Annotated in this window: 50 protein-coding genes (2 of these 50 running past the window's edge); 24 read left to right on the top strand and 26 right to left on the bottom strand. The window is 60.7% G+C overall.

Annotated features, from left to right (window positions below; translation table 11 throughout):
- On the bottom strand, window positions 1-3,228 hold the 5' portion of the coding sequence (gene hrpA / locus AAIE04_RS13545) for an ATP-dependent RNA helicase HrpA (RefSeq protein ID WP_498577118.1). Its footprint begins 660 nt before the window's first position; only the first 3,228 of its 3,888 coding nucleotides appear in the window; its start codon is at window positions 3,226-3,228; the stop codon falls past the left edge of the window.
- A gap of 269 nt (window positions 3,229-3,497) precedes the next feature.
- Here hrpA and azoR point away from each other — a divergent pair, with 269 nt between their 5' ends.
- Window positions 3,498-4,103, top strand: coding sequence for an FMN-dependent NADH-azoreductase (gene azoR / locus AAIE04_RS13540; protein WP_019452650.1), 606 nt, complete (start codon window positions 3,498-3,500; stop codon window positions 4,101-4,103).
- A gap of 118 nt (window positions 4,104-4,221) precedes the next feature.
- Here the strand turns inward: azoR and AAIE04_RS13535 are convergent, their stop codons facing one another.
- From AAIE04_RS13535 to AAIE04_RS13525, 3 genes are read right to left on the bottom strand one after another with little or no spacing between them, the layout of a single operon-like run.
- Window positions 4,222-4,545: a YdbL family probable chaperone protein gene (locus AAIE04_RS13535; protein ID WP_074054119.1), complete on the bottom strand. Its 324-nt coding sequence runs from the start codon at window positions 4,543-4,545 to the stop codon at window positions 4,222-4,224.
- 8 nt (window positions 4,546-4,553) lie between these two features.
- The gene (locus AAIE04_RS13530) at window positions 4,554-4,751 is read right to left on the bottom strand and encodes a YnbE family lipoprotein (RefSeq protein ID WP_038880327.1); all 198 of its coding nucleotides are present in this window, start codon (window positions 4,749-4,751) and stop codon (window positions 4,554-4,556) included.
- A complete protein-coding gene (locus tag AAIE04_RS13525) occupies window positions 4,748-7,360 on the bottom strand; it encodes a YdbH family protein (protein WP_498577117.1) in 2,613 nt (870 codons plus the stop codon). Before AAIE04_RS13525 ends, AAIE04_RS13530 begins: the two co-directional genes overlap by 4 nt.
- Window positions 7,361-7,828: 468 nt before the next feature.
- Here AAIE04_RS13525 and AAIE04_RS13520 point away from each other — a divergent pair, with 468 nt between their 5' ends.
- Both AAIE04_RS13520 and hslJ read left to right on the top strand, forming a co-directional pair.
- Complete coding sequence (locus AAIE04_RS13520) at window positions 7,829-8,821, top strand: 2-hydroxyacid dehydrogenase (protein ID WP_015377997.1); 993 nt, start codon at window positions 7,829-7,831, stop codon at window positions 8,819-8,821.
- A gap of 51 nt (window positions 8,822-8,872) precedes the next feature.
- The gene (hslJ, locus tag AAIE04_RS13515) at window positions 8,873-9,301 is read left to right on the top strand and encodes a heat shock protein HslJ (protein ID WP_498577116.1); all 429 of its coding nucleotides are present in this window, start codon (window positions 8,873-8,875) and stop codon (window positions 9,299-9,301) included.
- A 28-nt stretch (window positions 9,302-9,329) separates the two neighbouring features.
- Here hslJ and AAIE04_RS13510 read toward each other — a convergent pair whose 3' ends face one another.
- Window positions 9,330-9,584 carry a DUF333 domain-containing protein gene (locus tag AAIE04_RS13510; protein WP_015377999.1) on the bottom strand — a complete coding sequence of 85 codons (255 nt, stop codon included), beginning with the start codon at window positions 9,582-9,584 and terminating at the stop codon, window positions 9,330-9,332.
- A 500-nt stretch (window positions 9,585-10,084) separates the two neighbouring features.
- Window positions 10,085-10,417 (bottom strand): multidrug efflux SMR transporter SsmE, encoded by a 333-nt coding sequence (gene ssmE, locus AAIE04_RS13505; RefSeq protein WP_025159776.1) that lies wholly within the window; start codon window positions 10,415-10,417, stop codon window positions 10,085-10,087.
- A gap of 248 nt (window positions 10,418-10,665) precedes the next feature.
- Here ssmE and nifJ point away from each other — a divergent pair, with 248 nt between their 5' ends.
- From nifJ to AAIE04_RS13485, 4 genes are all read left to right on the top strand, one after another.
- Complete coding sequence (nifJ, locus tag AAIE04_RS13500) at window positions 10,666-14,199, top strand: pyruvate:ferredoxin (flavodoxin) oxidoreductase (RefSeq protein WP_498577115.1); 3,534 nt, start codon at window positions 10,666-10,668, stop codon at window positions 14,197-14,199.
- Window positions 14,200-14,290: 91 nt separating this feature from the next.
- The gene (locus AAIE04_RS13495; RefSeq protein WP_498577114.1) at window positions 14,291-14,779 is read left to right on the top strand and encodes a GNAT family N-acetyltransferase; all 489 of its coding nucleotides are present in this window, start codon (window positions 14,291-14,293) and stop codon (window positions 14,777-14,779) included.
- Between the two features lie 214 nt (window positions 14,780-14,993).
- Complete coding sequence (gene ttcA / locus AAIE04_RS13490) at window positions 14,994-15,932, top strand: tRNA 2-thiocytidine(32) synthetase TtcA (RefSeq protein WP_019452656.1); 939 nt, start codon at window positions 14,994-14,996, stop codon at window positions 15,930-15,932.
- A gap of 145 nt (window positions 15,933-16,077) precedes the next feature.
- Window positions 16,078-16,476, top strand: coding sequence for a VOC family protein (locus AAIE04_RS13485; protein ID WP_019452657.1), 399 nt, complete (start codon window positions 16,078-16,080; stop codon window positions 16,474-16,476).
- Window positions 16,477-16,694: 218 nt separating this feature from the next.
- On the opposite strand, the gene zntB is transcribed toward AAIE04_RS13485, so the two are convergent.
- Window positions 16,695-17,678 (bottom strand): zinc transporter ZntB, encoded by a 984-nt coding sequence (gene zntB / locus AAIE04_RS13480; RefSeq protein WP_019452658.1) that lies wholly within the window; start codon window positions 17,676-17,678, stop codon window positions 16,695-16,697.
- Window positions 17,679-17,831: 153 nt separating this feature from the next.
- Here zntB and AAIE04_RS13475 point away from each other — a divergent pair, with 153 nt between their 5' ends.
- Window positions 17,832-18,929 (top strand): hypothetical protein, encoded by a 1,098-nt coding sequence (locus AAIE04_RS13475; RefSeq protein WP_498577113.1) that lies wholly within the window; start codon window positions 17,832-17,834, stop codon window positions 18,927-18,929.
- A gap of 194 nt (window positions 18,930-19,123) precedes the next feature.
- The gene (locus tag AAIE04_RS13470) at window positions 19,124-19,372 is read left to right on the top strand and encodes a hypothetical protein (RefSeq protein WP_004930507.1); all 249 of its coding nucleotides are present in this window, start codon (window positions 19,124-19,126) and stop codon (window positions 19,370-19,372) included.
- Between the two features lie 159 nt (window positions 19,373-19,531).
- Here AAIE04_RS13470 and AAIE04_RS13465 read toward each other — a convergent pair whose 3' ends face one another.
- Both AAIE04_RS13465 and AAIE04_RS13460 read right to left on the bottom strand, forming a co-directional pair.
- Complete coding sequence (locus AAIE04_RS13465; RefSeq protein ID WP_026036095.1) at window positions 19,532-21,166, bottom strand: peptide ABC transporter substrate-binding protein; 1,635 nt, start codon at window positions 21,164-21,166, stop codon at window positions 19,532-19,534.
- A gap of 159 nt (window positions 21,167-21,325) precedes the next feature.
- Window positions 21,326-21,676 carry a hypothetical protein gene (locus AAIE04_RS13460; protein ID WP_015378006.1) on the bottom strand — a complete coding sequence of 117 codons (351 nt, stop codon included), beginning with the start codon at window positions 21,674-21,676 and terminating at the stop codon, window positions 21,326-21,328.
- 206 nt (window positions 21,677-21,882) lie between these two features.
- On the opposite strand from AAIE04_RS13460, the gene mpaA reads away from it, so the two are divergent.
- Window positions 21,883-22,590, top strand: coding sequence for a murein tripeptide amidase MpaA (gene mpaA, locus AAIE04_RS13455; protein ID WP_063919560.1), 708 nt, complete (start codon window positions 21,883-21,885; stop codon window positions 22,588-22,590).
- A 3-nt stretch (window positions 22,591-22,593) separates the two neighbouring features.
- Here the strand turns inward: mpaA and ycjG are convergent, their stop codons facing one another.
- Window positions 22,594-23,568, bottom strand: a complete 975-nt coding sequence (ycjG, locus tag AAIE04_RS13450; protein WP_498577112.1) for an L-Ala-D/L-Glu epimerase — start codon at window positions 23,566-23,568, stop codon at window positions 22,594-22,596.
- A gap of 225 nt (window positions 23,569-23,793) precedes the next feature.
- On the opposite strand from ycjG, the gene tpx reads away from it, so the two are divergent.
- Window positions 23,794-24,297 carry a thiol peroxidase gene (gene tpx / locus AAIE04_RS13445; RefSeq protein WP_019452663.1) on the top strand — a complete coding sequence of 168 codons (504 nt, stop codon included), beginning with the start codon at window positions 23,794-23,796 and terminating at the stop codon, window positions 24,295-24,297.
- 57 nt (window positions 24,298-24,354) lie between these two features.
- Here tpx and tyrR read toward each other — a convergent pair whose 3' ends face one another.
- The 7 genes from tyrR to pspA all read right to left on the bottom strand — a co-directional run bounded on the left by tyrR (window position 24,355) and on the right by pspA (window position 30,352).
- Entirely contained in the window at window positions 24,355-25,926 is a 1,572-nt protein-coding gene (gene tyrR, locus AAIE04_RS13440) for a transcriptional regulator TyrR (protein WP_025159779.1), read from the bottom strand.
- Between the two features lie 313 nt (window positions 25,927-26,239).
- Window positions 26,240-27,301: a YcjF family protein gene (locus tag AAIE04_RS13435; protein ID WP_019452665.1), complete on the bottom strand. Its 1,062-nt coding sequence runs from the start codon at window positions 27,299-27,301 to the stop codon at window positions 26,240-26,242.
- Entirely contained in the window at window positions 27,298-28,695 is a 1,398-nt protein-coding gene (locus AAIE04_RS13430; protein ID WP_019452666.1) for a YcjX family GTP-binding protein, read from the bottom strand. Before AAIE04_RS13430 ends, AAIE04_RS13435 begins: the two co-directional genes overlap by 4 nt.
- Window positions 28,676-28,942 carry a phage shock protein PspD gene (gene pspD / locus AAIE04_RS13425; RefSeq protein WP_031299672.1) on the bottom strand — a complete coding sequence of 89 codons (267 nt, stop codon included), beginning with the start codon at window positions 28,940-28,942 and terminating at the stop codon, window positions 28,676-28,678. The genes AAIE04_RS13430 and pspD overlap by 20 nt, the downstream gene beginning before the upstream one ends.
- Window positions 28,943-29,037: 95 nt before the next feature.
- Window positions 29,038-29,397 (bottom strand): envelope stress response membrane protein PspC, encoded by a 360-nt coding sequence (gene pspC, locus AAIE04_RS13420; RefSeq protein WP_004930552.1) that lies wholly within the window; start codon window positions 29,395-29,397, stop codon window positions 29,038-29,040.
- On the bottom strand, window positions 29,397-29,624 hold the full coding sequence (gene pspB, locus AAIE04_RS13415) for an envelope stress response membrane protein PspB (protein ID WP_004930553.1): 228 nt from the start codon (window positions 29,622-29,624) through the stop codon (window positions 29,397-29,399). The genes pspC and pspB overlap by 1 nt, the downstream gene beginning before the upstream one ends.
- A 62-nt stretch (window positions 29,625-29,686) precedes the next feature.
- Window positions 29,687-30,352, bottom strand: a complete 666-nt coding sequence (pspA, locus tag AAIE04_RS13410; RefSeq protein ID WP_019452667.1) for a phage shock protein PspA — start codon at window positions 30,350-30,352, stop codon at window positions 29,687-29,689.
- A gap of 184 nt (window positions 30,353-30,536) precedes the next feature.
- On the opposite strand from pspA, the gene pspF reads away from it, so the two are divergent.
- Window positions 30,537-31,544 (top strand): phage shock protein operon transcriptional activator, encoded by a 1,008-nt coding sequence (gene pspF, locus AAIE04_RS13405; RefSeq protein WP_498577111.1) that lies wholly within the window; start codon window positions 30,537-30,539, stop codon window positions 31,542-31,544.
- Between the two features lie 194 nt (window positions 31,545-31,738).
- Here pspF and zigA read toward each other — a convergent pair whose 3' ends face one another.
- The 3 genes from zigA to folE2 are packed head-to-tail and all read right to left on the bottom strand — an operon-like array spanning window position 31,739 to window position 34,413.
- Window positions 31,739-32,926, bottom strand: a complete 1,188-nt coding sequence (zigA, locus tag AAIE04_RS13400; protein WP_074054106.1) for a zinc metallochaperone GTPase ZigA — start codon at window positions 32,924-32,926, stop codon at window positions 31,739-31,741.
- Window positions 32,927-32,936: 10 nt separating this feature from the next.
- Entirely contained in the window at window positions 32,937-33,497 is a 561-nt protein-coding gene (locus AAIE04_RS13395) for an LbetaH domain-containing protein (RefSeq protein ID WP_498577110.1), read from the bottom strand.
- A complete protein-coding gene (gene folE2 / locus AAIE04_RS13390; RefSeq protein ID WP_498577109.1) occupies window positions 33,487-34,413 on the bottom strand; it encodes a GTP cyclohydrolase FolE2 in 927 nt (308 codons plus the stop codon). Before folE2 ends, AAIE04_RS13395 begins: the two co-directional genes overlap by 11 nt.
- Window positions 34,414-34,618: 205 nt before the next feature.
- Here folE2 and sapA point away from each other — a divergent pair, with 205 nt between their 5' ends.
- From sapA to AAIE04_RS13360, 6 genes are all read left to right on the top strand, one after another.
- On the top strand, window positions 34,619-36,268 hold the full coding sequence (gene sapA / locus AAIE04_RS13385) for an ABC transporter substrate-binding protein SapA (RefSeq protein WP_498577108.1): 1,650 nt from the start codon (window positions 34,619-34,621) through the stop codon (window positions 36,266-36,268).
- Window positions 36,265-37,230, top strand: coding sequence for a putrescine export ABC transporter permease SapB (gene sapB / locus AAIE04_RS13380; protein ID WP_019452673.1), 966 nt, complete (start codon window positions 36,265-36,267; stop codon window positions 37,228-37,230). Before sapA ends, sapB begins: the two co-directional genes overlap by 4 nt.
- Window positions 37,217-38,107, top strand: coding sequence for a putrescine export ABC transporter permease SapC (gene sapC / locus AAIE04_RS13375; RefSeq protein ID WP_004930580.1), 891 nt, complete (start codon window positions 37,217-37,219; stop codon window positions 38,105-38,107). The genes sapB and sapC overlap by 14 nt, the downstream gene beginning before the upstream one ends.
- Window positions 38,107-39,099 (top strand): putrescine export ABC transporter ATP-binding protein SapD, encoded by a 993-nt coding sequence (sapD, locus tag AAIE04_RS13370; RefSeq protein WP_019452674.1) that lies wholly within the window; start codon window positions 38,107-38,109, stop codon window positions 39,097-39,099. The genes sapC and sapD overlap by 1 nt, the downstream gene beginning before the upstream one ends.
- A 1-nt stretch (window position 39,100) precedes the next feature.
- Window positions 39,101-39,913, top strand: a complete 813-nt coding sequence (gene sapF, locus AAIE04_RS13365) for a putrescine export ABC transporter ATP-binding protein SapF (RefSeq protein WP_004930589.1) — start codon at window positions 39,101-39,103, stop codon at window positions 39,911-39,913.
- Between the two features lie 418 nt (window positions 39,914-40,331).
- Window positions 40,332-41,516 carry a CMD domain-containing protein gene (locus AAIE04_RS13360; protein WP_498577107.1) on the top strand — a complete coding sequence of 395 codons (1,185 nt, stop codon included), beginning with the start codon at window positions 40,332-40,334 and terminating at the stop codon, window positions 41,514-41,516.
- Between the two features lie 43 nt (window positions 41,517-41,559).
- Here AAIE04_RS13360 and AAIE04_RS13355 read toward each other — a convergent pair whose 3' ends face one another.
- On the bottom strand, window positions 41,560-42,465 hold the full coding sequence (locus AAIE04_RS13355; protein WP_025159783.1) for a LysR family transcriptional regulator: 906 nt from the start codon (window positions 42,463-42,465) through the stop codon (window positions 41,560-41,562).
- A 64-nt stretch (window positions 42,466-42,529) separates the two neighbouring features.
- A complete protein-coding gene (dacD, locus tag AAIE04_RS13350; RefSeq protein WP_498577106.1) occupies window positions 42,530-43,699 on the bottom strand; it encodes a serine-type D-Ala-D-Ala carboxypeptidase DacD in 1,170 nt (389 codons plus the stop codon).
- Window positions 43,700-43,981: 282 nt separating this feature from the next.
- Between dacD and AAIE04_RS13345 the strand changes: the two genes are divergently transcribed.
- A complete protein-coding gene (locus tag AAIE04_RS13345) occupies window positions 43,982-46,288 on the top strand; it encodes an FdhF/YdeP family oxidoreductase (protein WP_498577105.1) in 2,307 nt (768 codons plus the stop codon).
- 15 nt (window positions 46,289-46,303) lie between these two features.
- Here the strand turns inward: AAIE04_RS13345 and AAIE04_RS13340 are convergent, their stop codons facing one another.
- Window positions 46,304-47,158: a LysR family transcriptional regulator gene (locus AAIE04_RS13340; protein WP_019452680.1), complete on the bottom strand. Its 855-nt coding sequence runs from the start codon at window positions 47,156-47,158 to the stop codon at window positions 46,304-46,306.
- Between the two features lie 99 nt (window positions 47,159-47,257).
- Between AAIE04_RS13340 and gloA the strand changes: the two genes are divergently transcribed.
- The gene (gloA, locus tag AAIE04_RS13335; RefSeq protein WP_498577104.1) at window positions 47,258-47,785 is read left to right on the top strand and encodes a lactoylglutathione lyase; all 528 of its coding nucleotides are present in this window, start codon (window positions 47,258-47,260) and stop codon (window positions 47,783-47,785) included.
- Between the two features lie 187 nt (window positions 47,786-47,972).
- A complete protein-coding gene (locus AAIE04_RS13330) occupies window positions 47,973-49,907 on the top strand; it encodes an exoribonuclease II (protein ID WP_498577103.1) in 1,935 nt (644 codons plus the stop codon).
- A gap of 76 nt (window positions 49,908-49,983) precedes the next feature.
- Here AAIE04_RS13330 and AAIE04_RS13325 read toward each other — a convergent pair whose 3' ends face one another.
- Window positions 49,984-51,294: an MFS transporter gene (locus tag AAIE04_RS13325; RefSeq protein WP_498577102.1), complete on the bottom strand. Its 1,311-nt coding sequence runs from the start codon at window positions 51,292-51,294 to the stop codon at window positions 49,984-49,986.
- 30 nt (window positions 51,295-51,324) lie between these two features.
- A complete protein-coding gene (locus AAIE04_RS13320) occupies window positions 51,325-52,488 on the bottom strand; it encodes a M20 aminoacylase family protein (RefSeq protein WP_182264359.1) in 1,164 nt (387 codons plus the stop codon).
- 385 nt (window positions 52,489-52,873) lie between these two features.
- Between AAIE04_RS13320 and AAIE04_RS13315 the strand changes: the two genes are divergently transcribed.
- Window positions 52,874-54,940, top strand: a complete 2,067-nt coding sequence (locus AAIE04_RS13315) for a carbon starvation CstA family protein (protein WP_154746295.1) — start codon at window positions 52,874-52,876, stop codon at window positions 54,938-54,940.
- A 53-nt stretch (window positions 54,941-54,993) separates the two neighbouring features.
- Here AAIE04_RS13315 and fsa read toward each other — a convergent pair whose 3' ends face one another.
- On the bottom strand, window positions 54,994-55,659 hold the full coding sequence (gene fsa / locus AAIE04_RS13310; protein ID WP_498577101.1) for a fructose-6-phosphate aldolase: 666 nt from the start codon (window positions 55,657-55,659) through the stop codon (window positions 54,994-54,996).
- Between the two features lie 149 nt (window positions 55,660-55,808).
- On the opposite strand from fsa, the gene AAIE04_RS13305 reads away from it, so the two are divergent.
- Together AAIE04_RS13305 and AAIE04_RS13300 are read left to right on the top strand one after the other, a co-directional pair.
- A complete protein-coding gene (locus AAIE04_RS13305) occupies window positions 55,809-56,711 on the top strand; it encodes a glycyl-radical enzyme activating protein (RefSeq protein ID WP_498577100.1) in 903 nt (300 codons plus the stop codon).
- A gap of 4 nt (window positions 56,712-56,715) precedes the next feature.
- Window positions 56,716-57,381 carry the 5' end (the start) of a formate C-acetyltransferase/glycerol dehydratase family glycyl radical enzyme gene (locus AAIE04_RS13300; protein WP_498577099.1) on the top strand. Its footprint extends 1,767 nt past the window's final position, so 666 of the gene's 2,433 nt are visible here — the first part of the coding sequence; its start codon is at window positions 56,716-56,718; its stop codon lies beyond the right edge, outside the window.

Genomic DNA, 57,381 nt, shown 5'->3' with positions numbered 1-57,381 from the left:
CGGCGAAGGAATATTCAGCAGCAGCAGACGGCGCGTACCTTGCCACATCGCCTGTTGCTGCTCGCTTTCGCTGTCGAACAGGCGGATCGCCACGCTGTCCTTCTCATCCACCAGCGCCGGGTAGGCCTTCATCGAATAGCCGCCGCGCTTCTGCTCGTAGAACGCCGGCAGTTGGCCAAAGCTCCAGACATGCAGATTGCTCTGCTCCAGCCCGTCATCGGCCACCGCCGACAGCGTCTCCTGCACCTTCTCTTTCAGCTGCAGGCGCAGGGCGGACAAATCTTTGCCTTCACGCAGCGTCTGATTCTTCTCGCCCACCACGCGGAAAGTCATTTTCAGGTGATCGGGCACCTGATCCCACTGCCAGTCATCACGTGACACGGTCACGCCAGTCATACGCCGCAGCTCGCGCTCCAGCGCGTCCAGCAGCGGCAATTCCAGCGCCGTAACCCGGCCGAGGAACGCTTCAGCGTAGTTCGGTGCCGGCACGAAGTTGCGGCGCACCGGTTTCGGCAGCGACTTGATCAGCGCGATCACCAGCTCACGGCGGATGCCGGGGATCTGCCACTCGAAGCCCTGCTCCTCAACCTGATTGAGGATCGGCAACGGAATGTGCACCGTCACGCCGTCGGCGTCGGTGCCCGGTTCGAACTGGTAGCTCAGCCGCAGCTTGAGATTGCCCTGATGCCAGAAGTTCGGGTAGTCCAGCGCGCTGATCTTGTTGGCGCCATCCTTGATCAGCATCTCTTTTTCAAAGTTCAGCAGATCCGGCTGCTGTTTGGCCGCGCTCTTCCACCAGCTGTCGAAATGACGGCCGGAGACCACATCGTTGGGGATGCGGCGATCGTAGAAGCCGAACAGCGTTTCGTCGTCCACCAGAATGTCGCGGCGGCGCGATTTATGCTCCAGCTCTTCCACTTCGGCGCGCAGCTTTTGGTTTTCACGGAAGAAGGCGTGGCGCGTCTGCCAGTCGCCCTCCACCAGCGCATGGCGGATAAACAGCTCACGGCACAGCAATGGATCGATGGAGCCATAGTTGACCTGGCGCGCCGCGACGATCGGCAGACCGAACAGCGTGACCTTTTCGCTGGCCATCACCGCCCCTTGCGATTTCGACCAATGCGGCTCGCTGTAGCTGTGCTTCACCAGATGCTGAGCCAGCGGCTCGATCCATTCCGGTTCGATGCGCGCGGCGATGCGCCCCCACAGGCGGCTGGTTTCCACCAATTCGGCCACCATGGTCCACTTCGGCGGCTTCTTGAACAGGCCGGAGCCGGGGAAGATCGAGAAGCGGGCGTTGCGCGCGCCGGTGTATTCCTGCTTGTCCGCATCCTTCTGACCGATGTGCGACAGCAGGCCGGTCAGCAACGCGGTATGCACGCTGCGGTAGTCGGAAGGCGTGCTGTTGATCGGCAGCCCCAGCTCTTTCACCACCTGACGCAGCTGGGTATAGATATCCTGCCACTCGCGCACCCGCAGGTAGTTGAGGAAATCGTTGCGGCACAGCCGGCGGAACTGGCTGGAAGAGTTCGCTTTTTGCTGCTCCTGCAGATAATCCCACAGATTGACGAACGCCAGGAAATCCGAGTCTTTGTCGGCAAAGCGACGGTGTTTTTCATCCGAAGCCTGCTGCTTGTCCATCGGACGCTCACGCGGATCCTGAATCGACAGCGCGGCGGTGATGATCATCACCTCGCGCACGCTGCCGCTCTTCTGCGCTTCCAGCACCATGCGCGCCAGACGCGGATCGATAGGCAACTGCGCCAGCTGCCGGCCCTGCGGCGTCAGCTGGTAATGGCCGTTGTCGGCGGTGGTGATAGCCCCCAGCTCTTCCAGCAGGCGCACGCCATCCTGAATGTTGCGCTTGTCCGGCGCTTCGACGAACGGAAACGCGGCGATGTCGCCCAGCCCCAGCGAGGTCATCTGCAGAATGACCGACGCCAGGTTGGTGCGCAGGATCTCCGGATCGGTAAACGCCGGCCGCGACAGGAAGTCCTGTTCGGAATACAAGCGGATGCACACCCCTTCCGACACGCGGCCGCAACGCCCTTTACGCTGGTTGGCGGAAGCCTGCGACACCGGCTCGATCGGCAGGCGCTGCACCTTGGTACGGAAACTGTAGCGGCTGATGCGCGCGGTGCCCGGATCGATGACGTACTTGATGCCCGGCACCGTCAGCGAAGTTTCCGCCACGTTGGTGGCCAGCACGATGCGGCGGCCGTGGTGCGACTGGAACACCCGGTTCTGCTCGCTGTTCGACAGGCGCGCATACAGCGGCAGCACCTCGGTGTGCGGCAGGTTGAGGCGGTTCAAGGCATCGGCAGTGTCGCGAATTTCACGCTCACCGCTCATGAAGATCAGAATGTCGCCCGGCCCTTCGCGTCCAAGCTCATCCACCGCATCGAAAATCGCCTGCAGCTGGTCGCGATCGGTATCGTCGCCGTCGTCGACCACCGGGCGGTAACGCACCTCCACCGGGTAAGTGCGGCCGGAAACCTCGATGATCGGCGCATTGTTGAAGTGGCGCGAGAAGCGCTGCGGATCGATGGTCGCCGAAGTGATGATCACCTTGAGATCCGGACGCTTCGGCAGCAGTTCACGCAGGTAGCCGAGAATAAAGTCGATGTTAAGACTGCGCTCGTGCGCTTCATCGATGATCAGCGTGTCGTACTGCATCAGCAGGCGATCCTGCTGAATCTCTGCCAGCAAGATGCCGTCGGTCATCAGCTTGACCAGGGTGTTTTCCCCCACCTGATCGTTGAAGCGCACCTTGTAACCGACGCTGCCGCCGAGCGGGGTTTCCAGCTCGTCGGCGATGCGGTTGGCGACGGTGCGCGCCGCCAGGCGGCGCGGCTGGGTGTGGCCGATCAGCCCTTTCACCCCACGCCCCAGCTCCAGACAAATCTTCGGCAACTGAGTGGTTTTCCCCGAGCCGGTCTCCCCGGCGACGATCACCACCTGGTGATCGCGGATAGCGTTTAAAATGTCCTGCTTTTTCTGACTGACCGGCAGGCTTTCCGGGTAGGAAATGCGCGGGCAAGACGCGGCGCGCGCCTGCACTTTCTGCCGCGCCGCCGCGATGTCGCTTTCGACTTCGGCGGCGACCGCCAGCTGGGCATCGGGATTTTTGATTTTTCGTGCGCCCTGCAGGCGACGATGCAGGCGTTGTTGATCGCGGAGCATCAGCTCGCCCAGTTGGGCCGGCAGTGCCTCGAGCGGAGATTTCACGTTCGGTGTTCCTTGTTTCATCGCGGCCAAGACCAGGCTTAGCAACGGTTTAATGTTTTTTTAGCGATTTTTTTGCTTTAGCCGCACAGCGTATCACAAACGGCTTTTTCGCCCTACTTCCGCGAGCAAAGCCTCGGCATGTCATTCAATAAAATCGAACGAAGATCTCGAAATATTGCGCTATCACTGTCGGAGGAATGTGAATAGCATGTACTTCATGCAAGGGACGCTGAGTCCTGATGTCACTGTCACAACGTAAGGAATTATCGATGAGCAAAGTATTGGTTCTGAAATCAAGCATCCTGGCGACCTACTCTCAGTCTAACCAACTGGCCGATTTCTTCGTAGAGCAATGGAGCAACGCCCACAGCGGCGACACCATCACCGTACGCGATCTGGCCGCACAGCCAATCCCGGTGCTGGACGGCGAACTGGTTGGCGCGCTGCGTCCTTCCGATGCTCCGTTGACCCCGCGTCAACAAGAAGCGCTGGCGCTGTCGGACGAACTGATCGCCGAGCTGCAGGCCAATGACGTCATCGTGATTGCCGCCCCGATGTACAACTTCAACATCCCGACCCAGCTGAAAAACTATTTCGATCTGGTTGCCCGCGCCGGCGTAACCTTCCGCTACACCGAAAACGGTCCGGAAGGCCTGGTGAAAAACAAACGCGCCGTGATCCTGACCAGCCGCGGCGGTATCCATAAAGGCACGCCAACCGACCTGGTAGAACCTTACCTGCGTCTGTTCCTGGGCTTCATCGGCATCACCGACGTGGAGTTCGTCTTCGCGGAAGGCATCGCCTACGGCCCGGAAGTGGCCACCAAAGCCCAGGAAGACGCCAAAGCGGCCCTGTCTCAGGTGGTTGCCGCCTAAGATCCCGCGCAGGGGCGCCATGCCCCTGCCGGACAAGACGCCAGTCCTGTCAAACCTGCACTACCCTCATAATAATCATCTATCCGTATCTCTTGGCGCGCCAGACGGCGCGCTTTTTTTATTTCTGCAGCCACTGGCCGTTGATGCCGCGCACATACTCGCCGCTCTGCGCACGCGTCACCAGCTTCTGCCCGGCCATGCGCGCCACTTCGTCGACGGCGATATGGTTGCCGTCCGCCACTTCCTGATACTTCTCGGCGCGGCCGGCGTTGATGCGCTTCACCAGCGCCAGCGTTTCCGCATCCTGTTTCACCGGCGCAATATAGCCGCTCAGGGTTTCGCCCACCCGCCCTTGCTGCTTCGCCTCATCCAGCGTCAGCGCCATCGCCACGCTGCTGAACAGCCAGGCGGCGCCGGCCAGCCACACATAACGTTTTTTCATGTCGGCTCCTAGAACAGACCGCTTTGGGTTTTCAGCAGGTTTTCGACGTCCTTATCCACCTTGATATGAATCTCATGCTCGATCTTGACGTTCATATTGATGGTGATCGGATCCTTCGGCGTCGCCACCTCGATGCGCGGCACGCAGCCGCTCAGCAGCGAAACGCACAGCACCGCTGCCAGCGCCGGCACACTCATGATTTTCATTGTTGTTCCCCAGGTTGTGAGAGGGCCTGCTCCAGCCACTCCTGTAAATTGTCGCCGAAGCGCAAACTGCGCCACAGCTGAAACACGTTTTCCTGATGGCGATAGTTCAGGATCACCTCGCGCTTGGCGCTCTTCTGCGGGTTGATGCCGTCGATGCGCGCGCTCAGCGTCAGCTCGCCCAGGTTATCGAGATCGACCCGGGCGTGCGAACGGTTGATTTCCATGTAGCGCAGCCAGTCGATCGCGGCGCCGGTCGCCAGGTTATTGCTGCCGATGGCGTCGGCCATGTCTTTGTCCAGCCGCAGCGTCAGGGTGCCGGCGTTGGCGATCCAGCCGTTTTGCACCAGCCATTTCGGGTGGTTCAGGAACAGCGGCAGCTCGCCGTCGACCCGGCCGGACATCGCGAACTGCTTGGGTTTCAGGGCGGTGAACAACGCGCTGAGATCGACCTTGTCCAGCTTCAGCACCGCGGCGTCATGCTGCGGCAACCGCAGCGCCGACAGGCTGATATGGCCGTTGAGCATGTCCACGCCGACGTTGCTTAACGTCAGCGGCCGCCCTTCGCTGTAAGGATAGGTGCCCTGCAGATCGGCGGAAATGTTCTGCATCTCGAACAGGTTGGTGAAAGACTTGATGCGCAGCGACACCGGCTGTTTAGCCCCCAATTGCCACTGATGCTGCTTGAACCGGTACGACAGGATGAAATCCAGGCCGCTCATTTCCCCGTCTTTCAGCCACATGCCGCCGTTTTTCACCACCCAGTGGCCACCGGCCTCGAACCCTTGCTCACGGGCGGCGGAGAACGCCGACTGGGCGTAAAATTCGCCGTCGCGCAGCGTGAGATTAAGATCCGGCGCCAGCAGCGGCTGGAAGACCTTCAGCGACTGTTTCGGCCACCAGCCCTCACCGCGCAGGCGTTCGCCGTCCCAACGGCCGCGCAGCGCGATCGGCCCGATCTGCTGCGCCTGCAGTTTGCCCTGCAGCTGGAAACTGTCCGGCGAACGGCCATTCAGCTGCAGCGCCAGCACCGGTGCCGGCAGATGGCCGCCGTCGCTGAAGCTGACCTTATTCGCCGCCAGTTGTAATTCGCCGTTGAACTGCGGGTTTTGTTCATCACGCTGCCAGCGCAGCGGCTGATTGAGGCTCAAGCGCGGCGCGGCGACCGTCACCAGGCCGTACTTCAATTTATCGAAGCCGGTGGAAAGCTTGTCGAGCACCAGCTCGCTGTCCTGCCAGCGGCCGCTGCCGGCGACGTCCCAGGCGGCCTGCAGCGGCGGCAAACGGCCATTCCCCCAGTAACGCCATTGCCAGTCGCCCTTGTCTGGCCAGAAATCCTGCGCCTGGCCATCCAGGTGCAGCTTGAAACGCCCCCAGTAACTGTCGCTGGCGCTCAAAATCGCCTGCAGACGGCCGGTGATACCGGCGGCGGTCACTTTCACCCCCGCCAGCGGCAAGCGCGCCTCGTCCAGCTTCATTTCCGGGGACACTTTGCCCCACAGGCGCAGCAGCGAGCCCGGCTGCAGCACCAGCGTCGGGTTGAGAATGCTGCCGCCGATCACACCCGGGATCGACGCCGTGGTGGAGAAGTCGGCCAGATTGGCCTGGCCGGTCAGTTGGAAACGCAGATCGCTGTCGGTCAAGCCTACCTTACCCGGCCCGAGGGTCAGCACCGCATTGCCCTTTCCATTATGGCCGGCGGTGATCACGTTCAGCCGCGCGCTGATCTCTGTTTCATCCAGCCCTTTGCTCCAATCGTGCAGCGCGACGCTCAGGCCGCCGTTCAACGGTTGCCCGCTGTACGGCCAACGCCACTCGCCCTGCTTGATGCTGACGCGCTGCGGCGTCACTTCCCACGGCAACACCGCCAGCGGCCGATCGTCGCCTTTTTCGCTCACCGTCAACACACCCTGCTGCTGTTGCCAGCGCATGTCCAGCAACACCGGTTTTTCCAGATAGGCGGTCTGCATTTCCCCCTGCAGCGCGCCCTGCGCCGGCAGGCTGGCCAGATCCAGCGGAATGGTTATCTTGCCGGCGAGGTGCAGCGGTTGCGCGCTGTTGGGCGGGAGGACGGTCAGGCTCTGCAACGTCAACTGCTGTTTTTCATCCAGCTGCGCCTCGGCGCTGAGATTCGGCCCCTGATAATGCAGGCGTTGCCCGTCAGTGCCGGAGGTAAGCTGCAGCTTGCCGGCATAGCGCTGCCAGGGAATGAGCGTCAGCTCGTTAATCGTGAGATCCAGCGGCGGCAGCTGCCGCTGCAGCTGGTCGAGCGCCAGCGGCGCGCTGTTTTCGTCGCCGCCCGGCAGTTTTGACAAACAGGCGCTATCGACGCTGACCTTATCGCTCGACAGCTGCCAGCGGCCTTGCCGGTAAGCCAGTCGCGTCGGTCCGACGTTGGCCAGCAGGCAATCTTGCGCGCTGAAACGCGCCCCCGCCAACGCCAGACCGCCCTGGCGCCAATGCAATCCGCCCTGCAATTCCAGTCGGCTTCCCGCCGGCAACCAATGCGATAACACCCCCGGCAGCCAGCGCGGCAAGGTTTGCCACAACGCCAGCACCAGGATTGCGCCACCCGCCACCGTCCCTATGAATACTTTCAATCGCCTGGTCATTAAATGATTGCTTCGTTCCTGAGTTAGGCATTCGTTAAGTCTATGCCTGAATTGACAATAATGATGGCACGAATTTGACATAGGGTGAAGCTGAGCGCGGTCGCAGAGGCGATTTGCACCCTTTTGGCGCAAACGTATGCGGGATTGTAGATTTTCGTTACATATACATCACATGAATGAGACGGTTTTCAGACTTTTGTTATTGTCGTTACCGTTGATGATTAATAGTCTTGCAAGCATTCTAATAAAAGTTTAGCTGCTAGCTAACTGTGTACTAGAGAAGCCATTCCCCACACCCCCGTGGGGATTTTTTTGTCACTCGCCACCACCGTCGCCTTCCCTTCACCGTACCAAGCCCCCAGCGCAGCCCGACAGCGGCGATTTCGGCCATGTCGGAAATGGCTAACCAATTGTCGAATTTACTAAAATCTGTTAAATTGATCACAAAATCACGGTGGAGAAACCACGATGAAATTGGCGATATACAGTACCAAACAGTATGACCGTAAATATCTCGAACTGGTGAATCAGCAGTTTGGCTATGAGCTGGAATTCTTCGACTTTTTACTCAGCAAAAAAACCGCCAAAACGGCCGCCGGGTGCAAGGCGGTGTGTATCTTCGTCAACGACGACGGCAGCCGTGAAGTGCTCGAAGAACTGGCGGCGCTGGGGGTCGAGATCCTCGCCCTGCGCTGCGCCGGTTTTAATAACGTCGATCTGGACGCCGCCAAAGAGCTGGGCATCAAAGTGGTGCGCGTGCCGGCCTACTCGCCGGAGGCCGTGGCGGAACACGCGGTTGGCATGATGATGTGCCTGAACCGCCGTATTCACCGCGCCTATCAACGCACCCGCGACGCCAACTTCTCGCTGGAAGGGCTGATCGGTTTTAACATGCACAACCGCACCGCCGGCGTGATCGGCACCGGTAAAATCGGCGTGGCGACGATGCGCATTCTGAAAGGCTTCGGCATGAAGCTGCTGGCCTACGATCCATTCCCGAGCGAACAGGCGCTGGAGCTGGGGGCGGAATATGTCGATCTGAAAACGCTGTACGCACAGTCCGACGTGATCACCCTGCATTGCCCGCTGACGCCGGAAAACCACCATCTGCTGAATGCCGACGCTTTCGCGATGATGAAAAACGGCGTCATGGTGATCAACACCAGCCGCGGCGCGCTGATTGACTCGACCGCCGCCATCGACGCGCTGAAGCAACAGAAAATCGGCGCGCTGGGGATGGATGTCTACGAGAACGAGCGCGACCTGTTCTTTGAAGACAAGTCTAACGATGTGATTCAGGATGACGTGTTCCGCCGCCTGTCGGCCTGCCATAACGTGCTGTTCACCGGCCATCAGGCCTTCCTGACCGAAGAGGCGCTGACCAGCATTTCGCAAACCACGCTGCAGAACATCAGCCAGTTGGATCGCGGCGAAACCTGCCCGAACCAGTTGAACGCCTGAACCTGATCTCAGGGCGCCGCCAAGGCGCCCTGTTTATTTGAGAGAGCGACGATGAGAAAAGTCACGATGGCCGCCCTGGCGGCGTTGGCCTTAGCGGGGTGCAATATGAAACCGCACGCGACCGTCACGCCCGGCGACCTGCTGCATCATAATTTCGTGTTGCAGAGCGTGGATGGTGAAGCGGCAAAAGCCCCAACGGGCAGCGGCCTGCTCAATCTGGAGTTCGGCGAGCACCTGCACGTGTCCGGCACGATGTGCAACCGCTTCTTCGGGCAGGGGCAATTACGCGACGGTGTGCTGACAGTGAAACCGCTGGCCACGACGCGCAAGCTGTGCCCTGATGCGCAGCGCAACCGCTGGGATCACGTCATCGGCGCCGTGCTGGAAAACGGCGCCGACGTGACGCTAAACGCCCAACGGCTGACGCTGAGCGGCAGCGGCCACACGCTGGTTTATACCCTGCGCGACTGGGTGTATTGACCTGCGCGCCGGGTCTGGCGCCGCGGGCTTATCCGGCGCAGCTGCCCAGGCCCAGCGTGCGTTCCTCACACTGTTTGCCGTTCGGCATCTGGCACATGCGCAGCGCTTCGCCGTTCAAGTTGTGCGCGATGGTGGTGACGCCGCCGACCGCCGCGCAACCGGCGCTGGTCTGCAACGTATTGATTCTGGCACTGTTACCCTGCTGTACTGGCTCTTCGTTATTGCTGCTGCAGGCGGCTAAAAGCAGCACGGCGCTGGCAAGCAGCCATTTTGATGTCGTCATTATCCCACTCCTGAACCCGGAACTGCGCTGTGTAAAATCGCCATTGCTGATAACGCGCGTCACTTGGCGGACACGTTTCGCTATCTTTGATGCAAACTTGTTTAATCTAGCTCGATATATAAATAATGAAAATATATTCCGGCCATTATTTATCGTTTTTTTGCGCCGGCCGGACATTTATTTTGTTTGCAGAATATTTCCGTCGTGGCGCGAAGCGCCAAACGTGACGGCGCCACCCGCCGTCTGGGCCCGGAGGCAGGCAGAAAGTGATAACGTCACCGCTGCCGGCGGCGCCGCTTTTAGCGGCGATATGGGTATTAATTAGCCCCGCGTGCTTTCGCCATGACGGCGCATTTTTTGCTACCGGAGAGAACGATATTTACGTCTATGCTGACGGCGCTAACTAATTAGCATTCCACTATTTTCAGTGAATGATGGCTGAATTCTTCAACCGGCGCGGCTCGCTGTCACGCCGGCTTTTTTTTACATCAAAATAACACTCAGTGCACCGAGGCTTTCGACAGTAAATTAATCACCAGCACGCCGGCAATAATTAATCCCATGCCGACGATCGCCGGCCAATCCAATTTTTGCTGATAAACGAATACCGCAGCAACCGACACCAGCACGATCCCCATGCCCGACCAGATCGCGTACACGATGCCCAACGGCATGCTTTTCACCACCATCGACAGCCCCCAAAATGCCACGCCGTAGCCCAGCACTACCAGCAACGACGGCCACAGGCGGGTAAAACCCTCGGAGGCTTTCAACATGGTGGTGGCGATCACTTCTGCGACGATCGCCATCGCTAAATACATAAATGCGCTCATGGTTTTCTTCTGTCAGTTTACCGATAGGCAATTATGACCCGCCGGAAATAAATTGTCTTTAAACGGCGAAAACAATTTATTGGCGTGACGTTTCTCCACAGAGGAAATAGCCGCCCCCGGCCGCATTGCCGATTTATCGCTCGCCACACAAATGCGATAAAGCCACGTTCAAACCCTCTGTTAGACTTTTTTCCATTACTGCGAAAGCGTGCTTTCGCGGCTTTGTGAGCAATGAAAAGGTAACGTCGATGATAACTACAGATGGTAATAATGCAGTCGCTTCCGTGGCCTATCGCACCAACGAAGTGATTGCCATCTACCCTATCACGCCAAGTTCTACCATGGCTGAGCAGGCGGACGCCTGGTCCGGCGATGGCCGGCAAAATATCTGGGGCGATATCCCCCGGGTGGTGGAAATGCAGTCGGAAGGCGGCGCGATCGCCACCGTGCACGGGGCTTTGCAAACCGGTGCGCTGTCGACCTCGTTCACCTCATCGCAGGGTCTGCTGCTGATGATCCCCACACTGTACAAACTGGCCGGCGAGCTGACGCCATTCGTACTGCACGTCGCCGCGCGCACCGTGGCTACGCACGCGCTGTCGATCTTCGGCGACCATTCGGACGTGATGGCGGTACGCCAGACCGGCTGCGCCATGCTGTGCGCCGGCAGCGTGCAGGAAGCGCAGGACTTCGCGTTGATCTCGCAGACCGCCACCCTCAACGCGCGCGTGCCGTTTATTCATTTCTTCGATGGGTTCCGCACCTCGCACGAAATCAACAAGATCGTGCCGCTGAGCGACGATACGCTGCGACAAATGCTGCCGCAGGGAGCGATCGACGCTCACCGCAGCCGGGCGCTGTCGCCGGATCATCCGGTGGTGCGCGGCACTTCCGCCAACCCGGATACCTATTTCCAGTCGCGCGAAGCCACCAACCCGTGGTATGACGCCACCGGCCAGCACGTGATCGAGGCCATGGAAGCCTTCGCCGCCCTCACCGGCCGCCACTATCGGCCGTTCGACTATTACGGCCATCCGCAGGCCGAGCGCGTGGTGGTGATGATGGGGTCCGCCGCCGGCACCTGCGAAGAAGTGATCGACACCCTGCTGACCCGCGGCGAGAAAGTCGGCGTGCTGAAAGTTCGGCTGTTCCGGCCGTTTTCCGCCAAACACCTGCTCGGCGCACTGCCCGACAGCGTGCACAGCGTCGCGGTGCTCGACCGTACCAAAGAACCGGGCGCGCTGGCCGAACCGCTGTATCTGGACGTGATGACCGCGCTGGCGGAAGCCTACAGCCGGGGGGAGCGCGCCACGCTGCCGCGGGTGATCGGCGGCCGTTACGGGCTGTCTTCGAAAGAGTTCGGCCCGGACTGTGCGCTGGCGGTGTTCCGCGAGTTGGCGCAGCCGCAGCCGCGCCCGCGTTTCACCGTCGGCATCTTCGATGATGTCACCGGCCTTTCGCTGCCGCTGAGCGACGAAATCCTGCCGCAGCGCGCCTCGCTGGAAGCACTGTTCTACGGTTTAGGCAGCGACGGCTCGGTCTCGGCCACCAAGAACAACATAAAAATCATCGGCAACGCCACGCCGCTGTATGCCCAGGGCTATTTCGTCTACGACTCCAAAAAGGCCGGCGGCCTGACGGTATCGCACCTGCGCGTCAGCGAGCAGCCGATCAACTCGGCCTATCTGGTCAGCCGCGCGGACTTCGTCGGCTGCCACCAGCTGCAGTTTATCGATAAGTACCAGATGGTCGAACGCCTGAAGCCCGGCGGTACCTTCCTGCTCAATACCCCTTACGGCGCCGACGAGGTCTGGTCGCGCCTGCCGCAGGAAGTTCAGGCGCTGCTGCACCAACGCCAGGCGCGTTTCTATATCATCAACGCCGCCAAGCTGGCGCGTGAATGCCGGCTCGGCGCACGCATCAACACCGTGATGCAGATGGCGTTCTTCCATCTGACGCAGATCTTGCCGAGCGACGTGGCGCTGCAACAGCTGCAGGACGCCATCGCCCGCAGCTACAGCAGCAAGGGCCAGGAGATCGTCGAGCGCAACTGGCAGGCGCTGGGCGCCACCCGCAGCGCGCTGATTGAAATTCCGCTGCAGCCGGTCGACGGCAGCAGCCCGATGCGCCCGCCGGTGGTCTCGGACGCCGCCCCGGACTTCGTCAAAACCGTTACCGCGGCGATGCTGGCCGGGCTGGGCGATGCGCTGCCGGTTTCCGCCTTCCCGCCGGATGGCACCTGGCCGGTGGGCACTACCCAATGGGAAAAGCGCAACATCGCCGAAGAGATCCCGGTCTGGCAGCCCGATCTCTGTACTCAGTGCAACCACTGCGTCGCCGCCTGCCCGCACTCCGCCATTCGCGCCAAGGTGGTTCAACCGGCCGAGATGGAACACGCGCCCGCTTCCCTGCAGTCTCTGGATGTGAAAGCGCGCGATATGCGCGGGCAAAAATACGTGCTGCAAGTGGCGCCGGAGGATTGTACCGGCTGCAACCTGTGCGTCGAGGTCTGCCCGGCGAAAGATCGCCAGAACCCGGAGATCAAGGCGATTAACATGGCTTCGCGCCTCGATAATCTGACGGCGGAAAAAGACAACTACGACTTCTTCCTGCAGCTGCCGGAAATCGATCCGGCGCAGCTGGAGCGCATCGACATTCGCACCTCGCAACTGATCACGCCGCTGTTCGAGTACTCCGGCGCCTGTTCCGGCTGCGGCGAAACGCCGTACATCAAACTGTTGACCCAGCTCTACGGCGATCGTTTGCTGATCGCCAACGCCACCGGCTGCTCGTCAATTTACGGCGGCAACCTGCCGACCACGCCGTATACCACCAACGCCGAAGGGCGCGGGCCGGCGTGGGCCAACTCGCTGTTCGAGGACAACGCCGAATTCGGCCTGGGCTTCCGCCTGACGGTCGATCAACATCGCGCGCGGGTGCTGCGCCTGCTGAACGCGCTGGCGCCGCAGCTGCCGGAGCAGTTGGTCAACGCTCTGCAGATGGCCGACGTGGCGCCGGAGCCGCGCCGTAAGCAAATCGCCGAACTGCGCACGCAACTTGCGAGTATTGAAGGCGCAGACGCGCGTCAGCTGGCGGCCGATGCCGACTATCTGGTGGATAAATCCATCTGGCTGATCGGCGGTGACGGCTGGGCCTACGACATCGGCTTCGGCGGTTTGGATCACGTTCTCAGCCTGACCGAGAACGTCAACGTGCTGGTGCTCGACACCCAGTGCTACTCCAATACCGGCGGCCAGCAGTCGAAGGCCACGCCGCTCGGCGCGGTGACCAAATTCGGCGAACACGGCAAGCGCAAAGCGCGCAAGGATCTGGGCGTCAGCATGATGATGTATGGTCATGTCTACGTCGCGCAAATCTCGCTGGGGGCGCAGCTCAATCAAACGGTGAAAGCGATTCAGGAAGCCGAGGCCTATCCGGGGCCGTCGCTGATCATCGCCTACAGCCCGTGCGAAGAGCACGGCTACGATCTGGCGCTCAGCCACGATCAGATGAAACAGCTGACCGCCACCGGCTTCTGGCCGCTGTACCGCTTCGATCCGCGCCGCAGCGCCGAGGGCAAGGCCGCATTGGCGCTGGACTCCCGGCCGCCGAACAGCAGCCTGGCTGAAACGCTGCTGAACGAGCAGCGCTTCCGTCGCCTGAACTCGCAGCAGCCGGAAGTGGCCAGCGCACTGTACCAGGCCGCGGAAAAAGAGCTGAAGGAGAAATACGACTTCCTCAGCCTGCTGGCCGGCAAGGCGGAAAAATCCGCCGCCGAGTAACCCCATCAGGGCGCGAGCGATTCGCGCCCTGATGCTTTTCCTTCTATCCTCATTGCAATTGCACAAGAAGCTACAGTGAGCCAAGGAACGCATGGAAATCATTATCTCAGATCGCCGCCATTCGGAGGCATTGGTCGATATCATCATCGAAATGGAAGAATATTATTTCGGCTCCGACGCGCTAAAACGCCGAGAGGTGCTTCCTTACCTCAATAACGCCCTATTTGGCCCCTATTCAGGCATCACCGTTGCCACGGCCTGGTCGCAAGACAAGGTTTGCGGATTTTGTACCTTTTGCATCATGCACCCCGCCCCGAAGCTCAGCGGCCAAATGTTTATGAAAGAGCTGTTCGTCAGCCGCACGGCCAGAGGATTGGGCGTAGGCAAGGCAATGATGCGTTTTATCGCAACCATTGCGCTCGAACATGGCTGTAGCCGCCTGGACTGGACAGCTGAAAAGACCAACCCCAACGCCGGGCTTTTTTATCGCCGGCTTGGCGCCGAGGAAATCACCGCCAAACAGTACTTCCGTCTCGAAAGCGACGCGTTGCGCGCTTTCGCGCGACCCGGTGACGAGTAATTCACCAATCCCCCTCTGCTGCGAAGGCGATCGTTGGGATGACTCAATAAAACCTGCTGGCATTCCTGCGCGCAATCCGTACCATACAGGCCTCGCGTCGGGTGTATGGATGCATGATGATGAATAATGATCAAAATCGACCGGTTGAATGGTAAACTTGCGGTCTAAAACGCCATGCCCCTAGTGCCCCCCATTGAGAATGAGCACGATTTAAATGTCAGAAAAGCAATCCGTTAGCCAAAAAGAGCAATACAACCTGAACAAATTGCAAAAGCGCCTGCGCCGCAACGTGGGCGAAGCGATCGCCGATTTCAATATGATTGAAGAAGGCGACCGCATCATGGTCTGCCTGTCCGGCGGCAAAGACAGCTACACCATGCTGGAAATCCTGCGCAATCTGCAGCAGAGCGCGCCGGTCAACTTCTCGCTGATCGCGGTAAACCTCGATCAGAAGCAACCCGGCTTCCCGGAGCATATTCTGCCCGCCTACCTGGAAAGCCTGGGGGTGGAGTACAAGATCGTCGAAGAGAACACCTACAGCATCGTCAAAGACAAGATCCCGGAAGGCAAAACCACCTGCTCACTGTGCTCGCGCCTGCGCCGCGGTATTCTGTACCGCACCGCCACCGAGCTGGGTGCCACCAAGATCGCGCTGGGTCACCACCGCGACGACATTCTGCAGACGCTGTTCCTCAATATGTTCTACGGCGGCAAGATGAAAGGCATGCCGCCCAAGCTGATGAGCGACGACGGCAAGCACGTGGTCATTCGCCCGCTGGCCTATTGCCGCGAGAAAGACATCGAGCGTTTCTCGATCGCCAAAGAATTCCCGATCATCCCATGCAACCTGTGCGGCTCACAGCCTAACCTGCAGCGCCAGGTCATCGGCGATATGCTGCGCGACTGGGACAAACGTTACCCGGGCCGGTTGGAAACCATGTTCAGCGCCATGCAAAACGTGGTGCCTTCGCATCTGAGCGATATCAACCTGTTCGATTTCAAAGGCATCCAACACGGTAGCGCCGTGGTGGACGGCGGCGATTTGGCCTTCGATCGTGAAGACATTCCGATGCAGCCGGTCGGTTGGCAGCCGGAAGACGCGGATGACGCAGCGCCTGCGCCGGAGCGTTTGAACGTGCTGGAAATCAAATAACGCCCTTCGCCGCTTGCCCCCTACAAGCGGCGACATTTCTCTCTCTCGACGATCTCGATCCTGTTCACAGTTTGCGCAAAATTTACTGGGCTGTGCCGTTTTTACCCTATACTGTGTATTTATACAGTTACATGGAGATCGCGCAATGAATATCACCCCCTGCCTGTCCCACGTCTCGCTTGGCACCAACGATTTTGCTGCCGCCGCCGCCTTTTACGATCGCACGCTGGCCGCCCTGGGTTGCCGCCGCGTACTGGAGCATCCCGGCGCTATCGGTTATGGCCGCGACTACCCGGAGTTCTGGCTGCAGGTGCCGATCGACGGCCACCCCGCCTCGCTCGGCAACGGCACGCACGTCGGCTTTTTCGCCACCAGCAAGCAACAGGTAGATGAGTTCCACCGCCAGGCGCTGCTGGCCGGCGCCGTCGATGAAGGCGCGCCCGGTTCGCGGCCGCACTACGGCGAGGCCTACTACGGCTGCTTTGTCCGTGATTTGGATGGGCACAAGATTGAAGCCAGCTTCTGGGATGAAAGCGCGGCCTGAGGAAGCGAGAAAGCGGAATAAAAAAATGCCGGTGATTAAACCGGCATTGTACGAATCAAATGTGCTATGCAGTAATTCAAAAATAAGAAAGTAAGACAATTATGGAGCGCAACGCCCATCGCTTGACGTTGCATTCACCTGCGAGAGAGATCATGCCCCATTTGCCCCGGCTAAATGTTGATATTGCTCAATGTTAACCGGGTTTTCATCATTTTTGCCTATAGCCAGCGGCTGCGCTTCAGCCACCAGGCTACGCCTCCTACCAGCGCCAACAGCATCAGGCAGAAAGTACCGAAACCAAATGACGCCGTGTTGCCCGGGATGCCGCCCAGGTTGACGCCGAACAGCCCGGTCAGGAAGGTGGTGGGCAAAAATACCATCGCCAACAATGACATGGTGTAAGTGCGGCGGTTCATCGCGTCGGCCATCACCGTGGTGATTTCGTCGGACAATATGGCGGTGCGCGCGATGCTGCCGTCCAGATCGTCCAATCCCCGACCCAGCCGATCGGCGATGTCCTGCATGCGGCGGCGATCGTCATCGCTCATCCACGGCAGGCGGTCGCTGGCCAGCCGCGCGAAGACGTCGCGCTGCGGCGCCATGTAACGACGCAACACGATCAGCTGTTTACGGATCAATGCCAGCTGGCCGCGCTCCGGCACCTGCTGCTCCAGCAATGCGTCCTCCAGGTCGATAATCCGGTCGTGCAGATCTTCGATGAATTCACTGGTGTGATCGGTCAACGCATCGGAAATTTCCACCAGCCAGTTGCCGCTGTTGGTTGGCCCAGCGCCGCTTTGCAGATCGTTCACCACCTGATCGATGGAATAGACCTTGCGATGCCGGGTGGAGAGAATCAGTTTGTCGGTGATGTACACGCGGATGGTGACCAGCTGATCCGGCCGCGAGTTGGCGTTGAAGTTGATGCTGCGCAGAGTGATCATGGTGCCTTCGCCCTGGCGACTGACGCGCGGCCGTGAGCTTTCGCCGGAGAGCGCTTCACGCACCGAGTCCGGCAATAACGGTGTGGTGCTCAGCCATTCGGCGCTGGCCGGGTGCGCGTAATCAAGATGCAGCCAGCACGGTGCGTCGCAGGTAATCTTGTCATCCTGCTCGATCGACGTTACGCCCCCCTTACCGTCCAACTGGTAGGCGTAAACCGCATCGGCGACCTGCAGCTCGCTCCCCTCAATCACATCCATTCATTTATCCCCTCAAGTCTTGCTTATGTTGCTGAGTCTAGCGTTAACGCCTTGGAGATCAAAGGCCAAGCTGTAACGCCAGTTTGCACAACGAACGAAAAGCGTGCTCTATACTTCAGGCGAGGAAACATCAGCGCAAACAGAGGAGCAAAAATGGCGGGAAGTGCTGAATCAGGCGCAATACATTCTGCATCGATCCTGACGGCTCTGCGCCGCCTGCTCGGTACCGTGGTAGCGGCCACGCTGTTCACCAGCCAACCGCTGCATGCAGAACCGACGCTGGGGCGCATCTCCACGCCTTTTCACGTAACGACGGCGGCCGGCGATGTCACTTACTATGTCGCCCATGAGCACAGCGCACAGCCGCGAAGCGCACTGGTGGTGATACACGGTCACCCGCGCGATGTCGCTAAGACGTTGCAAGCGGCGATCGATGCCGCACAGGCAGCGGGAAGCACCGGCAATACGCTGCTGGTCGCCCCGCTGTTTCAAGTGCCGGAGAAACTCGCCACACACTGCCATTCCACCGGCCTGCCCCGGCCACAAGACGGCGATGCCCTGTGGCGCTGTGGCTCTTGGATCGAAGGCGGTTTGGATAATCGCGGGAAAGCCGGCTCGTTCAACGCCATGGATAAGCTGTTGGCCGATCTGCATCGGCGCTGGCCGTCGCTGCAGACGATAACCCTGGCCGGTTTTTCCGCCGGCGCCCAGTTCGTGCAGCATTATGTCGGCTTCGCCAACCCGCCGGACGGAGTGCGTGTGCGTTATGTGGTGGCCGATCCCGGCAGCTGGCTCTATTTTGACAGCCTGCGGCCCCAGCCGACAAACTGGGAGAACTGCACCAGTGAAAAAACGTGCCGTTTTCACTGGCAAACGGCGGACGCCGGACAGTGTCCACAGGCCAACCGCTGGAAATACGGCCTGGAAACGTTTCCCGCTCACCTGCAGCGCACCGCCGACGCGGCCCGCCGGCGCTACGCCGCCGCCGATATCACCTATCTGGCCGCCGCCGATGATACCGGCGCCGTACCGGGTGCCTACTATCGGATACTCGACAAGTCCTGCGCCGCCGAGCTACAGGGTCCCTATCGGCTGCAGCGCGCCCTGGCCTATGCTGACTATGATCGACGTTATCTGGCGCCGGATAAACCGCATCGGTTAACGATCGTACCCGGCTGTGGGCACAACGTCGCCTGTGTCTTTCCGGCTCCGGCGGCCAGGCCGGCGCTCTTTCCCATTAATGCAGACTAATAATAACGGCAATGAAATAAACCACCGCCGATAAATCAGACAATATCGCCGATAAAGCGCTGGCAATGCCGTTATTATTATGACTTAACATATTGCTATCAATTTTAATTCAAAATGATAATAATAAATCAACACAAAGCTGTTTCAGCGCAAATTTTAGGGGCATATACTTTTCTCACTACGAGGAGGTAGTTATGTTACGCGACCATTTAAAAATAAACGCCAGCGATACGTTGGAAAAAATCAGCAATATTCATTTGCAAAACCAGGGCCAGGAAGAGATCAGTGAGTTTGTCGTGAAAAACGCCGCCGGCCTGCAAATTGGCAAGGTTTCCGTTCACGATCGTTTCAGCACCCGCCGCTCTTACCCCACCAGCTACCGCATCACTCAAACCGATATGAGCGGCCGCGTGGTGGTGGATGCCATGCGGGACTGCCTATAAGCGTAGCCGCACTCTGAAATAGCGAAACAATAATGTGATGATAGCCGCCCTGTTTATTATTAAACGGGGTTTATCGCGTGGAAAAATTAATTATCTTCGCCGTTGCAGCGCCGAAAAAATAAAGCCCCCGCATTAGCCGGGGGCGATAAATAAACCGATTCAGTGTTTGATGATATACATCGTCTGGCTGTAGGCCACGTCTTCCGGATTGGTGATCGGGTAGCCTTTTACCCACGGTTTGATCAGGCGGCCGTTAGTGTATTGATATATCGGCGCGATCGGCGCCTGGTCGGCAATGATCTGTTCCATCTTGTTGTAGTCGGCGGTCACCGCCGCCGGGTTGGTTTCCCGCCCCGCCTGCGCCAGCAGCTTGTCATAGTCCGCGCTCTTGAATTTGGCGATGTTGCCGCTGTGGGTTGAGGTCAGCAGCGACAGGAAGGTCGACGCCTCGTTATAATCCCCCACCCAGGAGGCGCGGATCACATCGAAATTGCCGGTATTGCGGCTGTCGATATAGGTCTTCCACTCCTGGTTTTGCAGCTTGACGTCAATCCCCAGCTTTTTCTTCCACATCGAGGCCACGGCGATGGCGATCTTCTGGTGGCTTTCCGAAGTGTTATACAGCAGCGTCAGCTTCAGCGGGTTGTTCGGGCCGTAACCGGCCGCCTGCAGCAACGCCTTGGCCTGTGCGTCCAGTTCCGCCTGCGATTGCTGTTGCAGCAAGCTCGCTTCCGGTTTGAACCCGGCGGTCACGTCCGGCGTAAAGTGGTAGGCCGGTTTTTCGCCGGTGCCCAACACTTTTTCCGCGATAATCTTGCGATCGATGGCGTAGGACAAGGCCTGACGCACCCGCACGTCGTTGGTTGGCGCGCGCTGGGTGTTGAACGCGTAGTAATAGGTGCCGAGCTGATCCGGGGTGTACACCTGCCCCGGAATGTCTTTCAGCAGCTTCTGATACATATTTTTCGGGAAGGATTCGGTGATGTCGATGTCGCCCGCCAGGTAGCGCTTGGTGGCGTTGGATTCCTGATTGATCGGCACGAAGGTCACTTTCGTCAGCACGGTGCGCGCATGATCCCAGTAATGGTCGTTAGGCGTCAGCACCAACTTCTCGTTCACCACCCGCTCCTGCAGTTTGAACGCGCCGTTGCCCACCAGATTGCCGACCTTGGTCCAGTCGTTGCCGTATTTTTCCACCACCGCCTTATTCACCGGGAACAGGCTGAAATTGGCCGTCAGGCTGACGAAGTACGGCACCGGCTTATCCAGCTGCACCTTCAACGTGTAGTCATCGGGCGCCGACACGCCCAAGCGATCGGCCGGCAGCTTGCCGCTGATGATCTGCTCGGCGTTCTGGATCCCCGCCAGCTGGGCGAACCAGGCGAACGGCGACAGGTTTTTCGGCTCGACCAGCCGTTGCCAGCTGTAGACGAAATCCTTCGCAGTGACAGGGTCACCGTTTGACCAGCGCGCGTCTTTGCGCAGATGGAAAATATAAGTCTGGTTATCGCTGGTCTGCCAGCGGGTGGCGACGCCGGGGATCACTTTCCCGGTGGCGTCCTGGTTGACCAACCCTTCGAACAGATCGCGCGCCAGCTGCGCCTCCGGCAAGCCCACCGCTTTGATCGGATCGAGCGAGGCCGGTTCGTCTTTAATGTGGCGCACGATTTCCTGTTTGTCCGCCAGCGCGGTGCCCGGGGGAACCTGCGCCGCCATGGCGCTGCTCATACAGGCGCCGATCGCCGCCGCGCAAAGCGCCAAACGAAAACCCCGTTGCATTTTTTTTCCCGTCATTGTGATTTGTCCCCCGTTAACCATCTGAATTTTTTATCATATAGCACAAGATCCGTCCGGCCTAGAGCCCGCGGCCGAGAAGTTGCAAAAAGTGCGATTCAGGCGATAAAAAACCCGTGCGGCACAGGGCGGCACGGGTGGTGTTTACAACAGCGACCGTCAGTCGTACAGGTGGATGCTGTTGATGCGGTAGCTGAACTCTTCCCCCTCTTCTTCATCGAATACGGTGAAAAAGCCTTTCTCGGCCAGCGGGCGGGCCGAGATATCGGTTTTTTGCAGCTGACGCGCGTCGGCGTCATCGTAGCCGTAGTCGAGATAGAAGGCATCTTTCTGATAATCGATGTGCAGGGTGAACGGATAGTTCGATTCGTCCCCGCGCCCGTCGTCGTTTTTCACCACGCCGAACCATTCCCCCTGGCGGATCTGGTTTTCAGCGTCCACGCCGCACAGCAGCGTGATGGTGTCATTTTCATTTTCGCTATAGCTGGCGATGATTCTGGCTACTGGCATGTTAAATCCTCTTGCGGGTGATTGGCTTAGCTCTGCCGTTAGTATAACAACAGCCTCAGGCCAGGTGCGGTTTAATTGGCGTTTTCGCCGCTGCGGCGTCACAGATCGCGCAAACGCCGCACAATTGCGATGGGAAAGATGCCGCAAAGCGTAATACACTGAATAAAATGACAATGACTCTCGAACTTTAACTCAGGGACAACACCATGACCGAACATCGACCGCGCAGTGAACGTGGCCAGTTGGCCGTCGCAGGAGAGAACTACGGCAGCTCGCTGCTGGGCGCGCCGCTGCTCTATTTCCCGGCGGCGGTCAGCGGCCCCGAGACCGGGCTTATCATCGCCGGCACCCACGGCGATGAGAGCGCCGCCATCGTAACCCTGTCCTGTGCGCTGCGCAGCATCGCGCCGAGCCAGCTGCGCCACCATGTGGTGCTGGCGGTCAACCCCGACGGCTGCCAGCTGGGGCTGCGCGCCAATGCCAACGGCGTCGATCTGAACCGCAATTTCCCGGCCGCCAACTGGCGCTCCGGCGACACCGTCTACCGCTGGAACAGCGCGGCGCCGGTGCGTGACGTCAAGCTTTCCACCGGCGGGCGCCCCGGTTCCGAACCGGAAACCCAGGCGCTGTGCCATCTTATTCATCGCCTGAAACCGCACTGGGTGGTGTCATTCCATGAGCCGCTGGCCTGCATCGAAGATCCCGCCAGCTCGCGACTCGGCGTTTGGCTGTCGCACAAGTTCGAACTGCCGCTGGTAACCAGCGTCGGTTATGAAACCCCTGGTTCGTTCGGCAGCTGGTGCGCGGATCTGTCGCTGCCGTGCATCACCGCCGAATTCCCGCCGATCTCCGCCGATGCCGCCAGCGAGCGCTACATCGATGCGATGACCGAGCTGCTGACCTACCCGAATTAATCGCTACGGGGCGATATCGACGATCGCCCCGCATTCGAACGCCAGGCCCGGCTCGACGTCCCGCGCCAGCCAGGTCGGGCCGTCCAGATCGACGAAGCGCGCCGCCGGCGCCAGCGGCAAGGCGGCGGATATCGCCCGCGACGTGCACAACATGCAGCCGAGCATGATGGCGAACCCCTGTTCGCGCGCGGCCTGCGCCAGCGCCAGCGCCTCGGTCAAGCCGCCGGTTTTGTCCAGTTTGATGTTGACCATCTGATAGCGCTGCGCCAGCTGCGGCAGATCGGCGCGGGTATGGCAGCTTTCGTCGGCGCAGATCGGCAGCGGATGAATAAAGTGCTCCAGCGCGGCGTCGTCACCGGCAGGCAGCGGCTGCTCCAGCATCGCCACGCCGAGATCGGCCAGCAACTGGCAGCGCGCCGCCAGCCCTTCCGCCTGCCAGGATTCATTGGCGTCGACGATCAGCGTCGCCTGCGGCACCGCGGCGCGGATCGCCACCAGCCGTTCGCTGATATAGTGATCGTCGAGTTTGATCTTCAGCAGCGTGGCGCCCTGCCGCGCCAGTTCGCGCGCAGCGAAGGCCATTGCCTCCGGCGTGCCGATGCTGACGGTCTGCGCCATGCGGATCTGCGCCGGCGCCGTCACGCCGCTGCGCTGCCACAGGCTCTGTCCGTGCAACCTGCACTCCAGATCCCACAGCGCCGAGTCCAACGCGTTGCGGGCGGCGCCCGCCGGCATCTGCGTCAGCAGCTGCTCGCGGGTCATGCCCTGCGCGATCGCCGGCGCCATCTCAGCCAACTGCGCCATCACCGACTCCTCGCTCTCGCCATAGCGCGGATACGGCGTGCATTCACCGACGCCGCGCACCTCCTGCTGTTCGATTTCGACCACCACCACCCGGGCTTCGGTGCGGCTGCCGCGCGCAATCACGAAGGCGGTATGCAGCGGCCAGGCTTCCGGGTAAAAACGCATGTCTCTCATAACGGCTCCTGAGCGAAAACCGCGCATCCAGGCGGGTGGATGCGCCGGTGATGTTTTATAGAACAGCCTAATATATACAACTATTTAGCAAACTTTGATATCCAATCCGCCCCGGTTGTCATAAACTGTCGCCAGGGTGTGAACCTGATGTTAACTGCCGTTACCGGAGTACCGTTTCATCAGGTTCATACCCTTTGTATAAACACCTGTAAAAGGAATCTAGCAATGACTCAGACAGTACATTTTCAAGGCAATCCGGTCGGCGTAGCGGGCAAGCTGCCACAGCAGGGCGAGCAGGCCAAGGCCTTCTCGCTGGTTGCCAAAGACCTGTCAGACGTAGCGCTGAGCAGCTTCGCGGGTAAACGCAAAGTCCTGAACATCTTCCCAAGCATCGATACCGGTGTCTGCGCGACGTCGGTGCGTAAATTCAACCAGTTGGCCAGCGGCCTGGATAACACCGTGGTGCTGTGCATCTCCGCCGATCTGCCGTTCGCGCAGTCGCGTTTCTGCGGCGCGGAAGGCCTGAGCAACGTGGTCACCCTGTCCACCCTTCGCGGCGCCGAATTCAAGCAGGCGTACGGCGTCGAAATCGCCGAAGGTCCGTTGGCGGGCCTGACCGCGCGTGCGGTCGTGGTGCTGGATGGCCAGGACAACGTGCTGTACAGCGAGCTGGTGAACGAAATCACCACCGAGCCAGACTACGACGCGGCGCTGGCTGCGCTGAAATGACAAAGCCGGCGGATGCCGGCTTTGGATACACGCTAAAGGCGCCGCAAGGCGCCTTTTTTATTCTTCGCCTTCGGCGCCGCCTTTGCGGCTGCTCAGGCCATACTCACGCAGCTTGTTGGCGATGGCGGTATGGGAAACGCCCAGCCGTTTCGCCAGCTTGCGGGTGCTGGGATAGGTGCGATACAGACGCGTCAGCACCGAGCGCTCGAAACGCTTGCTGATGTCGTCCAGCGAACCGTCCAACACCTCGTCGCCCAGCGACATCTCCACCTCGAACTCCGGCAGCACGATATCCTGCGGCCGCAGCTCGTAGCCTTCGGTTTGCGTCAGCGCGCGGTAGATGGCGTTTTTCAGCTGGCGCACGTTGCCCGGCCAGCCGTATTTGCTGAGGAAACCGCCCAGATCGCTCGCCAGCTTGGGCCGCGCTACGCCCTGCTCGTCGGCGAAGCGCGCCACGAACAGCTCGGTCAGCGGCATGATGTCCTGCGGACGCTCGCGCAGCGGCGGGATAGTGATGGTCAGCACGTTGAGGCGATAGTAGAGATCTTCGCGGAATTCGCCGCGCTGCACCAGCTCGGTAAGGTTTTTCTGGGTGGCGCAGATCACGCGCACATCGACATGCACCTCATGCTCTTCGCCGACGCGGCGGAAGGTGCCGTCGTTGAGGAAGCGCAGCAGTTTGGTCTGCATGCGCGGCGACATCTCGCCGATCTCATCCAGCAGCACCGAGCCGCCGTTAGCCTGCTCAAAGAAACCCTTCTTGCCTTCCAGCGCATTGGGATACGCGCCCGGCGCATGGCCGAACAGTTCGCTCTCCACCACGTCATCCGGCAACGCGGCGCAGTTCAGCGCCAGGAACGGCTGTTTGCCGCGCGGGCTGCGCAGATGGCAGGCACGGGCCAGAATATCCTTGCCGGTACCGGTATCGCCGACGATCAGCAGCGGCGCGTCGAGCATCGCCAGTTTGCGCGCCTGCTCCAGCACATGGCGCATCTTGGCGCTCACCGCGACGATGTGATCGAATTCGGTATCGTCGTTCACCGACAGATTTTGCAGCTGGCGGCCCATGCGCGCGGTGGACTTCAACATCACCACCGCGCCGACCGCGGCCGGCTGCTGCTGTTCGTCTTCCAGATAGATAGGCGTGATGTCCATCAGGAAGTCCTGGCTGCGGATCACCACCCGTTCCGAGTGCGGCGCCGTCTGCTCGCTCTCCAGCCAGCGGCTGAAGTTATAGCCGCCGATCAGCGCGCCGGCGGTCTGGTTGCGGATTTTGTCTTCGTTCAGGCTGAACAACGCCTGCGCCGCCGGGTTGGCCAGCTCGACCTTGCCTTTCATATCGATCGAGAACACCGGTTCCGGCATCGACTCCAACAGCGCACGCAGCGCGCGATGTTCGCGTTCGGAAGGCATAAAGCTGACGGTGCGCACGTCGGTCACGCCGGCGATGCGGCGGATCTCCGCCATCAGCGCGCGGAAAGTATCGAAATCCAGCTGGGAGAAGTTGAGGTAAATGCGGCCGATGGGATCGATCTCGATGCCACGCAGGTCAATGCTGCGCGATACCAAAAGATCGAGTAATTCTCGAGTGAGACCGAGACGGTCTTCGCAAAATACTTCCAAACGCATCAGTGTTGGCCTTATCTCTGCAGGTGCGGGGATCGTTGACGATGATGATACTCCCTCACACCGGGCGGTAGAAGCGATCTGTCAGCAAAAGTTGACAGAACTCTGATTTATTGCCGTGGCTGCTGATTTTAAACGCAAGTGAATAACAGCATCGGCGTCATTTTAGCCATCAAACAGAGAGTTATCACAACAATAATTAATATGGCAGATATTTATCACGCACTCGCAGGGGGATCGACTATCGTCAAGTCTTGATTACGTCCCGCGCCGGTACCGCTCAGAAAACGGCGCTCTCGCGAGCGCCGTAGCGAGGTTATTTGGCCTTGCCGTCGTTTTTTTTCAACGTGTCTTTCAACTGGCCGATCAGTTGGCTGCGGAAATCGCCGAGCTTCGGTTTTTCCCCTTCCAGCCACGGCAGCGGACGGCACAGTTCCATCGCCTTGATGCCCAACCGCGCGGTCAACAGCCCGGCGCCAATACCCTGCGCCGCGCGCGCCGACAGCCGCGCCGCCAGATCCTGCGACATCCAGTCCATCCCCACTTCGCGCACCAGCTCGGAGGCGCCGGCGAAGGCGATGTTCAACAACACCAGTCGGAACAGGCGGATGCGGCTGAAGTAGCCCAGCTCGATGCCGTACAACGCGGCGATGCGGTTGATCAAGCGGATGTTGCGCCAGGCGATGAACGCCATGTCCACCAGCGCCAGCGGGCTGACGGCGATCATCAGCGTCGATTCGGCGGCGGAGCGGCTGATTTCGCGCCGTGCCTGGTTGTCCAACACCGGCTGCACCAGTTTGGCGTACAGCTCCACCACTTCGCGATCGTTCTGCGTTTCATGCAGCGACGCCTGCCAGCGCTGCAGCGCCGGATGCCCCTGATCCAGCCCGGCCTGGCGCGCCAGCTTCTCGCAGAATTCGCGTCCTTGCCCCAGCCCGTGGCTGTGCAACAGCTCGCGCGCCACGTCGCGCTCCTCCGCACGCTGACGCAGCCGATACAAACGCCGCCACTCGGTGACTACCGAACCGACGCCGGCGAACACGATCAGGCCGCCGGCCACGCCGCCGCCCATGGCGATCCAGTCCTGCTGCACCCAAGCGGTATGCACCCACTGTACGCCCTGCGCCACCACGCTGACGCCGAACAGCGCCAGCCCGGCGGTGACCATTTTGCGCCACAGGCTGCGTTTCGGCTTTAGCGCAGCGTTAATGATGCCCTCGGCGCGCCCTTCTTCCTCTTCCTGCTGCAGCTCCGGCGCCGCCGGAAAGAAGCTTTCCGCCTGCTCGGCGTCAAAAGCGACGCCGGCGCGCAACGCCGGCTCCTGTGGCGGCTGCAGCGGCTCGTCAAAATCGATACGCGGTTTTATCGGCTCGCTCATCGCAATTTGTCTCCCAGTAAAAACTCCATCACCGCATCCAGCCGGATGTGCGGCAACGGGCTGTCCACGCTCATGGCGCGCGGACGAAACTCATCGAAGTGGAATCCCTGGCTCTGCCAGAACGCCGGCCCCGGCAGGCGCGCCGGCACTTCGCCGGGGAACACCGTCAGCGGCGCGCCGTCGCTCAGGCGGTTGCCCTTCAACGCCGGAATGCGCTGCCCCTGGTGATCGACGATGCCGCTCTCGGTCGCCTGCACCGAGGCCAGGCCGACGCAATCCATGCTGATGCCCTCGAACGCCGCGTTCTGCCACGCCTCTTGCACCAGCTGTTGCAGCAACGACACCAGATTGGCGTGCTGATCGGCGGTGATATGATCCGCCTTGGTGGCGGCGAACATCAGTTTGTCGATGGTCGGCGAGAACAGGCGACGGAACAACGTACGTTTGCCGTAATGGAAGCTCTGCATCAGTTGGGTCAACGCCAGACGCATGTCGTTGAACGCCTGCGGGCCGCTGTTCAGCGGCTGCAGGCAGTCGACCAGCACGATTTGCCGATCGAAACGAACGAAATGCTCTTTGTAGAAGTTTTTGACGATCGACTGGCAGTAGTAGTTGAAGCGAGCGCGCAGCATGCCGATGTTGGTGTGTTTGTCGGCCTGCGCCAGCTTCGATTCGCCGACTGCGGCCACATCGGGCCACGGGAAAAACTGCAGCGCCGGCGCGCCGGCCATGTCGCCCGGCAGCACGAAACGCCCCGGCTGAATGAAGTGCAGCCCTTCGCTTTTGCAGCGCAGCAGATAATCGGTGTAGGCCTGGGCGATCGCCGCCAGCCGGTTTTCGTCGGCCGGGGCCAGCGGATCGCAAGCCTTGCACAGCTCAAGCCAGGGTTTGGCCCATTCGGCGCGTTCGCCCTGCAGCAGCCCGGTCATCTGACGCGACCAGGCCAGGTAATCCTGCTCGAGCATCGGCAGATCCAGCAACCATTCACCCGGATAATCGACGATCTCCAGGTACAGCGTCGAGGTGTCTTTGAAGTGGCGCAGCAGCGAGTCGTTGGAGCGGTAACGCAGCGCCAGGCGGATTTCGCTGACACCGCGCGTCGGCGTAGGCCAGGCCGGCGGCGTGCCGTAAAGCTGCGCCAGCCCTTCGTCATAGGTGAAACGCTGGATGCCGAGATCGCGCTGCGGGATGCGCTTGACGCCCAACAGGCGCTCTTCGCGCACCGGTGAAAACAGCGGCATGCGCGCGCCGCTGTGCACATGCAGCAGTTGGTTGACGAAGGCGGTGATAAAGGCGGTTTTGCCGCTGCGGCTCAGGCCGGTCACCGCCAGGCGCAGATGGCGATCCATTCCGCGGTTGACCAGCGAGGTTAACTCATTTTGCAGTCGTTTCATTGCTCTCCTTGACGTAACGCCCGAATGCCTTGTTCAGGCCTTTACGGAACAGCGGTTCCAGCACCAGCGCCAGCACGAAGCGCACCGGTTTGCGGCCGACGGTTTTCAACAGCCAGCCGGCGGCGCCCGCCGGGCCATAGTTCAATAACGCTATGATGATGACTTTAGCCAATGTCTTCAACATTGCCGCCGCTCCTCGTTTAAATCCACCCGTTCTGGCGGTGTTTGCGACATCGATTTTATTCATGACAATGCCCTCCGGCACAAGACGATTAAGGTTACATTCACGGGATAACGGCGGCGAGATACCCGGCCTGTGCAGGCCGGGTATCGCAAGAAGGGTTACAGCTTGCGGAAACGGCTCTGTACGCCGAAGGTATCGGACGTCACATAGCGCTCGACCTGACGCAGCTGCTGCTCGCCGCTGCCCAGTTCATACTCCAGCTGATCGAGCAGCTGGCGCGGCGTCTTCTGATGCTCGCCTTCGAAACGGCTGGCCGGCGCTTCGTCCAACACGAACACCAGCGCGATATAGGCCACCAGCGTGAAGAAGAACAGCCCGAAGAACAGCGACAGCACCACCATCACGCGGATCAGGCGCACCGGCACGTCGAAATAGTGGGCCAAACCGGCGCAGACGCCTTTCACCATGCCTTCTTCGGGAACGCGATAAAGCTTTTTACTGCCCAGCGTTGTGCTCATCAGGACTGTCTCCAGTTCGGGTGTTCCGCATCGAGGATCTCTTCCAGCGCCTGAATGCGTTCACGCATGCGTTTGGCGTCTTCCGCCAGCTGCGCCAGGCGCTGCATTTCTTGCTGACTCAGCTGGATGCCGGTCTGTTGCCGATTGCTGTAATGCAGCCAAAGCCAAATCGGCGCGACAAACAGCACGAAAATTGTCAGCGGAATGGCAAGTAATAAAGCACTCATTGTTATTCCTTCTTATCGGGTCCTGGGTAGCGGCCACCTCCGGCGTGTGGCCGCGGTTCGCCTTACTCGGAGCGGTTCATCTTGGCTTTCAGCGCCGCCAGTTGCTCACTGATGGCGTCGTCGGCTTTCAGCTCGGCAAACTCTTGCTCCAGCGACTTCTTTTTACCGATGCTGATGCTTTCCGCTTCAGCTTCCATGTGGTCGATGCGTCGTTCGAACTGTTCGAAACGCGCCATCGCCTCGTCCAGCTTGCCGCTGTCGAGCTGGCGGCGCACTTCACGCGAAGAAGACGCGGCCTGATGGCGCAGCGCCAGCGCCTGCTGCCGCGCGCGAGTTTCGGTCAGCTTGTTTTCCAGCTCGCCGATTTCGCTCTTCATGCGCGCCAGCGTTTCTTCTACGGTCGCCACTTCCTGCGTCAGCGTGGCGATCAGATCGGCAACCTTCTGTTTTTCGATCAGCGCCGCGCGGGCCAAGTCTTCTTTATCTTTACGCAGCGCCAGTTCGGCTTTTTCCTGCCAGTCGCCAACCTGGTTTTCACCCTGCTCGATGCGACGCAGCAACTGCTTTTTCTCCGCCAGCGCGCGCGCCGACGTGGAACGAACTTCGACCAACGTGTCTTCCATCTCTTGGATCATCAACCGCACCAGCTTTTGCGGATCTTCTGCCTTGTCCAGCAGAGTGTTGATGTTGGCGTTCACGATGTCGGCAAAACGAGAAAAAATACCCATAATTCACTTCCTCTTGGTTCTGATGGCGTCTGAAGCGCCGCGTTAAGTCGTACAGCTTGCCCAAGGATATAATCAAAACCCGTGCCAACTTTTATTTAATTGAAAAACAACAACATTTTATTTTTGACTCTCTGTGAGCTTGCTGTAGAGTGATTATTTTCACCAAACATTGGCGAATTTCATCATGAACGAGCAGCCAGAGAATTTGTTGGGCGAAGCAAACGCCTTTGTCGAAGTGTTGGAGCAAGTCTCCCAGGTCGCCAAGTTGAACAAACCGGTACTGGTGATCGGCGAGCGCGGCACCGGCAAGGAGCTGATCGCCCACCGCCTGCACTACCTCTCCAACCGTTGGCAAGGGCCATTCATCTCGCTCAACTGCGCGGCGCTGAATGAAAACCTGCTGGACTCCGAGCTGTTCGGCCACGAGGCCGGCGCCTTTACCGGTGCGCAGAAACGCCATCTGGGCCGCTTTGAGCGCGCCGACGGCGGCACGCTGTTCCTGGATGAGCTGGCGACCGCGCCGATGTTGGTGCAGGAGAAATTGCTGCGGGTCATCGAATACGGCCAGCTGGAGCGCGTGGGCGGCAGCCAGCCGCTGCGGGTGGATGTGCGGTTGGTGTGCGCCACCAACGACGATCTGCCGGCGCTGGCAGCCGCGGGCAAGTTCCGCGCCGATCTGCTGGATCGGCTGGCGTTCGACGTGGTGCAGCTGCCGCCGCTGCGCCAACGCCGGCCCGATATCATGCTGCTGGCCGAACACTTCGCCATTCAAATGTGTCGGGAGCTGGCGCTGCCGCTGTTTCCCGGCTTTACCGAACGCGCCAGGCACACGCTGCTCGGCTATGGTTGGCCAGGCAACGTGCGCGAACTGAAAAACGTGGTTGAACGCTCGGTCTATCGTCACGGCGACAGCGACCACCCGCTGGATGAGATCTTGATCAACCCGTTTGCACCGCGCGAGGCCCCGCCGGTCGCGCTCCCGCTTGAAGGAGCCGGCGCGCTGCCGGCGCTGCCGCTGGAGTTGAAAAATTGGCAGTTGGAGCAGGAGAAGGCATTGATCGAAGCGGCGTTGCAGCAAGGGCGGTTCAACCAACGCAAGGCGGCGCAGCTGCTGGGGCTCACCTACCACCAGTTGCGCGGCATGCTGAAAAAACATGCGCTGCAGCAAAACGGCGAAGCGGATGAGGAATAGTGGGCAAAAAAAAAGCCAGCACCCGAGCTGGCTTAAAAAAACACTGGAAGCAATGTGAGCAATGTCGTGCCTTCCACATCAGAGCCGCAAACTGTGGCCTTCCGTGAACTGCCAGGCGATGATAATAGTTATCAGTATCGTCTGTAAAGCACTTTGTTGAGAATTTTTCTCATTACCACACGAAGATTGCGCAATTACCACTCAGGGAACGGGTCCGCCATATCCAGCCAATAGTCCACGCCGGCGGCCATTTCGTCGTCGCTCAGCAGGCAATCGTCCAGCAGACGCGCGATCGTCGCCTGCTGCAGATGCTGGCCGATAAACACCAGCTCCTGGCGCATGTCGCCGAACGGCTCCACCCATTTTTCCTGAATATGCGCCCTCGTTTCGGGATCCTGCGGCCAATTGTCTTGTGGAATGGCGCGCCAAAAGGTGCCCGCCAGACCATAGTGGGCGATGCCGCCGGCCTGGCTCCACTGCCCGGCCTGCCGCGGCCGCGTCGCCAGCCAGAAAAAGCCTTTCGAGCGCAGCAGCTGGCCGCCGCCCCAATCGCCGTTGATCACCCGGTAGAACTTGTCCGGCGCAAAAGGCCGCCGCGCCTGATAAACAAAGCTGCTGATGCCGTAGTTTTCCGTTTCCGGCAGGTGTTCGCCGCGTAGCTCTTTCAACCAGCCGGGCGCCTGCTGCGCCTTTTCAAAGCTGAAGCTGCCGGTATTCAGCACCGCCTCCAGCGGCAGTTTTCCCGGCGCGATCGGCACAATGCGGGCGTCGGGATTCAGGCTGGCCAACAGCGCCATCACTTCGCCCTGCTGCGTTTGCGTCAACAGATCGGTCTTGCTGACCAGAATCACGTCGCAGAACTCAATTTGCTCAATCAGCAGATCCGCCACGCTGCGCAGATCGTCCTCGCCCAGACTTTGGCCGGCCTCCTGCAAGCTTTGCGCCTGTTGATACTGCTGGATGAAATTCACCCCGTCGACCACCGTCACCAGGGTATCCAGCCGGGCGAACTGCGACAGGCTTTCGCCTTTTTCGTCCTCAAAGGTAAAGGTTTCCGCCACCGGCAGCGGCTCGGAGATACCGCTCGATTCGATCAGCAGGTAATCGAAACGCCCGTCCTGCGCCAACTCGCGCACCGATACCAGCAGATCTTCGCGCAGCGTGCAGCAGATGCAGCCGTTGCTCATCTCCACCAGCTTCTCTTCCTGGCGATCGAGATGCACTGCATTTTCCACCAGCGCGGCGTCGATGTTCACCTCGCTCATATCGTTGACGATCACCGCCACGCGCATGCCCTGCCGGTTGTTCAGGATATGGTTCAGCACCGTGGTCTTGCCGGCGCCGAGAAAGCCGGAAAGCACGGTCACGGGAAGTTGCTTCATGGGAACCTCATTAAAATTCATTGCGTAATGCCTGGTAACCGCGCACCAATTCGACGTTGGTGGCGGCCACTTCTTCGGAGAATTGCAGCGCGCCGCGATCGACCTGGCGATAACGCGACAGGTCGCTGTCCGGCCCCACACGCTCGGTTGACGGGATATAGCTGTTTTCCGGCAGCGTCACGCCGTCCACCACCGCGTTGTAACGCACTACGCAGCCGGACTGAATGTGGCAGTTGAACAGCACGCTGTTGAAACCGATAAACACCCGATCGTCGATGCGACACGGGCCATGGACGATGGCGCGGTGGGCGATAGAGCTGTAACGGCCGATGGTGACCGCCGCCCCGCTTTTGGAGTGGATCACCACGCCGTCCTGAATATTGGAATGCGAGCCGATGACGATCGGCTCCATGTCGCCACGGGCGTTCAGCTCGTCGGCACGGATCACCGCATAAGGGCCGACGTAGACGAAGTCTTCGACGATCACCCGGCCGCATAGAATGGCGGTGGGATCGATGTAGGCCAGCGGCGAGACCTGCGGCAGATGGCCGCTGGGATTTTTACGCAGCATGATTCTCTCCCCGCCAGCTCAGCTCCGCCACCGCATTGTGGGCATGCAGGCTCTCCTGATGTTCGACGCGCAGCGAGAAGGCGCGGTAGTCGCACTGGCTGCGCAGCATGCGATACAGACGCCGCACCGCATCCTCGCAAAACATCAGGTTCTGGCCGTTAGCCAGCGCGAAGGCCTGCTCATCGCGGCGTTTCACCAGCGTTTGCACCGGCGTGCCCAGCGCGTGTTCGATGCGGTCGATCAGTTTTACCGGTTCGAACGCCCGGTCATTATCCGGCGTCACGGTGACCCAGGCCCAGCTGCGCTGGCTGTGTGGCGTGGCCGGCATGCCCTGCTCCAGCAGCCAATCGCTCACCTGCCGTTGGCTGACACGCTCCGCCGCCTGTTCAAAGTCAAACTGAAACTGTTGCTGCGCCAGCTGGCGGCTGAGCGCCGCCGAACTCGGGCAGGTGGAGGAGTAAGGCACGCCGACGGTCAGCGCCAGCGTCAGTGTGTTCGCCAGCGCCGCCTCGATGCGCAGCGGGTAGGCTTTCCAACCGCGCTGCGGCGACAGCAGCGCCGGGCGCGACAACAACAGCTCGCCGCTGAGCGTCAGGCTGGCGCGATCGCTGTGCTCCGGCTGCGAATCCAGAAAGGCCTGCAGCGTCCGGCCGATGCGCTGCGGCGTCAGCTCGCCCTGCGTCAATTCGTCCAGCGCCAGATACAGCCGCGACATGTGAATACCGCGTTCGCCCGCCGCTTCGGCGCGCAGGTTGATGCCGGCGTCGACTTTGGCCATCAGTGGCTTGCCGGCCAGCTCCAGCGGCAGCGCGATCCCTTGCATCCCGACCCAATCGAGCCCGACATCACTCATTTCGCCGCGCCATGCCTGAGCGTCTGGCAGCGAACGGCGTGGTGGAAGTGCAACTTCGTTCATACATCCCCTTGCGTTATTGTGACTTTGCCGAGGAACGGTAGCATGATTTTGTTATGTTATAACATATCAAATAAGATTTTTTTCACGTCGCGAACCGCCTTGCTTAATCAAGTAGCAGAAAACTCAGCGATTTTGCTCAATGGATTGGGCTGCTGGTCAGAGTGCGATACACTAACGCTATTGCTGATTAAACCCATGAGCCTCTATGCGTGGTTTACCCCTTTGGATACTGTCGTTGTGCCTGACGGGCTCTGCCCTGGCCACGACCACACCGCCCGCGCCCGTCGCGGCGACGCTGCCGGACATTCGCCAGAGCGGCTTTGTCTATTGCGTCAGCGGCATACTGAATACCTTCAACCCACAAATGGCCAGCAGCGGCCTGACGGTGGATACTCTGGCCGCCCAGCTGTACGATCGCCTGTTGGACGTCGACCCGTACACCTATCGCCTGATCCCCGAACTGGCGCAAAGCTGGGAAGTGCTGGACAACGGCGCCACCTACCGCTTCCATCTGCGTAAAGACGTGCCGTTCCAGACCACCGCCTGGTTCACGCCCACCCGCAAGATGAACGCCGACGACGTGGTGTTCAGCTTCGCGCGCGTATTTGACCAGAAACACCCGTATCACGACGTTAACGGCGGCGAATATCCCTATTTCGACAGCCTGCAGTTCGGCGATTCGGTGCAGAGCGTGAGAAAGCTCGACGACTACACGGTGGAGATTCGTCTGCAGTCGCCGGACGCCTCGTTCCTGTGGCACCTGGCCACCCACTACGCGCCGGTGCTGTCCGCCGAATACGCCGACGTGCTGACGCGCGAGGGCCATCAGGAGCTGATCGACCGCGAGCCGGTCGGCAGCGGCCCGTTCCTGCTCAACGAATACCGCTCGGGGCAATATATTCGTCTGGCGCGCAACGCCGCCTACTGGAAAGGCCTGCCGCGCATGCCGCAGGTGGTGATCGATCTGGGGGCCGGCGGCACCGGCCGCCTCTCCAAGCTGCTGACCGGCGAGTGCGACGTGCTGGCCTATCCGGCGGCCAGCCAGCTGTCGATTCTGCGCGACGATCCGCGCCTGCGCCTGACGCTGCGCCCGGGGATGAACATCGCCTATCTGGCGTTCAACACCCGCAAACCGCCGCTCGACAACCTCAACGTGCGCCAGGCGATCTCGCTGGCGATCAACAATCAGCGCTTGATGCAGTCGATCTATTACGGCACGGCGGAAACCGCCGCCTCGATCCTGCCGCGCGCCTCCTGGGCTTACGACAACGACGCGCACGTCACCGAGTACGATCCGGCCAAATCGCGCGAGATGCTGCGGCAGGCCGGCGTCGGCCAGCTGAACCTGAAGCTGTGGGTGCCGACCGCCTCGCAATCTTATAACCCGAGCCCGCTGAAGACCGCCGAGCTGATCCAGGCCGATCTCGGCCAGGTGGGCATCAACGTCACCATCGTACCGGTGGAAGGCCGCTTCCAGGAAGCGCGCCTGATGGAGATGAACCACGACCTGACCCTGACCGGCTGGGCCACCGACAGCAACGATCCGGACAGTTTCTTCCGGCCGCTGCTGAGCTGCGCGGCAATCCGTTCGCAAACCAACTATGCTCACTGGTGTGACCCGGGCTTCGACGAGGTGCTGCAAAACGCGCTGCTGTCGCAGCAACTGTCTCAGCGCATCGACAACTACCGCAAGGCGCAGAAAATTCTCGAGCAGCAGTTGCCGGTGCTGCCGCTGGCCTCTTCCCTGCGCCTGCAGGCCTACCGTTACGACATCAAGGGATTGGTGCTGAGTCCGTTCGGCAACGCCTCGTTCGCCGGGGTGTACCGTGAATCCGCGCCGGAGGTGAAAAAGTGATTATCTTTACCCTGCGCCGCATCCTGCTGCTGCTGATCACGCTGTTTTTCCTGACGCTGGTCAGCTTCAGCCTGAGCTATTTCACGCCGCGCGCGCCGTTGAACGGCGCCGCCCTGCTGGACGCCTATCAGTTCTACTTCGTCAGCCTGCTGCACTGGGACTTCGGCGTTTCCAGCATCAACGGCCAGGCGATCAGCGAACAGCTGCGCGAAGTGTTCCCGGCTACCATGGAACTGTGCCTGCTGGCCTTCGCCCTGGCGCTGTTTATCGGCATTCCGCTGGGCATCATCGCCGGCGTGCTGCGCGGTAAGTGGCAGGACACCGCCATCAGCACCTTCGCGCTGCTGGGCTTCTCAATGCCGGTGTTCTGGCTGGCGCTGCTGCTGATGTTGTTCTTCTCGCTGCATCTGGGCTGGCTGCCGGTTTCCGGCCGTTTCGACCTGCTGTATCAGGTGAAGCCGATCACCGGTTTCGCGCTGATCGACGCCTGGCTGTCGGATTCGCCGTACCGCAACGAAATGATCGGCAGCGCGCTGCGCCACATGATCCTGCCGATCGCCGCGCTGGCGGTGGCGCCCACCACCGAAGTGGTGCGCCTGATGCGCATCAGCACCGACGACGTGCTGAGCCAAAATTACATCAAGGCCGCCGCCACCCGCGGCCTGTCGCGCTTCACCATCATTCGCCGCCACGTGTTGCACAATGCGCTGCCGCCGATCATCCCCAAACTGGGGCTGCAGTTCTCCACCATGCTGACGCTGGCGATGATCACCGAAGTGGTATTCAGCTGGCCCGGCCTCGGCCGCTGGCTGATTAACGCCATCCGTCAGCAGGACTATGCGGCGATCTCCGCCGGCGTCATGGTGGTCGGCACGCTGGTGATCACCATTAACGTCCTGGCCGACATTCTGGGCGCGGCAACCAACCCGCTGAAACATAAGGAATGGTATGCCCTTCGATAACGTATACCGCGAAAAAAAGATGCCGAGCCCGCTGCGCTACACCTGGCGGATTTTCTACGGCGACGCGCTGGCGATGATCGGTTTTTACGGGGTGATCGCCCTGCTGCTGCTGTCGCTGTTCGGCAGCCTGCTGGCGCCCTACGCGCTGGATCAGCAGTTCCTCGGTTATCAGCTGCTGCCGCCTTCCTGGTCGCGTTACGGCAATGTGTCGTTCTTCCTCGGCACCGACGATCTCGGGCGCGACATCCTCAGCCGTCTGTTGACCGGCACCGCCGCCACCTTCGGCTCGGCGCTGGCGGTGACGCTGGCCGCGGCGTTCTGCGGGGTGATCCTCGGCGTGTTCGCCGGCGTCACTCACGGGCTGCGCTCGGCGGTGCTCAACCACATTCTCGATACCCTGCTGTCTATCCCGTCTCTGCTGTTGGCGATCGTGGTGGTGGCGTTTATCGGCCCCAAACTCGAACACGCCATGCTGGCGGTGTGGCTCGCCTTGTTGCCGCGCATGGTGCGTACCATCTACAGCGCGGTGCACGACGAACTGGAGAAAGAGTACGTGGTGGCGGCGCGGCTCGACGGCGCTTCCACGCTGCAAATCCTGTGGTACGCGGTCATGCCGAACATCGCGGCGGTGCTGGTGACCGAATTCACCCGCGCGCTGTCGATGGCCATTCTGGATATCGCCGCGCTCGGCTTTCTCGATCTTGGCGCGCAGCTGCCTTCGCCGGAATGGGGAGCGATGCTTGGCGATTCGCTTGAGCTGGTGTACGTCGCACCCTGGACGGTGATGCTGCCCGGCGCGGCCATCCTCGTCAGCGTGCTGCTGGTCAACCTGTTGGGCGACGGTATGCGCCGCGCAATCAATGCCGGGGTGGAATAATGCCGTTACTCGATATCCGCAATCTGACGATTGAATTTATGACCGCCGAAGGGCCGGTCAAGGCGGTCGACCGCGTCAGCATGACGCTGACCGAGGGCGAGGTGCGCGGCCTGGTGGGCGAATCGGGCTCCGGCAAGAGCCTGATCGCCAAAGCCATCTGCGGCGTGACCAAAGACAACTGGCGCGTCACCGCCGATCGTTTCCGCTTCGACGACATCGACCTGCTGCAGCTGAGCCCGCGCGAACGGCGCAGGCTGGTGGGCCACAACGTGTCAATGATCTTCCAGGAACCGCAGTCCTGTCTCGATCCTTCCGAGAGCATTGGCCGCCAGCTGGCGCAAGCCATCCCAGGGTGGACCTACAAGGGCCGCTGGTGGCAGCGCTTCAACTGGCGCAAACGCCGCGCTATCGAATTGCTGCACCGCGTCGGCATCAAGGATCACGACGACATCATGGGCAGCTTCCCGTACGAGCTGACCGAAGGCGAATGCCAGAAAGTGATGATCGCCATTGCGCTGGCCAACCAGCCGCGTCTGCTGATCGCCGATGAGCCTACCAACGCCATGGAGCCGACCACCCAGGCGCAGATTTTCCGCCTGTTGGCGCGCCTCAATCAGAACAACAACACCACCATTCTGCTGATCAGCCACGACCTGCAAATGATGAGCAAATGGGCCGACCGGGTAAACGTGTTGTACTGCGGGCAAACGGTGGAAAGCGCCCAGTGCGAAGAGCTGCTGGCGGCGCCGCACCACCCGTACACCCAGGCCCTGATCCGCGCCATGCCGGACTTCGGCCGCTCGCTGCCGCACAAGAGCCGGTTGAATACGCTGCCGGGCGCCATTCCTTCGTTGGAACACCTGCCGATCGGCTGTCGTCTGGGGCCGCGTTGCCCTTACGCGCAGAAGAAATGTATCGAAACGCCGCGCCTGCGCCCGGTCAAGAACCACTTCTTCGCCTGCCACTTCCCGCTGAACATGGAGGAGCAATAACATGGAAACGCTGTTGGAAGTGCGCAACCTGAGCAAAACCTACCGCTATCGCACCGGGCTGTTCCGCCGCCAGCACGTTGAGGCGGTGAAATCGGTCAGCTTTACCCTGCGCGAAGGCCAGACGCTGGCGGTAATCGGCGAGAACGGCTCCGGCAAATCCACGCTGGCGAAGATGCTCTCCGGCATGGTGGAGCCGACCGCCGGCGAACTGTTGATCGACGATCATCCACTGGAATTCGGCGACTATCGCTACCGCAGCCAGCGCATTCGCATGATTTTTCAGGATCCGAGTACCTCGCTCAACCCGCGCCAACGCATCGGCCAGCTGCTGGACGCGCCGCTGCGGCTGAACACCGATCTTGAGCCCGCCGAGCGCGAGCAGCGCATCAACCAGACGCTGCGCCAGGTCGGCATGCTGCCGGATCACGCCTACTACTACCCGCACATGCTGGCTTCCGGGCAGAAACAGCGCGTCGCGCTGGCGCGTGCGCTGATCCTGCAGCCTAAAGTGATCGTCGCCGATGAGGCGCTGGCCTCGCTGGATATGTCGATGCGCTCGCAAATCATCAACCTGATGCTGGAATTGCAGGAAAAACACGGTATTTCCTATATCTATGTCACCCAGCACCTCGGCATGATGAAACACATCAGCGACCAGGTGCTGGTGATGCACGAAGGGGAAATCGTCGAGCGCGGCAGCACCGCCGAAGTGTTGGCGGCGCCGCTGCACGAGTTGACCAAGCGGCTTATCGCCAGCCACTTCGGCGAAGCGCTGACCGCCGACGCCTGGCGGCGCGACGGCGGCCGTTTCTGAATTATGGCCTCACTTCCAAACCCGCTGCGGCGGGTTTTTTATTGCCGCGCGCCTGCCGCTTAGCGAGAAAGCGCACATACAAATTACATTATTGTTATATATCCTTATATTTTATTCCTTTCAGTTATTGATTAGTCCGTAACATTATTTTATCTCGCCAGGGCGATCGGTGAGGATATCCCCTACGTTGCGCTTCTCATACGACAGGATATCGCACTGATGAACAGCATTCGCCATCGCCGCCTCACGCAGTTTCTGCTCACCCTGGCCGCCGGTTTCTCTGTTTACGGCCACGCCCTGTGCTGCGATGAGCTGCGCTAAATCCGCCTTTCGCCCCGCCTGCGGGCATGTTGCCTCTTTGTCCAGCCGTCGCTGCCAGCGCAGCGGCGGCTGTTGATCATGATTAAGGATTGACCCTATGGAACGACTCCGTCGACAACATAACGCCCAGTGGTATCACGAAACCCAAAGCAGCGTGCGCGGCGATGCGCCGTTGGAGCCGCAGGCGGCCACCCATCGCGATCGTTTTCTGCTGGGGCTGGGCGCCTTTGCCGATGAAGCATTAAACAATGCGCTCAGCGCCCGCTCCGGGGTGTTCAGCGCTTCGCTGGCCGGCTACCATGCCCTGTTTCCCGACCATGTGCAGCTATCGCGCTACGTGACATTGTCACCCTACGATCGCCTGAGCACCGCCCTGACCGTCGCTCAGGTGACGGGGGTGCAATCGCTTTGTAGCCACTACGCCGCCCGCCTCGCCCCGCTGCATAGCCCGGACGCCTCCCGGGAAAGCAATATCCGCCTCGCTCAGATCACCCAATATGCCCGTCAGCTTGCCAGCCAGCCCACGCTGATTTGCCGCAAGGCGCTGCAACAGCTTGGCGACGTCGGGCTGAGCCCGGCGGATATCGTTACCTTTTCGCAAGTCATCGGTTTTATCAGCTATCAGGCGCGCGTGGTGGCAGGCATCGCGGCGTTGGCTGGCCGGCCGGCGGTGGTGGTTCCCGGTTTCCCTAACGTCGAAGACGCCGATGGCGTCGCTTTCAGTGCCGAAGAGTTAAGCTGGACTGCGCACCTGCCGCCAATCGACACGGAAAACGCCGCCGCCGAACAGCTCGATGTGCTGGATCAAAGCCACCCGCAGGCGCGCGCCGAATCTTATTACCTGCTGCTGGCGCACGATGCCGCCGCACTGCGTGAGCGCAACGGCGTGTTTAACGGCATCAATGCCGAAGGATATGGATTGTCGGCCCGCCTGAAGGCGCTGGCGACGCTGGCGGTCTCGCGCATCAACGGCAGCCGCTACTGCGCGGCGACGGTGGCGCAAGAGCTGCAGGACGACGGACTGGCCGAGGCGCTGTTCGCCGGGCTGCCTCAGGGATTGGCGTATACCGAAGACGCGGTAAAACGCGCGGTGATGCGCACCGCCGCCGAATTGACGCGCGCGCCGGAGAAGTTCACTCCGCAGAGCGTGCAGCCGCTGTTCAACAGCGGCCTGGATCAGGCACAGGCGCTGGAGGTGATCCTTACCACCGCGCTTTACGCCTGGGAAAACCGCCTGCGCCAAACGCTGGGCGATGCTGAAACCTTCACCGTCTCCGACTGAATAGCGCTTGCGGCCTTACCCTCGGCCGCAAGACAGCCTGTCCTCAGATATTCTGCCGCCGCAGCCACTCGCTGGCGGCGTCGAAAAACTTCTGCGCCAGCGGCGTAGCGCGCTCCGCCATATCGACCACCACCGCCGCATGACGCGGCATGGCGCCGATGGCCACCGGGCGCCGCTGCAACGCCGGCATCAGCGGTGATTGTAGTTGGCCGCGCGGGAACAAGCCGCAACCCAAACCGACGAAAATGCCCTCGAGCAATTGGAAGATCGAAGCGGTTTCCAGCCGCGGGTGCAGCGTCAACCCAGCGTCACGGAAGTGCTGATCGAGATAACGACGGAAGTAACGCGTCGGTTCGGCCAGGCACAGCGGTAACGCGGCCACCGCCTCCAGCGGCAACGGCGCATCGCCCACCAGCTTCGGGAAATGCTGCGGATGAAACACCAGCTCGACGCCGGTTTCCACCAGCGGTTGCGATTGGAAATGCAGTTCCTTCAAGGTCGACAGCTCGAAAAAACCGATGCCGATGTCGACGGTATGCGCCGTCAGCGCCTCCAGCAGTTGATCGGCACTCAGCACCGCCAGCCGGTAATCGAGGTGCGGGTAACGCTCGCTGACCGCCTTGAGCATTTCCGATACCGAGATACTGCACTGCGGCACCACGCCAAGGCGCAGCGTGCCATGCAAGCCATGCTTGAGCGACTCCACCTCCAGCTTCAGCCCCTGGTAAACCGAGACGATCTCACGCGCCCATGCCAGCACCCGCTCGCCTTCGGCGGTAAAACCGCCGAAATGGTTGCCGCGGTTAATCAGCGAAACGCCCAGCTCTTTTTCCAGATTTTTCAATCGCATGGATAGCGTCGGCTGGCTAACGAAGCTGGCCTCCGCCGCCCGGCCGAAGTGGCGTTCTCGTTCTAAATTACACAAATAAATCAGTTGTTTAATATCCATAGCGCGGCTCAATGATCGGCATTCGCACCAGTATACCACCTGGCGCCGCCGCCCGCCCGGTGAGTCAGAGTTTGAGCTTCACGTAATCCATCAGCCGTGAGAACACGCTACCTTGCGGCACCGCCTGCAGCGCCACCAGCGGCAGGGTTTTCACCACCTGGCCATTGTCGCTGATGCGGATCTCGCCGACGGTCTGCCCTTTATTGATCGGTGCTTCCAGCCGCGCGACGTTGAGCACGTACTGCGCCTTCAGCTTGTCCGCCTCGGTTTTCGGCAGGCTGAGCGACTGGTCCTGCGCGCTGCCGACCGGCAGGCGATGGCTTGCACCGTACCAGACCGGCTCATCCCCCAGGCTCTGGCCGGCACTGAACAGATGCGCGGTGGTAAAATCGCGCAGCCCCCAGGTCAACAGCTTACGCGCCTGCTCCTCACGCCCTTTCGCGCTTTTGCCGCCCATCACCACGGCGATCAGGCGTCGATCCCCTTCGGTGGCGGAGGCGATGATGTTGAAGCCGGCCGAGGCGGTATGGCCGGTTTTCAAACCGTCGACGTGCAAGGTTTTGTCCCACAACAGGCCGTTACGGTTCTGCTGCGTGATACCGTTCCAGGTCAGCGACTTCTCGCTGTACATGTGGTATTCCGCCGGTTCACTCATGATGATGGCACGCGCAATCACCGCCAGATCGCCGGCGGTGGTGAACTGCCCCGGCGCATCCAGCCCATGCACCGTTTCAAAATGGGTATTCTGCAACCCCAGCTGCGCGCTCTTCTCGTTCATCAGCTTGACGAAGTTGGCCTGGCTGCCCGCCACGTAGTCCGCCATCGCCACGCAGGCGTCGTTGCCGGAATCGATGATGATGCCGCGACTGAGATCGCGAACAGTGACCCTGTCACCCGGCTTCAGGAACATCAGCGAGGAACCTTTGAACACCGGGTTGCCCTGCGCCCAGGCATCCTTCCCTACGGTGACGACATCCTCGAGGCCAATTTTATGCTGATCGAGCGCGTGGTCGATCACCAACCCGGTCATGAGTTTGGTCAGGCTGGCCGGGTTGCGCCGTTCGTCGGCATTGCCGGCAGCCAACACCTGGCCGGTGGTGTAATCCATCAACACGTAAGAGGCGGCGTCTATCGCCGGCGGGGTCATGGTGGGAAAATTGGGCGACGTTTCCGCCGCCTGCGCCGCCAAAGGCAGTAAAATACCGCCGATCACCACTGATACTGAACGCTTCACGCTGTGTTCCTCAGGCCCGCAGGCTAAATAAAATACCAATATAATCCGCGAGATAGACTGCATTAATTCACATTCAGACGAAACCATTACTCTTTTGCAGCGGGTGTCTTTATGCAACCATTTGTTTACGTCACCGCCCGCCCGCGATAGATATGCTCTATGCCGCCATTGCCCCATTCGATTAGACGCCACCCCGCAACGCCCCTAAACTTGTGACATAAATACGCAAGACGCATAAAAAAGCGTTTACTTTTTAGCTACAACCACCTGCGAAGTGTCACCATGAAATTCAAACCGTCAATCAAGCCTTATACCGGCCCAGCGGGCGGCTGGGGTTCGCTTGAAGCCACCACCCGCTTTGTCCTCGACAGTAAACAAACGCTAAAAAACATGCGCAACCTGATGCGCGTCAACAAGGCACGCGGCTTCGACTGCCCCGGTTGCGCCTGGGGCGACGACAACCACAGCACCTTCAGCTTCTGCGAAAACGGCGCCAAAGCGGTCAGTTGGGAAGCGACGCGCAGCGCGGTCGAGCCCGAATTCTTCGCCGCCCACAGCGTCAGCACCCTGCAGCAGCAGAGCGATTATTTCCTCGAATATCAGGGGCGCCTCACGCATCCGATGCGTTACAACGCCGAAACCGACCACTATGAACCTATTCATTGGCCGGACGCGCTGGCGCTGATCGCCAAACACATCAACGGCATGGACAACCCGAACCAGATCGAGCTGTATACTTCGGGCCGCGCCAGCAACGAAGCGTCGTACCTTTATCAGCTGTTCGGCCGCATGCTCGGCACCAGCAATTTCCCCGACTGCTCCAATATGTGTCATGAAGCGAGCGGCGTTGGGCTGAAACAGAGCATCGGCGTCGGTAAAGGCACCATCCGCATCGACGACTTCGAAAAAGCCGACGCCATCTTCGTGTTCGGCCAAAACCCCGGCACCAACCACCCGCGCATGCTGCACAGCCTGAAAAACGCCGCCCGGCGCGGCGCGCGCATCGTCAGCTTCAACACCCTGCGCGAGCGCGGGTTGGAAAGATTCGCCGATCCGCAGGATCCGGTGCAGATGCTGACGCCTAAGTCCTCGCCGATCAGCTCGTCCTATTACCAACCGAATCTGGGCGGCGATATGGCGGCGGTGCGCGGCATGGTGAAAGCGCTGCTGGAAACCCACCGTCAGCGTCTGGCCACCGGTGAACCCGCCCTGTTCGACCTGGCGTTTATCGAACAGCACAGCCTCGGCGTAGAGGCTTACCTGGCGCAGGTGGACGCGACCGAGTGGCAAACCATTACCGCACAGTCGGGCCTGAGCGAAGCGCAACTGCGCCAGGCGGCGGCCACCTACCAGGGCGCCGAGCGGGTGATCTGCACCTGGGCGATGGGCGTGACGCAGCATAAACACTCTATCGCGACGGTGCGCGAAATCACCAACCTGCAGCTGCTGTTCGGGCAACTGGGCAAGCCGGGCGCCGGTCTGTGCCCGGTGCGCGGCCACAGCAACGTCCAGGGCAACCGCACCATGGGGATCGATGAGAAGTCGCCGAAGGCGCTGCTCGACAGCCTGGAACGCCACTTTAACTTCACCGCCAATCGCGCGCTGGGCCACAACACGGTGGAAGCGATCGAGGCGATGCTGCGCGGCGAAGTGAAAGTGCTGATCGCGCTGGGCGGCAACCTGGCCGCCGCGGCGCCGGACACCGAGCGCACCGCCCGCGCCCTGCGCAACTGCGATTTGACGGTGCATATCAGCACTAAGCTTAACCGCAGCCACCTGGTGACCGGCAAGGACGCGCTGATCCTGCCAACGCTGGGCCGCACCGAGTTGGATATGCAGGCCAGCGGCTCGCAGTACATCACGGTCGAAGACTCTTTCAGCATGGTTCACGCTTCGGAAGGCATCGGTAAACCGCTGGCGGATACCCAACGCTCGGAAACCGCGATCGTTTGCGGCATTGCCGACGCGGTGCTGGGCACGCAACAGCTGGACTGGCTGGAACTGGCCGACGACTACTCGCTGATCCGCGATCATATCGCCGCCACCATTCCCGGCTTCGAGGATTTCAACCGGCGCTGCGACCAGCCCGGCGGGTTCTACCTGGGCAACGCCGCCGCCGAACTGCGCTTCGCCACGCCGAGCGGCAAGGCGGAATTCAGCGCCGCCGCGCTGCCGGCGACCCTGTTCCCGCAGCTGGGCGACGAGCAAGCGCCGTTTACCCTGCAAACCCTGCGTTCGCACGATCAGTACAACACCACCATCTATGGCCTGGATGACCGTTACCGCGGCGTATACGGCCAACGCGAAGTGTTGTTCATCCATCCGGAAGATCTGGCGGCGCTGGGCCTGCAGGATGGCGAACGGGTAGAGATAGAAACCCTGTGGAACGACGGCGTGGTGCGCAAGGTGGACGGGTTCAAGCTGGTGAGTTACGACATTCCGCGTGGCAACCTGGCGGCCTACTATCCGGAAACCAACCCGCTGGTGCCGCTGGCGAGCTTCGGCGACGGCACCGGCACCCCGACGTCGAAGTCAATCCCGGTGGTGATTCGCCGCAGCGAACAGCAACCGTCGCTGCGTATTGCCTGAAAACGTGCGCCCGGTTTACGCCGGGCGCGCCAATATCTCCAGGATGGTCTGCAATTCGTCAGACAGCTGATGCCTGCGCCAGACGAAGTAGAGATCGCTCACGCCCTCCTCGCCCATTTCCACCACCTTCAGCCCCGGCGCTGGCAAGATCTGCGGCAGCAAAGAGCCAGGCACGCAGGCGACGCCGCAACCGGCTTGCACGCAGGCCGCCATCGCGGCATAAGATTCCATTTCCAGCGTCATACGCGGCTTCAGCCCGCGCGAGGCGAGCCAGTGATCGACCTTCAGGCGGAACGAGCATTCGCGGCTGAAGGTGTAAAACTCCAGCGCCGCCAGGGTAGCGGCGTCGGGTTGCCCGGCGCCGGCCGGCATCAGCAGCACCAGTCGTTCGTCAAACGCCTTTTGGCTGGCCAGCAGCGGATGTTCAATCGGGCCATCGCTGATCGCCAGATCGAGATCGCTGTCGATCAGCATGCGCTCCAACACCAATGAATCGCGGCTCAGCACGTTGATCTGCAGATGAGGCTGTAAACGGCGCAGCCGGGCGATACGCGCCGGCAAATGGCTGACCAGCGAAAAATCCAGCGCCCCGAGGTTCAGCAGCCCGTGCTGGTACTCGCCGGCGAACAGTTGCTTGCTGCGCTCCGCCTGCGCCACGATGTCGCGCGCCTGCTGGTAGAACAACCGGCCTTTGGGATTGACGTACAGCCGGTTCTTGTCGCGAAAAAACAGTTCGCCACCCAACGACTCCTCCAGCTCGCGCAGCCGCAGCGTGACGTTGGAAGGCACGCAGTGCAGCTCGCGGGCGGCGGCGGCGATGGTTTTGTGTTCCACCACGGTGCAGAAAAACTTCAGTTGGCTCAGCTTCATGTTTCATTCACTTTTAGTAAGTGTTTTAGTTAAAAACAATCACTTTAGATTAGCATCGATTTCACCTACAGTCTGCCGACACCCTGAGGAGGATCACTGATGCCACTGAATGATTTATTGACGCTGCCCGGCGTGGCGGCCCAACCCGACGCGGTAACCGACGGTTACGTGTTCAACCACACCATGATCCGCGTGAAAGACCTGACCAAAGCGCTGGATTTCTACACCCGCGTGCTGGGCTTTACCCCGGTCTATCTGGAAGAGTTTAAAGAAGCCGCCTTCACCATCTGCTATCTGACGCGCAGCCCGCGCGAGCAGATCCCGCAGGATGACGACGAGCGCAAACGCTGGGCGCTGAGCCAGCCGGGCATTCTCGAACTGACCCATAACCACGGCACCGAAAATCAGGCGGATTTCCACTACCACAACGGCAACGACGAGCCGCGCGGCTTTGGCCATCTGTGCGTCACGGTGCCGGACGTGCGCGCCGCCTGCGAGCGTTTTGAGCGCCTCGGCGTCACCTTCCAGAAACGCCTGCATGAAGGCCGTATGAACTACGTCGCGTTCATTCGCGATCCGGACGATTACTGGATTGAAATCCTGCAGCCGACGCCGCTGCAGGACTGATTGTCACGCACCCTTCACCCCGGCCTGTGCGCCGGGGTTTTTCATCTATCGCACTTCGATTGACCGATCTTGCGCAAAAACGGGCGGCAACGCGGGGATCCGTGACGTTAGGCTTGCTCGCAGCGGGTGATTCGCGTAAAACTGTCAGCCGCAAATCTTGCCACTCACAACCCATTCACTGGACGATATGTTTCAAGATAACCCGCTGCTGGCGCAGCTAAAACAGCAACTTCACTCTCAGACCCCGCGCGTTGAAGGCGTCGTGAAAGGGACTGAGAAAGGCTTTGGCTTTCTTGAAGTAGACGGTCAAAAAAGCTACTTCATTCCGCCGCCGTACATGAAGAAAGTCATGCACGGGGATCGCATTATCGCCACCCTGCACACCGAGAAAGAACGTGAAATCGCCGAGCCGGAAACCCTGGTCGAGCCATTCCTCTCGCGCTTCGTCGGCCGCGTGCAAAAGCGCGACGATCGCCTGTCCATCGTGCCCGATCATCCGTTGCTGAAGGATGCGATTCCGTGCCGCCCGGTGCGTGAACTGACCCACAATTTCCAGGCCGGCGACTGGGCGGTGGCGGAAATGCGCCGTCATCCGCTGAAAGGCGATCGCGGCTTCAACGCCGATCTGACCCGTTTCATCACCGAGGGTGAAGACCATTTCGCCCCATGGTGGGTGACGCTGGCGCGCCACAATCTGGAGAAAGAGGCGCCGGAAATGCTGGCCCTCAGCGAGCCGAACGCCGCGCTGACCCGTGAGGACCTGACCGAGCTCGAATTCGTTACCATCGACAGCGCCAGCACCGAAGACATGGACGATGCGCTGTACGTGATCGACAACGGCGACGGTTCGCTGCAGCTGACCATCGCCATCGCCGATCCGACCGCCTACGTTGAACAAGGCAGCAAGCTGGATGAGATCGCCCGCGTGCGCGCCTTCACCAACTACCTGCCGGGCTTCAACATCCCGATGCTGCCGCGCGACCTGTCGGACAACCTGTGCTCGCTGCGCCCTAACGAGCGCCGCCAGGTGCTGGCCTGCCGCGTGACCATCGCCGCCGACGGCGCGCTGGGCGACGATATTCAGTTCTTCGCCGCCGAGATCGAATCCAAAGCCAAGCTGGTGTACGACGAAGTCTCCGACTGGCTGGAAGGCATTGCTGGCTGGCAGCCGCCGAGCGACGCCATCGCGCAACAGGTTACCCTGCTGAAACGCGTTTGCGACGCACGCAACGCCTGGCGCCACCAGCACGCGCTGGTGTTCAAAGATCGCCCGGACTACCGCTTCGTGCTGGGTGAAAAAGGCGACGTGCTGGAGATCGTCACCGAGCAGCGCCGCAGCGCCAACCGCATCGTTGAAGAATGCATGATCGCCGCCAACGTCTGCGCCGCCATCGTGCTGCGCGATCGCCTGGGCTTCGGCGTGTACAACGTGCACACCGGTTTCGATCCTGCGCTGGTCGAGCAAGCGGTCACCGTGCTGCAGGCCAACGGCGTGGAAGCCGAAGCCGAGAAGCTGCTGACCCTCGACGGTTTCTGCGAACTGCGCCGCCATCTGGATGCGCAGCCGACCCAGTTCCTCGACAGCCGCATCCGCCGCTTCCAGACCTTCGCCGAGATCAGCACCACGCCGGGGCCGCACTTCGGTCTGGGGCTGGAGGCTTACGCGACCTGGACATCGCCAATCCGTAAATACGGTGACATGGTCAACCATCGTCTGCTGAAGGCGATCATCAACCAGCAGCCGGCGGAAAAACCGCAGGATGACGTGACGGTGCAGCTGGCGGAACGCCGCCGCCTGAACCGCATGGCGGAACGCGACGTCGGCGACTGGCTGTACGCCCGCTTCCTGCAGGACAAGGCCGGTACCGATACCCGTTTCAACGCCGAGATCATCGACGTGACCCGCGGCGGCCTGCGCGTACGTCTGCTGGACAACGGCGCGGTTGCCTTTATCCCGGCGCCGTTTATTCACGCGGTGCGTGACGAGATGCAATGCAGCCAGGAAACCGGCACCGTGCAGATCAAAGGTGAAGTGGTTTACCGCCAGAGCGACACCTTGCAGGTCACCATCGCCGAAGTGCGCATGGAAACCCGCAGCGTGATCGCCCGCCCTGCGGCCTGACGGCCGGATAGCGTGCGGTAACAAGCGTCAAGCGCCGGCGGTGAAAACCGCCGGCGTTTTTTTTGCCTCGCACCCGCTATTGCAACTTATCGCCGCCGGTTTCGCGCAACAGCGGCAGCGCGGCCAGCGAGATCAGCGTCGCCAGCATCAGATAGCCGGCGGGCGCCAACAATGAACCGCTGAGCACGATCGACTGGGAAGCGATATATTGGGCAAAGCCACCGAAAATTGCGACGCCGAGGCTATAAACCAGCGCAAACCCCAACGCACGCACTCGCTGCGGAAACAGCTCGGAAATCATCAACAACGTCGGAACAGAACCTAACGTTGTCAGCGCAACCATCAACGCCACCACGCTCAGCAACACCGCCGGATGCGGCGCCACCGTCAGCAGCCAGAAAACCGGCAACGCCAACAACAAAATGGCGATCCGCGCCCAGCGGATCAGCGGCAGGCGACCGTAGCGATCGCACCAATGCCCGACCAGCAGGCTGCCGGCGAAGGTGATGATCCCGGCCAGCAGCATCGCCGCATACCCGTATGTCTGCGCCATCCCCAGATACTTGACCGCAAAGGTGCCCAGATAGTACATCGAGATATAGGTAGCGACGGTGGCGCCGATGGTCAACATCACGCCGAGCATCACCGCCCGGGAATGTTTGCGCAGTGGTACAGGCGCCTCATGGGTACGCTCCGCCGGCGGCCGGTCGCTTTCCAGCCCGAGACGCAGCCAGCAACCGAGCGGCGCCAGCGCCACGCCGATGAAGAAAGGAATGCGCCATCCCCAACTGGCCATGGCCTGTGGATCGCCCGTGAGCACCGGCAGCCAGCCGCTGAGCCCCAACGCCGTCACGCCGCCGATCACGCTGGCGATGCCCTGCGTCGCCAGCGCCCAGCTGGAGTAGAATCCTCGCCGGCCAGGCGGCGCCGATTCCACCAGAATCGACATGGAGGCACCCACCTCGCCGCCCGCCGCCACGCCCTGGATCAGGCGCGCTGCCACCAGCGTGATCGTGCCCCAATAGCCGGCGCTGGCATAGGTCGGCGCAAAACCGATCATCGCCGTGCCCAGACTCATCAGGGATATCGTCAGAATCATCGCGGATTTTCGCCCGCAGCGATCGGCATAAGCGCCGATCAAAATGCCCCCCAACGGCCGCATGATAAAACTGACGCCGAATGTGGCGAACGCCAGCAGCAGCGCCAAATTGGGAGCGCTGGAGGGAGGGAAAAACAGCACGCTGATATAAATAACGAAAAAATTGTAAATACCGAAATCGAAGAACTCTAACGCATTGCCGAAAGAGGCGGCGAATATCACCTTCTTGCCGCCGACTTTCGGTCGCGTCGTTATTTCCTGCCGGGCCGCAACCGTATTTTCACTCATTATGACCTTCCCTGTTATTATTCTTTGAGTTTATTTTAAATAGGCTTCCACCAGCGCTCCCCAATAATGGCTGCCCGCCGCCAGACATTCATCGTTAAAGTCGTATCCCGGGTTATGCACCATACAGCTTCCTTCACCGTCGCCATTACCGATCAGCAGATAACACCCCTGCGGCTGCGCCTCGAGCATGAAGGTGAAATCTTCGCTGCCCATCAGCGGCTTGGCGCCGTAGTGCGCGCGCGCGGCGCCGAACTGCTGCTGCGCCACCTGATGCGCGAAGCGCGTCATGGCCTCATCGTTGACCAATACCGGAGCGCCGTTGATGTGATTCACGATTGCCGTGGCACCGAAGCTTTGCGCCTGCGCCTGAATCAGCGCAGGAATGCGCGTTAACAGCTCGGTTCGCCACTCGCGCCCCAGCGATCGCACGCTAAGCCGCATTTCCGCGCTGTCCGGGATCACATTGGCCGCCTCACCGGCCTTAATGCTGCCGACGGTGATCACCGCCGCCTCCAGCGGATCGGTATTACGCGAGACGATGCTTTGCAGCGCGACGACGATATGCGAGGCCACGAGCACCGGATCGACGGTCAGATGCGGCATAGCGCCGTGCCCACCGCAGCCTTGCACGGTAACGACGAATTGGTCCGTCGAAGCCATAAAGGCGCCGTGACGGAAGAAAAACTCGCCCACAGGCAGACCCGGCATGTTGTGCATGGCGAAGATGGCGTCACAGGGAAAGCGTTCGAATAACCCTTGCTCCACCATCAACGCGCCGCCGCCCAGCGTCTCTTCCGCCGGCTGAAAGATCAGGTGCAGCGTGCCGTTGAAGCGGCGGGTTTGCGCCAGGTAACGCGCAGCGCCGAGCAACATGGTGGTATGGCCATCGTGGCCGCAACCGTGCATGCGGTTGGGCACGCTGCTGCTCCAGGATTTGCCGTTGTTTTCTTCGATCGGCAGCGCATCCATATCGGCGCGCAGCCCGAGACGCTTCGCACCGGCGCCCGCTCGCAGCGTACCGACGACGCCGGTGCCCGCCAATCCGCGGTGCACCTCATACCCCCACGAACTTAGATAATCCGCCACCAAATCGCTGGTACGAAACTCCTCGAAGCCAAGCTCCGGGTGCTGGTGAATATCATGACGAATAGCCGTGAGCTGCGGTAAATATCCTGCAATGACTTTATCTATCATTATTAATTCCTTTTATTGACTTTATTATTTGTGAAATAAATGAATGGCGCCTCAAGCGCGAGCCAAGATATATCACGCAAAACGTTTATTGGTACCCCTCGCGTCGGCAATACAGAAAAATAATGCCAAAGGGATCGCGCAAGGGATGGGTTTAGATATTATCCGCCAGATAAAAATTAAAAATGCAGTAGGAAACGCTGCCGGGCTACATTGCGACGACAGCCTGCACCAATGGGGTTTCATCACGTTGTTTTTCCACCAAAACCCCACTTGCTTCACATTTCTCATCCGACCTGCCACGGTTCGGCGGCAAAACTTCTACTGTTAAAACGTCATTCCTAATAACAAGGTCGATTTTTACCTCTGCACGCCAAGGAGTTGTTTCATGAAAAACATCAGGTCCGGACTTATCTGGCTGCTGGTGGCGTTGGTCGGCGCTTTCGCCTTCGCCATGCTGGCGCTCAGCCGCGGCGAACACGTCAACGCCGTCTGGCTGGTGGTCGCCGCCGTCGCCTGCTACAGCATCGCCTACCGCTTCTACAGCCGGTTCATCGCCGACAAGGTTTTTGAACTGGATGACCGCCGTCTAACCCCGGCCGAACGTCACAACGACGGCCTGGACTATGTGCCCACCAACAAATGGGTGCTGTTCGGCCACCACTTCGCCGCCATCGCCGGCGCCGGGCCGCTGGTGGGGCCGATTCTGGCCGCGCAGATGGGCTTCCTGCCGGGAACCATCTGGATCCTGGTCGGCGTCATGCTGGCCGGCGCGGTGCAGGATTTCCTGGTGCTGTTTATCTCCACCCGCCGCGACGGGCGTTCGCTGGGGGAGATGGCCAAACAGGAGCTGGGGGCGTTCGCCGGGGTGATCACCATGCTCGGCGCGCTGGGGGTGATGATCATCATCCTGTCGGCGCTGGCGCTGGTGGTGGTGAAGGCGCTGGCCGACAGCCCGTGGGGGCTGTTCACCATCGCCGCCACCATCCCTATCGCGCTGTTCATGGGCGTCTACATGCGTTTTATTCGCCCAGGTAAGATCGCTGAAATCTCGGTAATCGGCTTCGTGCTGATGCTGCTGGCGATCATTTACGGCGGCAACGTGGCGCAAGATCCCTACTGGGGTCCGTTCTTCACGCTGCACGGCACCACCCTGACCTGGGTGCTGGTGATCTACGGCTTCGTCGCCTCGGTGCTGCCGGTGTGGCTGCTGCTGGCGCCGCGCGACTACCTTTCGACCTTTATGAAGATCGGCGTTATCATCGGCCTGGCCATCGGCATCGTTTTCGCCATGCCGGAGATGAAAATGCCGGCGGTTTCGCGCTTTATCGACGGCAGCGGCCCGGTGTTCGCCGGCGCCCTGTTCCCGTTCCTGTTCATCACCATCGCCTGCGGCGCCATTTCCGGCTTCCACGCGCTGGTTTCCAGCGGCACCACGCCCAAACTGGTGGAGCGCGAAAGCCACATTCGCTTTATCGGTTACGGCGCCATGCTGATGGAGTCTTTCGTCGCCATCATGGCGTTGATCTGCGCCTCGGTGCTGGATCCGGGCGTTTACTTCGCCATGAACTCACCGGCGGCGCTGATCGGCACCACGGTGGAAAATGCTTCACAGGTGATTAACAGCTGGGGCTTTATCGTCACGCCGGAAACGCTGGCGCTGATCGCCAAAGAGGTGGGTGAAAATTCAATACTGTCGCGTGCCGGCGGTGCCCCGACATTCGCCGTGGGCATGGCGCACATCATCAGCGAGGTGTTCAACAGCCGGGCGATGATGGCGTTCTGGTACCACTTCGCCATTCTGTTCGAAGCGCTGTTCATCCTGACCGCCGTCGACGCCGGCACCCGCGCCTGCCGCTTTATGGTGCAGGATCTGGTAGGCGTGGCGGTGCCGCAGTTGGCCAACAACCGCTCCTGGTTCGGCAACCTGGCGGGCACCACGGTGGCGGTAGCCGGCTGGGGCTTCTTCGTGTATCAGGGGGTGGTCGATCCGCTCGGCGGCATCAATACCCTGTGGCCACTGTTCGGCATCGGCAACCAGATGCTGGCATCGATGGCGCTGATCCTCGGCACCGTGGTGCTGTTCAAGATGAAGAAGCAGCGCTACGCCTGGGTCACCATTCTGCCGACCGCCTGGCTGTTCGTCACCTCGATGACCGCCGGCTGGCAGAAGATCTTCCATGAGAAACCGAGCATCGGTTTCCTGGCGCAAGCGAAGAAATTTTCAACCGGCATCGAGCAAGGCACGATCATTGCGCCGGCCAAGTCGCTGAAGGACATGGAGACCATCGTGTTCAGCAACCAGATCAATGCCGCGCTGTGCGGGTTCTTTATGCTGGTGGCGGTGACCATGCTGATCGCCGCTTTCTTCGCCATCCGCCGGGCGCTGCGTTCCGAACAACCGACGGCTCACGAAGTCAGCGCCGCGCTGCGAGAGGAGATCGGCCGCGGCTAAACGTTCCGAACATCAAGCAAGGGCGCCGCGGCGCCCTTTTTACTGTCCAGGCTTCAGCCCAACACCGTAGAACCGAAAGCCCCCTGCCAATCCTGCTCGAACTTCTCGACCGCGGCCTGTACGGCCGGCGCATTCAGGAACTGCTCCGCCACGTCCACCGGCAGCGTGATGGCCTGACAGCCCGCGAGCAGACATTCCAACGCCTGGCGCGGCGTCTTGAAGCTGGCGGCCAGCACCTGCGCCGACGGCGCGTGCAGGCTCAACAGCTGCTGCAGCTCGTGCACCATTTCGATACCGTCGCCGCCCTGCGTATCCACGCGGTTGACATAAGGCGCCACATATTCCGCCCCGGCCAATGCCGCCAACAGCCCCTGCCCGGCGCCGTATACCGCAGTGCCCAGCGTCGGGATGGACATCGTTTTGAGTTTCTTGATCGCCGCCAATCCTTCGGCGGTCGCCGGGATCTTCACCACCAGCCCCGGCACACGCTGGCTGAGCAGCGCCGCCTCAGCCACCATGCGCTCTGCATCGGTCGCCATCACCTGCGCAAACAGCTTGCCGGTGCCGCCGAGGGCGTCGCGCAGCGCGGGCAGCACTTCCCAGATCGGCTTGCCTTCTTTCGCCACGATGCTCGGGTTGGTGGTGACGCCGTGCAACGGCAGAATGCGCGCCAGGCGTTTTACCGCAGTCACATCGGCGGTATCGAGATAAAGCTCCATCACGGACTCCTGTGTCTTGTTCTGTGGGCGGATTCAAACTCTGATCATCATAGGGTAAAAACCCCGCCAACCTTTGACCAAAATCAATTCAACTTTCATTCGAAACACCTTTAATGGCGAAAGATTCAGCAACGCCAAACGGGTGACTCATGTTCTTTAATCTGCAGCGCTATTCGACCCATGACGGCCCCGGCATTCGCAGCGTGGTCTTTTTAAAAGGCTGCCCGCTGAGCTGCCGTTGGTGTCAGAATCCGGAAAGCCGCTCGCGCCATGCGGATCTGCTGTTTGACCAGCGCCTGTGTCTGAGCGGCTGCACGCTGTGCGCCGCGCGCTGCCCACAAGGCCTGCAGCCCACTTCGGACGGCGCGCTGACGCTGCAACGCGAGCGCATCAACGCCGACGATTATGCGGTCCTGGCCGCCGTCTGCCCGACCGGCGCACTCAGCCTGTGCGGCAGCGCGATCAATCCCGACGATATCATGGCCGAGGTGATGCGGGATAAGCCTTTCTATCTGCGTACCGGTGGCGGTTTAACGCTGTCCGGCGGCGAACCCTTTATGCAACCGGAGGTGGCGGCAGAGCTGCTGCGGCGCGGCCGCGAGGCCGGCATTCACACCGCCGTCGAGTCCTGTCTGCACGTGCCGTGGCGTTACATCACCCCTTCGCTGCCGTGGCTGGACCTGCTGTTGGCCGATCTCAAGCACACCGACGAAGCGCGCTTCAGAACCTGGACCGGCGGCTCCGCCCGCCGGGTACTGAACAACTTCCGCCGTCTGGCGGCGCATGGCGTGCAGATGACCGTGCGCGTGCCGCTGATCCCCGATTTCAACGCCGATCGCCGCTCAGTCCGCGCGCTCGTCGACTTCGCCGCCGACGAGATCGGCGTATCGGAGATCCACTTTCTGCCGTACCACACGCTGGGCATCAACAAGTATCACCTGCTCGGAGAGCCCTACCGCGCCGCCCGCACGCCGCTGGACGCGCCGGATTTGCTGGCCTTCGCCGAAGCCTATGCCGGCGCCAAAGGCCTGACCGCCATTTTGCGAGGATAACGCCATGACCACGTTGGATTTGACCACCCTAAGCGCCCGCATCCAGGCGCACAAGAACGCGCTGATTCACATCGTCAAACCGCCGGTGTGCACCGAGCGTGCGCAGCACTATACCGAAGCCTATCAACAGCATCAGGATCGGCCACTGCCGGTGCGTCGCGCGCTGGCGCTGGCTAACCATCTGGCGAAGCGTACCATCTGGATCGCTAACGACGAGCTGATCGTCGGCAACCAGGCCAGCGAGCTGCGCGCCGCGCCGATCTTCCCCGAATACACCGTCGGCTGGATAGAGAACGAGATCGACCAGCTAGCCGACCGGCCGGGCGCCGGTTTTTCGGTCAGCGAAGAGAACAAGGCGATTTTGCATCGCCTGTGCCCCTGGTGGCGCGGCCAAACGGTGCAGGATCGCTGCTACGGCATGTTTACCGACGAGCAAAAGGCGCTGCTGGCCACCGGCATCATCAAGGCCGAGGGCAACATGACCTCCGGTGACGCTCACCTGGCGGTTAACTTCCCGCTGCTGCTGGAGAAAGGTCTCGACGGCCTGCGTGAAAAAGTGAACGCGCGCCGCAGCCGCCTGCACCTGACCGAGTGGGAAGATCTGCACAAAGCGCAGTTTCTCAACGCCATCGACATCGTGCTGGCGGCGCTGAGCGAGCACATCCTGCGC

It is taken from the genome of Serratia sp. Ae19-1 (assembly GCF_059801225.1).
This window is presented reverse-complemented; position numbering and strand designations above follow the sequence as displayed.

Coding starts and splice junctions, on each gene's coding strand:
- azoR (WP_019452650.1), top strand. CDS start 3,498: ATGAGCAAAGTATTGGTTCTGAAATCAAGCATCCTGGCGACCTACTCT.
- AAIE04_RS13535 (WP_074054119.1), bottom strand. CDS start 4,545: ATGAAAAAACGTTATGTGTGGCTGGCCGGCGCCGCCTGGCTGTTCAGC.
- AAIE04_RS13530 (WP_038880327.1), bottom strand. CDS start 4,751: ATGAAAATCATGAGTGTGCCGGCGCTGGCAGCGGTGCTGTGCGTTTCG.
- AAIE04_RS13525 (WP_498577117.1), bottom strand. CDS start 7,360: ATGACCAGGCGATTGAAAGTATTCATAGGGACGGTGGCGGGTGGCGCA.
- AAIE04_RS13520 (WP_015377997.1), top strand. CDS start 7,829: ATGAAATTGGCGATATACAGTACCAAACAGTATGACCGTAAATATCTC.
- hslJ (WP_498577116.1), top strand. CDS start 8,873: ATGAGAAAAGTCACGATGGCCGCCCTGGCGGCGTTGGCCTTAGCGGGG.
- AAIE04_RS13510 (WP_015377999.1), bottom strand. CDS start 9,584: ATGACGACATCAAAATGGCTGCTTGCCAGCGCCGTGCTGCTTTTAGCC.
- ssmE (WP_025159776.1), bottom strand. CDS start 10,417: ATGAGCGCATTTATGTATTTAGCGATGGCGATCGTCGCAGAAGTGATC.
- nifJ (WP_498577115.1), top strand. CDS start 10,666: ATGATAACTACAGATGGTAATAATGCAGTCGCTTCCGTGGCCTATCGC.
- AAIE04_RS13495 (WP_498577114.1), top strand. CDS start 14,291: ATGGAAATCATTATCTCAGATCGCCGCCATTCGGAGGCATTGGTCGAT.
- ttcA (WP_019452656.1), top strand. CDS start 14,994: ATGTCAGAAAAGCAATCCGTTAGCCAAAAAGAGCAATACAACCTGAAC.
- AAIE04_RS13485 (WP_019452657.1), top strand. CDS start 16,078: ATGAATATCACCCCCTGCCTGTCCCACGTCTCGCTTGGCACCAACGAT.
- zntB (WP_019452658.1), bottom strand. CDS start 17,678: ATGGATGTGATTGAGGGGAGCGAGCTGCAGGTCGCCGATGCGGTTTAC.
- AAIE04_RS13475 (WP_498577113.1), top strand. CDS start 17,832: ATGGCGGGAAGTGCTGAATCAGGCGCAATACATTCTGCATCGATCCTG.
- AAIE04_RS13470 (WP_004930507.1), top strand. CDS start 19,124: ATGTTACGCGACCATTTAAAAATAAACGCCAGCGATACGTTGGAAAAA.
- AAIE04_RS13465 (WP_026036095.1), bottom strand. CDS start 21,166: ATGACGGGAAAAAAAATGCAACGGGGTTTTCGTTTGGCGCTTTGCGCG.
- AAIE04_RS13460 (WP_015378006.1), bottom strand. CDS start 21,676: ATGCCAGTAGCCAGAATCATCGCCAGCTATAGCGAAAATGAAAATGAC.
- mpaA (WP_063919560.1), top strand. CDS start 21,883: ATGACCGAACATCGACCGCGCAGTGAACGTGGCCAGTTGGCCGTCGCA.
- ycjG (WP_498577112.1), bottom strand. CDS start 23,568: ATGAGAGACATGCGTTTTTACCCGGAAGCCTGGCCGCTGCATACCGCC.
- tpx (WP_019452663.1), top strand. CDS start 23,794: ATGACTCAGACAGTACATTTTCAAGGCAATCCGGTCGGCGTAGCGGGC.
- tyrR (WP_025159779.1), bottom strand. CDS start 25,926: ATGCGTTTGGAAGTATTTTGCGAAGACCGTCTCGGTCTCACTCGAGAA.
- AAIE04_RS13435 (WP_019452665.1), bottom strand. CDS start 27,301: ATGAGCGAGCCGATAAAACCGCGTATCGATTTTGACGAGCCGCTGCAG.
- AAIE04_RS13430 (WP_019452666.1), bottom strand. CDS start 28,695: ATGAAACGACTGCAAAATGAGTTAACCTCGCTGGTCAACCGCGGAATG.
- pspD (WP_031299672.1), bottom strand. CDS start 28,942: ATGAATAAAATCGATGTCGCAAACACCGCCAGAACGGGTGGATTTAAA.
- pspC (WP_004930552.1), bottom strand. CDS start 29,397: ATGAGCACAACGCTGGGCAGTAAAAAGCTTTATCGCGTTCCCGAAGAA.
- pspB (WP_004930553.1), bottom strand. CDS start 29,624: ATGAGTGCTTTATTACTTGCCATTCCGCTGACAATTTTCGTGCTGTTT.
- pspA (WP_019452667.1), bottom strand. CDS start 30,352: ATGGGTATTTTTTCTCGTTTTGCCGACATCGTGAACGCCAACATCAAC.
- pspF (WP_498577111.1), top strand. CDS start 30,537: ATGAACGAGCAGCCAGAGAATTTGTTGGGCGAAGCAAACGCCTTTGTC.
- zigA (WP_074054106.1), bottom strand. CDS start 32,926: ATGAAGCAACTTCCCGTGACCGTGCTTTCCGGCTTTCTCGGCGCCGGC.
- AAIE04_RS13395 (WP_498577110.1), bottom strand. CDS start 33,497: ATGCTGCGTAAAAATCCCAGCGGCCATCTGCCGCAGGTCTCGCCGCTG.
- folE2 (WP_498577109.1), bottom strand. CDS start 34,413: ATGAACGAAGTTGCACTTCCACCACGCCGTTCGCTGCCAGACGCTCAG.
- sapA (WP_498577108.1), top strand. CDS start 34,619: ATGCGTGGTTTACCCCTTTGGATACTGTCGTTGTGCCTGACGGGCTCT.
- sapC (WP_004930580.1), top strand. CDS start 37,217: ATGCCCTTCGATAACGTATACCGCGAAAAAAAGATGCCGAGCCCGCTG.
- sapD (WP_019452674.1), top strand. CDS start 38,107: ATGCCGTTACTCGATATCCGCAATCTGACGATTGAATTTATGACCGCC.
- sapF (WP_004930589.1), top strand. CDS start 39,101: ATGGAAACGCTGTTGGAAGTGCGCAACCTGAGCAAAACCTACCGCTAT.
- AAIE04_RS13360 (WP_498577107.1), top strand. CDS start 40,332: ATGGAACGACTCCGTCGACAACATAACGCCCAGTGGTATCACGAAACC.
- AAIE04_RS13355 (WP_025159783.1), bottom strand. CDS start 42,465: ATGGATATTAAACAACTGATTTATTTGTGTAATTTAGAACGAGAACGC.
- AAIE04_RS13345 (WP_498577105.1), top strand. CDS start 43,982: ATGAAATTCAAACCGTCAATCAAGCCTTATACCGGCCCAGCGGGCGGC.
- AAIE04_RS13340 (WP_019452680.1), bottom strand. CDS start 47,158: ATGAAGCTGAGCCAACTGAAGTTTTTCTGCACCGTGGTGGAACACAAA.
- gloA (WP_498577104.1), top strand. CDS start 47,258: ATGCCACTGAATGATTTATTGACGCTGCCCGGCGTGGCGGCCCAACCC.
- AAIE04_RS13330 (WP_498577103.1), top strand. CDS start 47,973: ATGTTTCAAGATAACCCGCTGCTGGCGCAGCTAAAACAGCAACTTCAC.
- AAIE04_RS13325 (WP_498577102.1), bottom strand. CDS start 51,294: ATGAGTGAAAATACGGTTGCGGCCCGGCAGGAAATAACGACGCGACCG.
- AAIE04_RS13320 (WP_182264359.1), bottom strand. CDS start 52,488: ATGATAGATAAAGTCATTGCAGGATATTTACCGCAGCTCACGGCTATT.
- AAIE04_RS13315 (WP_154746295.1), top strand. CDS start 52,874: ATGAAAAACATCAGGTCCGGACTTATCTGGCTGCTGGTGGCGTTGGTC.
- fsa (WP_498577101.1), bottom strand. CDS start 55,659: ATGGAGCTTTATCTCGATACCGCCGATGTGACTGCGGTAAAACGCCTG.
- AAIE04_RS13305 (WP_498577100.1), top strand. CDS start 55,809: ATGTTCTTTAATCTGCAGCGCTATTCGACCCATGACGGCCCCGGCATT.